Here is a 56,010-nt window from a genome sequence, read left to right on the forward strand (position 1 = left end):
AACACGGGCTGGCCATGTGGGCGTACTCGGTGCTGCTCGGGCTCGCCGACGAACCGGTGCGGACGCAAGCCGCGTTGGCGCGGGACATCGGTGCCGACAAGACGCGGATCATCGGCGTCCTCGACGACCTGGAAGAACGCGGGCTGATCCGGCGGCAGCCCGATCCGGCGGACCGGCGGGCGCGCGTGCTCTCCCTCACCCCCGCCGGGCGCCGGGTGCGCGACGCGGTCCAGTCGGCGATCCGACAGCGCGAGGAACGGCTGCTGGCTCGTCTGCCGGAGGAAGATCGACGCGGCTTCCTGAACGCCCTGCGGGCACTCGCCGCACTCCCTCCCTCCGAGATCAGCGGGGACTGAGAGCCGATCAGTACGCGGCGGGACTCGCCGGGACGAGGTGATCCGCGGACGGCTCCGAGAAGACATAGTGTGGAGCCGTCCATCGGACGGCTCCACGACCATCCCGTAGGCCGAGCCGGCGGTCGCTCCGCCACCTCGCCCCCACCGTTTCGACCTCCGCGCGACCCCCGATCCCGGCGCCGAACTCCCCAGCGGATCGGACACCATCACATGCGCCAACTCACCTTCACCGCTTCGAGGAGACTGGTGATCGGGGCCTTGCTCTGGGCTTCTTTGATCCAGATCTTCGTGGTCAACAACCTCATCGTCCTTCCTCGGGCTTCGAGTCAGAACCTGGTGCAGCACATCATCTCCGCGCTCGGAGTGACGCGGTGCGGTCGCATCGGGGGGTTCCGCTTCTGCTCTCCCTGGCACGAGGCCGCCGACATCGCCTGGATCGTCGGGGGGCTGTGCCTCTCGTTGGGCGCGCTGCTCAACTCCTCGCTCTTTCCACCGGACCGCCTCAGGAACCTGACGTTCGGCGTACTGGCCGTCAGTGGACTGGGGCTCGTGTCCACCGGCTGCAACCCCTACAACCTCCGCCCCGCGATGCACCTCCTTTCCGCCGGAACCTGCTTCTTCGCCGGGGCCGTGGGCGTGCTGCTGCTGGGCAGCGCGCTCGTGCAGGCGCAGCGGCCGTACTGGGGCGCCACCGGCATCGCGTGCGGTGCGACGTCCGTCGTGTTCGCGGTGCTCACGGCACTCAGACCGGCCCCCGGGGTCCAGGGCGTGCTCGAGCGCGCCTCGGCGTGGCCCAGCGTCGTGTGGATCATCTGCACGGGCGCCGTCATCGGACTGTCCGTACGGCGAAGGTCCCGGAACTCCGGCCCGTGAACCGGTGGGCCCGGGCGTCCGTCCGGCGCCGGTTCGGCGCGTCCTCAGTGGCGAGTTCGCTCCTGCCTGGCCCCCTCCGCCGCCGCCGTGTCCTCCGCCGCCGCCGTGTCCTCGGCCGTCACCCGCGTCCCCGGGTGCAGCAAGGTGCACAGGTGCGCCACACCGAGTGCGATGGCCATGCCGTAGAAGACCCACTGGTTGGCCTCCGCGAAGTCCATGCGGACGTCCTGGAGGGCGCCGCGCATCGCTTCGCCGGCCGGACCGCCGCCGATGGGCCGACGGTCGTCCGGCTGCCCGGTGATCGCTTCTGCGATGCCGCGGGCGGCGCCGCCGGCTTCCCCCTCGGGTAGCCCCCGCGCGGTGAGTGTGTGCAGGATCCGGTCGGCCGTGACATGGGTGAGGACCGAGCCGAGGACCGCCATGCCCACGGCGCCCGCGTAGTTGCGTACGGTCTGGATGATGCCGGTCACCTCCCCGTACGAGGCGCCGATCGCCCTGTTCACGGCGTCGGTGGAGGCCGGAGAGAGCAGCAGGCCGATGCCCGCCCCGGCCAGGCAGGCGTAGGGCCACTGGTCGTGGGCGGACAGGTCCGTCAGTTTCGCCGCCCACAGGGCGAATCCCGCGCAGCCGATCGCCGTACCCAGCCTCATCGCGGGCCGGGCGCCGCGCTTGTCGAGGATCCGTCCGCCCCACTGGGCCGCGAGGCCGAAACCGACGAAGAAGTACAGCAGGTAGAGCGCGGCCTGGTGGGGGGACGCGCTCAGCGAGATCTGCGCGTAGACCGAGGCGAAGAACATCACGGGGACGAACGCCAGCATCGTGAAGAAGAGGACCAGGCTGTCGGCCGTGAACGCCCGGTCCCGGAACACGCGCAGCTTGATCAGCGGTTCGTCGGTGCGTAGTTCGTAGGCGCAGAAGAGGACGAGGACGACGAGCCCGCCGATGACGCACGCCCAGGTGGTCGGGTTGGTCCAGCCCCAGACGGATGCCCGCTGGATGCCGAAGACGTTCAGCCCCATGCCGGTGGCGACGAGCACGGCACCCGGCACGTCAACCCGTTCGCGCCGCCGGATGTCAGGGACGCGCGCCAGCGCGGTCAGGACGAGTGCGACGACGGCGACAGGGAGGTTGATCCAGAAGACGGCACGCCAGGTCCAGGCGGTGAGCCAACCGCCGACCAGCGGTCCGAGGGCGGTGAGACACCCGGCGAGGACATAGAACAGGGCCAGCGCCCGGCCCCGTTTGTCGACCGGGAAGACGGAAACGACCACGGCGAGGGCGGAGGGGAACACCAGGGCCGCGCCCAGCCCCTGGGTGGCGCGGAAGATGAGCAGCCAGCTCTCGGCGAAGTCTCCGGACGGGACCGATCCGCACAGCACGGAGGAGACGACGAAGACGAGCGTGCCCGCCACCACCACCCGTCGGTGCCCGAAGATGTCGGACAGGCGCCCGCCGAGTGCGAAGAACGCGGCGAGCGCGAGCAGGTAGACGTTGACCACCCGCTGCATTCCGGAGGACGAGAGGCCGAGTTCCTCGACGATGCTGGGAGCGGCGACGCTGACGACCGTCTGGTCCACGAAGACCATCGCGACGGCGAAGATCATGGCTGCGAAGGCGAGCCTCTGGTGGGAGACCCTCCCCCTCCGGCCGGTCTCCCCCGGCGCGGTCGCGGCCGGCGGGCCGTGTCCACCCACAGCATCACGGGAGGCGCCCCCAGCGGCGGCTCCGCTGTCCTTCACGGTTTCCATGGTCCCTCGCGGGGAGGCGCGGCGCACGCCGGCCAGAGGTCGGTGGCCGCCGCGCGCCTGACGGCCGGTCGCGGGCGCCGCGCGAGGATGGAGGGATGACCGACACCTTCACCACCCGGACCATCGACGTCGCCACCGGCTCCGTGGAGACCGTGCACGATCTGACCGCTGCCTGCGCCCGCTTCCTCCGCGACGTCGCCCGAGGGCGCGACGGGCTCCTCAACGTGTTCACCCCGCACGCGACGGCCGGGCTCGCCGTCATCGAGACGGGCGCGGGCAGTGACGACGACCTGCTGGACGCCCTGCGTACGCTGCTGCCCGCCGACGACCGCTGGCGCCACCGGCACGGCTCCCCCGGCCACGGCCGCGACCACGTGCTTCCGGCGCTCGTGCCGCCGCACGCCACGCTGCCGGTGGTCGGAGGCGAACTCGCTTTGGGTACCTGGCAGTCGGTCGTCCTGGTGGACACCAACGGGGACAACCCGCGGCGCACCGTACGGCTGTCATTCCTCGGCTGATGTGGGCAGCCGGCGCGGCCGGGCCGAGCAGGCGCGGGCCTGGCCGAGCAGGCGAGCGGACAGCCTCTTCGGCAGCCTCAAGGCCGACCGCGCTCGGGAGACTGAGGAGGGCGACGCACGTCCTGCCCTTCATCCCCACGGTCGAGGGATGCGGCCCGGTGGACACGGGCCAGGACGAGCACGGTGTCGTCGGCCGGTGGATGCGGCAGCAGTTTCGCGAGAACGCGGTCCGCCATCGACTCCAACGGACCAGAGGTTTCCATGAGTTCCATGCGCAATGCCTCCAGGCCGGCATCGATGTCCCGGCCCCGGGCCTCGACGAGGCCGTCCGTGTACAGGGCGAGGACCGCGTTGTCGGGGAGCGCGAGCTCAGCCGTCTCGAACGGGAAGTCGCCGACGCCGAGCGGGACTCCCTGCACGGCCTCGACCGTTTCGACCGTGCCGTCCGGCCGCAGGACCAGGGGCGGGGGGTGGCCGGCGCCGGCGATGGCCGCGATCCCCGTCGCCGGGTCGTACACGATGTACAGGCACGTCGCCAGTTCGATGCCGGCCTCGCGGGCGCACTCGTCGAGCTCGGTGAGCAGGTCGCCCGGCTGCAGGTCCTGCCGGGCAAGGGCCTTGGTGGTGATACGGAGTCGGCCCATGGCCGCGGCGGCCGGCACACCGTGCCCCATGACGTCGCCCACCACGAGAGCCACCCGGTCACCGGGCAGGTTGATCACGTCGTACCAGTCGCCCCCGACCTCGGTGATACGACCGCCCGGCAGGTACCGGTGAGCCACCTCGACGAACCGGCTCCTCGCCAATGCGCTCGGCAGCAGCGCCCGTTGGAGCGTGAGCGAGATGTCCTGGACCCGGCTGTACAGACGGGCGTTGTCCAGGCAGATCGCGGCGCGCGAGGAGAGCTCACCGGCAAGACTGAGGTCGTCTCGGGTGAACACCGGCCGCTCCGCGGACCGGCCGAACATGGCGATTCCCTGGACGGTCCCCCTGGCCACGAGCGGGGCGACGAGGATGCAGCCCAACCCGCTGCCGGCGAGGAGCCTGGCGCGCGCCTCGATGACGACCGTCCGGGCCACGAGCTCATCGTCCACCACGGCGGAGATGGGACGGCCGGTGCGCAGCATGTCGTGGATGACGGAGCCGGGTGGGTAGCGTACGGTCTCCACCCCGCTCACGAGTTCCGTGGCCGGAGGCGGCAGGATCGTTCCGGAGGCAATCCGGCGGGTGAACAGCGGCCGCGCCGGATCAAACTCCTCCGCCTCGTTCATCCATTCCACGACTTCGACCACCGCCCCGTCGCAGAAGTCGGGCATCACCGCGTCGACCAGTTCCTGCGCCGTCACGTTCACGTCCAGGGTGGTGCCGATACGAGCGGCGGCACGATCCAGCAGCGCCAGACGTTGGCGGCCGGCCGTGGCCTCCAGGATGGCCTGTTCCCGGTCCGTCACATCCACCATCAGGCCGCCCACCCCGGGGCTCGAGCCGACCGCCTGGCTCAGGGGGAAGAAGCTCACCGACCGCACTTGATCACGGTCGGGGTGCCCGCGGGGCCGCATGCCCACCAGCGCTCCCACGACCGGCGCTCCCCCCGCCGCAACGCCGCGGAGCATGCGCTGGTACTCGCCGTCGTCGGCCGTGATCACGACTTCGTCCATGTGCCGGCCGAGGTGGTCTTCGATGGCGAGGCCGTCCATGTCGGCGAGAGCCTGGTTGAGGTGGATGAACCGGAGGTCGGGGTCGAGCATGACCAGCCCGATGGGACAGGTCTCGAAGAGGGCGTCGAGGAAGGCGAGGTTGGTCTTGACCCGGTCGAGCTCGTCGCTGGAGCTCGCCAGACCCATCACCACCGGCCGCTTTCCGGGGCCGGTCAGGACGAAGACTCGAAAGCCGCAGGCGAAGGCCCTGCCGTCGCGATGCCTTGCCGTCAGTCGGCCCCTCCAGTACCCCTGGGTCCTGCCACGCTCCACCAACAGGGCGCACGAGTCCGAGCTGCCCTCGACCGCGTCGGCGAAGAGGAGGGCGCCGGGCTTCGACAGGACTGCCGAGGAGTCGTACCCGAAGAGCTGCTGCGCGCCGGGCCCCCAGAAGCAGACCAGATTCTCGTCGTCCAGGCCGAAGACGGCCACCGGAACGTGTTCGAGCAGTGCTCCCGGCTCGGACCGGAGGGGGGCCTGAGCCTTCTCGTCCCCCGGCCGGACCGATGGCACGAGTCGTCCCCTTCCACCTGCACATCTATCCACCCATTATGGGACACCGAGCCGATTCCGACCGGCGGAAGCAGGGCCGGCGGCACCATGCCCGGCCGCTCCGCGGTCAGCCGTTCAGCGACTTCATGAGCTCGGGGGCGTAGCGGTCCCCCGCGACCACGCCGTGCGGGGCGACGGCGTCGATGGAGGCGAGGTCGGCGTCGGTGAGGGTGACCGCGGTCGCGGCGACGTTCTCCTCCAGGTAGCGGCGGCGCTTGGTCCCCGGGATCGGTACGGCACCCATGCGCAAGGTCCAGGCCAGCGCGAGCTGGGACGGCGTGACGCCCTTCTCCTCGGCGAGGTGGCGGACCCGCTCGACGACGGCCAGGTTGCGGGCGAAGTTCTCCCCCTGGAAGCGGGGGTCCGTACGCCGGAAGTCGTCGGCGGCGAAGTCGTCCGGGCTGGTCACGGCGCCGGAGAGGAATCCGCGGCCGAGCGGCGAGTAGGCCACGAGGCCGATCCCGAGCTCGCGGAGCGTGTCCAGGACGCCGTCGTGCTCGATGCCGCGCTCGAAGAGGCTGTACTCGGTCTGTACGGCGGCCAGCGGGTGGACCGCGTGGGCGCGGGCGATGGTGGCCGCGGAGGCCTCGCTGATGCCGATGTGGCCGACCTTGCCGGCGGCGACCAGCTCGGCCATGGCGCCGACGCTCTCCTCGATCGGCACGTTCGGGTCGACTCGGTGGAGGTAGTACAGGTCGATGTGATCGGTGCCGAGGTGGCGCAGGGAGCGGTCCGCGGCGCGGTGGATGTACTCCGGGGTGCCGTTGTGACCCCGGAAGTCGCCCTCGTCGGTGAACTCGACACCGGTCTTCGTGGCGACGACGGCGGCGTCGCGGCGGCCGGCGAGGGCCTTGCCGAGGAGCTGTTCGTTGATGAAGGGGCCGTAGCCCTCGGCGGTGTCGAGCAGGGTCACCCCCAGTTCGAGGGCGCGGTCGATGGTGGCGAGGGACTCGGTCTCGTCGGTGGCTCCGTAGTGGGCGCTCATGCCCATCAGGCCGAGGCCTTCGGCGCCGACCTTCAGTCCCTGCGTGCCGAGTGCGCGGATCTCCATGGTGCTCCCCTGGGGGCGGGTGGTAACTAACTGGATAGTTTGAGTCTGGAGCACCGGACACCAGGGTGTCAATAACCAGATAGTTACTTCGGGACGGTGGCCGCGGCGCCCGAAGGAACGGCCCGCCCGGCTCTGGGGCAGGCAGCGGCGGCCGACGACATGTCGGCCGCATGCCTCACGGCGCGGCGCCGGGCCGCAGTGACCTGATCAGCAGCCTCCGCAGTTGTAGTAGGTCACGTCCCAGTGGCTGCCCTCGTCGGCGTAGACGTTGCCGGCACCGGACTTCCACTGGGGCGCGCCGTCGCCGCGCAGCCCGATGTAGGTGAACGTGTTCTTGATGTACGTGCCGAGACAGGTGTACTTGCTGAAGTCGAGCTTGTAGCCGTTCCAGTGCGAGTACGTACCGCCGGCGTGGCCGACCTCGGTGCCCCCGGTGATGTTCAGTGCGCAGCCGCTGGCGCTCTTGAGGGTCTGTGCGCCTTTGGCGGTGGCGAGGTTGAGCTGCTCGAAGGACGTACAGGTGGAGTTGTAGCGGTCGGAACAGCCACCGGACGAGGACCAGGTGATGCCGGAGCTGCGGAACATCGAAGTCGCCGTCGCATGGCTGATCTTGGTGGCCGCGTGGGCTTCCGTGGCGCCGCCGAGGATGCCGACGCCGGGGGTGAAGAGCACACCCAATACGAGGACCAGTGCGGCGATGACCGAGCGGATCTTCATCGGGGATCTTCCTCCTGCTGGTGACCGTGACGGTGGGATGGCAGGGCAGGTGGAGCCGAGAGCGCTGGTCGAGCAGGAAGATGGTGCCCCAGCTCCCCGCGCGCCCACCAGTGGGCCTCCGCCGACCGCGGCGAGGGCGCTGGGCTGGACTGGACTGGGTTGGGTTGGGTTGGGTTGGTTGGACCCAGGGGTCAGCGCGCGGTGGCCGGTCGGCCCTTCGGCAGCGTCATGGCCGCGAGGAGCAGTGCGATGCCCAGGACACAGCACGCCAGCACGAAGGCGCCGGGGGTGGCCGCGGCACTGACGATGCCGGACGCGTCCGCCGCGTCGTCGTTGATGCCCAGGACGACGGCTCCCGCGCTCGCCAGACCGATCGCCCCGCCCAGTTGACGGAACGTCTGCCGGACGACGGACGCGTCGCTCCGCTTGTCCGCGGGGACCGCACGCATCATCTCGGCACTCAGGGCGGGTACCGGCAGGCCCATCCCCATCCCGGCGAGGATCATGCCGGGCACCTGCCAGAGGTACTCTCGCGACGGCAGCGCGACCGTCCAGGCCACCGCACCCAACGTGGCGACCGCCAGGCCGATCAGTGCGGGCACCCGGATCGACCGGAAGTGGTCCAGCAGGTACCCGGACAGGAAGGTACCCGTCGCCAAGCCTGCGACCAGGGGAATCAGGGAAGTGCCGGTGGCCGGGAGCGACAGGTGCATGACCTGTCGCAGAAACAGCGTGCCGTGCACGATCACGATCAGCTGCGCGGCCTGCACCATGAAGGTGATCGCCACCTCCACGGCGTACGGACGGATGCGCAACAGCCGCAGGTCGACGAGGGGCCGCGACGATCGCAGGACGAGCCGCACGGCCAGGGCCAGCGCCAGTGCGCCCGTCACGAGGGCGGTGAGCGTCCTGAGGTCGGTGACGCCCCAGACGCCGCACTGGTAGAGCCCGAGGACGAGCACGCCCAGCGAGAAGATCACGGCGAGGGGCTGACCTGCGGTGAGCGTGCCGCCTTCGGCCTCCTTGCGCACGCGTGCTTCGGCGATCACCCACAGCGTCAACGCGCCGACAGGCACGTTGACGAGGAAGACCGACCGCCATCCGAGGAACTCGATGAGGAAGGCCCCCACTACGGGGCCCAGGACGAAGAAGACCTGGGCCAGGCCCGCGTAGACCGCGAGCGCCCGGCCGCGTTCGTGCTCCTCGTACACGTCCGCGATCAACGTGGTGGCCACCGGCAGCATCAGCGCGCCGCCCATGCCCTGCACGGCCCTCGCCGTGAGCATGTACGGCTCGGCGACATCTCCGCCCGGCGCGAGGCCGCAGAGCCCGGAAGCGACCACGAACACCGCGGTCCCGAACTGGAAGGTGCGCAGCAGACCGAACCGACGTGCGGCCATGGCTCCGACCGGCGTGAACGCGGACATCGCCAGGCTGTAGACGAGCACCACGGCGTGCATGACGAACGTGGACAGGTCCAGGCTCCGCGCCACCGGGTCGAGGGCGACCGCGACGACCGTCTGGTCCAGCATGACCATGCCCCCGGCGCAGCCCATGGCGGCGACGACGAAGTGCTTGCGGGGCGAGGAGGAGCCTTCGGAGAGCGGAATGCCTTCGGGGGAAGGCCGGCGTGGACGCGACACCCATTCCCAACGAGCGGAGGGCCCGGTCGACATGGCCTGCGGGTGGGGCAACATGGGGCCCTGCGCCCGGGACCACGGGCGCGCCACCGGCCCGCCGGACCGCCCTGTACCGCAGCTGCTCAGGACCCGTCGGTGGCCTTCCGCAGCTCGTACGTCTTTCCGGAGCCCGGCTGACCGACGTGCTGGTAGATCCAAGGCTTCCGGTCGGTGCCGCCGACGCTCCATGCCGGCCAGGAACACCCTGAGACGCTGATGCGGACTTCCTGGGTCCAGACGTCCCCCCCGGGCTCGTATGACCAGGTGCCGGAGCCCGAACACCGCCGCGACGGGCCGCTGGGGTGGTCGTCGGGAGCGTGCTCGCCGACGCCGGAGGCCGTGACCCGGCCGTCGGACGTGAAGACCAGGGTTCCGCTGGTGTGGTCGACCCAGGTGCCGGTCATGGTGGTCGGACCGATCGCCGGCGGCTCGTACGCGGGCAGCAGGCCGGCGGTGAGCCCGAGTGCGCCGAGCAGGCCCGTCCCCACCACCACCGCCGTGCCCCACAGGGCCACTTGCCGGATGAGTCCCGGGTGTCGGGGCCGGGCAACCAGGCCGCCCACCGAGAGCGCGGCCGTGGCCGCCGCCCAGAAGACGAGCACGGGCCGCGCCTCCACGCGGTTGTACGCCGCGAAGGTCGCGATCGGCGGCGCCACCAGGGCCGCCACCGTCAGCGGCACCCACCACCACGCTTCGCGGCCGCCGATCCGGCGCCCGAGCAGGTCGGCCAGTGCCACAGCCGGCAGCACGAAGACCAGGGACAGCAGGAACGCGATCACGCCGACGATCACACCGAAGGAGAGCAGGCCCGCCAACAGGGCGGCGTGGTCGACCGGGGTGTCCGGCGGCGGCTGCGTCCGGACGTACAGGAGGACCACCACGACGGCGAGCGCGACCTCCAGGCAGCCCACCAGCACCGAGACCAGCAGCATCCGGCCGTACGACCGTTTCTGATCCACGGCCAACCCCCCTCGCGGCACGGCGAAATGAACGCGGCGTCCGGCAACCAGGCGCCGGCGGCGCGGATCCATTCTGCCAGCCGGGCTGAACGCGTTCAATTCATTCTTTGCGCGTACCTTCACGGCATCCGCCCTGGCGATGCATCAGTTCGCTTTTGTTTGATCGCAGTTGCTGAAAACATGGCTTCGTTCCGGACGTGACGTGCGCAGTGCCAACGGGGGACGATGGGATGAAACCGCTGTCAGCCGGCGATCCGTTGGAGGTCGGACCGTACCGCCTGCTCGCACGTCTGGGCAGCGGTGGCATGGGGCAGGTGTTCCTCGGGCGCTCGCGCGGCGGGCGGACGGTGGCCGTGAAACTGGTCCGGTCGGAACTCGCCGAGGACCCGCAGTTCAAGCGGCGGTTCGCCCAGGAGGTAGAGGCCGCGCGGCGCGTCGGCGGCTTCTACACCGCGCAGGTGGTGGACGCCGACCCCGAGGCCGACCCGCCGTGGATGGTCACCTCGTACATCCCCGGCCCGTCGCTGCGCGAGGCGGTGGCCCGGTACGGTCCGATGCCGGCCGGCACGGTAACCGTGCTCGGCGCCGGCCTCGCCGAGGGACTGGCCGCCATCCACGCCTGCGCACTGGTGCACCGGGACCTCAAGCCCGGCAACGTGATCCTCGCCGAGGACGGCCCCCGCGTCATCGACTTCGGCATCGCCCGCGCCCTCGACGCCACCTCAAGCCTCACCAACACGACCGTGATCGGCACCCCGGCGTTCATGTCCCCCGAGCAGATCCGAAGCCGCCCGATCACCCCGGCGAGCGACGTGTTCAGCCTCGCCGCAGTACTCGCGTACGCCGCCACCGGCCGAGGTCCGTTCGGTGACGGTCCCACCGAGGCCATCGTCTACCGCGTGGTCCACGACGAACCCGACCTCACCGGCCTCCCCGCGGAGCTCGCCCCGCTGATCGAGGCCTGCTTCTCCAAGGACCCGGGCCGCCGCCCCGGCGTCGCCGAGGTCCTGGAGCACTGCGCCGGGCAGGCCCGCCCCACCACGGACTGGCTGCCGCCGGACGTCACCGCGATGATCGCCGAGCAGGCCTTGAAGACCGGCGAGTTGTCCACTGCCGTGGTCCCCCACCCGCCGACCTTGGTGGACGACCAGGCACCCACCGAGGACCGGATCACCCACTCACCCCACCCCGGGACCTTCCCCGCGAAGGTCAAGGCCACCGTCGCGGGGTACTCGCCCGTGGTCCTGCCCTGGATTCCCGGCGAGACGGGCGGAGTGAAGAAGACGACCGTCGTCCGCTGGCTCAAGCAGGTCGGCGACACGGTCGCCAAGAACGATCCGCTGCTCGAAGTCGCCTCGCCCCGCGGGAACATCGTGATCACCGCGCCGAAGAAGGGCACTCTGTACACCATCCACCGACCCGCCGGGAAGCCTGCCCGCACCGGCGCGGTGATCGCCGGCATCGGCACGCCCACGGCCACCATTCCCCGGGCTCCTTGGCCCCGCCCGCTGCGCCTCGCGCTGGACGCCTTCGGGGTCCTCCTCGCACTCGCCTTCATCGCGGGCCTCGTCAGCGTGGCCAGTCCCCTGTACGAAGGGGACATCGCCGAAGCCCGGGCCGGTGACTGCGCCCATCGGTGGTACCCCGTGCACGACGGAAAGGTCGACCCCCGGGAGAAGTGGCACACCATGCCGTGCGCCCTCATGAAGGTCCGCAAGGCCTTCGCCGAAGACGAGAGGCGCTTCTACCCCGACGCCTTCTTCGAGGTGCTGGCCCGTCTCGACGGAACGTCGTCGTTACCCAAGGGCTGCGCGGACACCGGCACGGGCTGGTCCGAGACCAACACCAGGTACAGCGTGGAGACGTTCGACGACATGAAGCTCTGCCTGCGGAAGCTCTGACGGCCCAGGCAGCACGGACAAGACTCGGTGCTCAGATGTCGACGTTGTCGATGTCCCCCTGCGCCACGCCGGAAATCGTCCGAGGGTGTCTCCACTCCGAACGGGTCGTGGTTACGGCACCTGGTAGCGGTAGGCGCGCCCACAGACGTTGATGCGCAGGGCGCGGCCCCGCCGGGTCACGGCCAGGCGCCGTCGCTTGAACACCGCTTCCCACTCGTTGACGGTCAACTTCATCATGGCCATCCGCAAGTGGTCGCGGAAGCCGACCCCGGCAAAGGTGACCGAGGGGAACCACTCGCCCCGCGCAGCGGCGAGCAGGACGTTGTTGTTCCTGTCGATCCGCTTCACCGGGAATTTGATCTCGCCCGGCCCGAATCCGGGCACTTCGCCGGACCATGCGTGCGTGACCGAGCGTTCGATGTAGGGGCCCGGCTATCTCCGGCTGGGACTTGGGGCAGGAAGGGCCTCGGCTTACCTTGCGGCCCGGTTGCCCAGGTCGTTTCCCCCGGCGGCGGCCGCTAGGGCCAGTGCCTCTGGAGAGCCGAGCAAGGCCGGCGGCAGGTATCCTGAGCGGACACCGAGGTCCCAGCCGTGCACCTGGACCGCCAGTGCGGCCACGGCAAGAGTGGCGAGCGGCAGCAGGGTCCTGGGGGCGGGGTCATCTCCCACGGCGTCGCGGTGTTCAAGGAGCCGGGCCACCAGGGCCTGTTCGAAGGCGGGCTGGTCGTCGTCAAGGAGGACGCGAAGGAGGCGCTGGTCCGGTGCCGAAGCGCCGGCCTCGTCCAGCTTTCGGGCCGCCGCGGCACGCTCACCGGCATCCGGCTTGCACAGCGTCACGGTGGGCCAGTCGCGCGGCAGGTGCCCGGCCGACAGGGCCAGGTAGCCGCACAGTGCGTCCATCTCGGCGAGGTGCGCCGGGTCGGAGACGGACTCGTGGTCCGAGTAGGGCACCCCGTCACGGATCGCAGGGGCGTAGTCCTCGCGCAGCAGGCCGCCGATCACCCGCCGCCATTCCCACACCAGGCCGCTGACGAGGCATATGGCGAACGTGTCCACCCACGTTGCGGCCGTGGGGGCCTCCTCGACGATGTCCGCGAACGCCTTGTCGTCACTGCTGAGCATCTCGCCGATGAGCGGGAAGCGGATCTCTTGGTCGCCGTTGGGGAAGCAGCCGATGCTCAGCAGCCCCAGAGAGCACTCCGCGGCCGTGTGCAGGACGTCGCGCAGCGGCCCGTCGAGGGTGAGGTCGTTCGCGGAGCGGGCGGCGGCGTGGTCGAGGAGCTCGTCCCGCATCTCCCCCAGCCGATTCATGGACATGCCGCCGTACTGCATCCAGTGCCATTGCCCGAAAGCCCGTCCTCTGATGTCCTCGAGTGCGTGGGCCATGCTCTGACCGCTGACTTCGTGGGGCGTCACTTCCTGCACCGCCGCCGTCCCTTCGTGATCGTTTTCGCCGGACTCGGCACGCTACCAGCGCGGTCCGACACCGCCGGTTCCCTTCCCGACCCCGACCAACGCCTGGCGGGGACACACCCAAGTCCGAATCGGCTGGCCGCTGATGAGACTGAGGCTCGTATCCGGGCCGCTCGCGATGTGTTACGCCTCACCGGGCGCCATCGTCGCTGTGCGAGCTCTTCCCGGTCGTGACGGACCAGGTGGCATACGGCCACTCGAGCCCCCTGAGTCAGATGGCCGGCGCTCGTCACCCGCGAACCCACGCAGGCACCCCGCCCGGCTGCTCAGCGCCGCCGGCTAGACCGCGGGGCCGAGGTCTCCCTCGATGAGCGTTTGTGTGATGTGGGGGCGGTCCCAGAGGGCCAGGATCTCGTTGGCGATGGCCACGACGGGCAGGTGGTCCTGGTCCCGTACCTTGATGGCTGCGGCCTTCAGGGTGCGCGGTACGGCTCCGGCGTCCAGGAGGACGCGCCATTCCTGCGCGCCGAGTTCCAGGAATTCCAGGCCGGTGAGCCCGGCGACCTCCAAGGGGTCGGCCAGGGTGCCGGGCAAGGCGGTGAGGGTGCGCAGGCGGGGCAGTCCGGCGACAGGCGCGAGGCTGAACGGTGCGCCGTGCCGGGCGTCGATGGACAGGACTTCCAGGGCGGGATGGGCGGCGGCCTGGATGGTTTCAAGGTGTCCGCTGCCGACCCTGGCCACGGCGGGAAGCTTGTCTCTGCGGCGGTCGGGGCGTTCCTCCCGCATCCGGCCCAGGACGAAATCGGTGAGGGAATCGGCCACGAGCTGGGCACCGAGGCTCTGCTCGTGATCGACCAGGATGATCTGCCCGAAGTGTCCTGCCGGGCCGGGAGTCAGATCGACCGCGAACTCGTCGCCGCCGTTGCTCCCGAAGCCGATCCAGCCCGGTGAGCCGGCCAGGCTCTGCACCGCGGCATCGGGTGCGGTGCTGATCGCATGCGTCGCGCCGAGGTCCCAGCCGGGGTGACGCACTGCCGCATCGACGCTGTACAGGTGTTCCAGGCCGGAGAGCTCGCAGCCAACGGCCTCGCCGGCGCGGTCCGCCTCCTCGAAGTCGTCGCCCCAGTCCACCCGTGTCACCCGGTAGAGCACCTTGAGCTCATCGGACAGGGTGACACCCAGGCGCGCTTCGGCGGCGGCGATTTCCTCCTCCGTCGCGCCGATGGCGCCGGGCAACCGCTCGCGCAGCGTCCGCTCCAGCAACTCCAGATCCGCCGATGGCGCCGGCACCGCCCCGGGCACCGGATCGGGACGACGGAGCCAGGGCTCGGCGAGGGAGCCGTCGACCAGGATCAACACCCCCAGGTCCGGGTAGCCGACAGCCGGTTCCACGACGGGGCTCGGCCAGACCAGGCCGAGCGTGGTCCTTCCGTCCGGTCGGGCCTCCGCCCTGAATGCGATCTCCTGGACTTTGCCGCGCGCGAGCGCCCTCTGTATGTCCTCCACCGCGCTCCGCGCCGTCGACGACATGGACCCCAGGTGGGCCAAGCTCCAGCCGTATTGGCTGATGCGTCCTGCGACACGGGCCGACCGGGCAGCACGCCGGTCCCTGTCGTCGGCCAACATGAGCCGCAGCACGGGCTCCCAGGTCGCGAAATCGCACACCGATGACAAAGGGGGTCTCTGATCAACCATGCGCAGACCGTACGCGGAGCCTATGACAACGGAGGCGGCCGGGCCGCCGCTTGCCGCCCTGGCAGGTCAGGGAGCTCCCCATCCCCCACCGCCGGACCAGCGGTCCGATGTTAGTTTCTTTCCCGTGGTGGAGCACCAGGACACAACCAGGGCGGCCTACGACGGGGTCGTCGAGCTGTACGCATCGATGTTCTCCAATCGGTTGGAGACGCATCCGTTCTCGCGGAACATGATCGGCACCTTCGCCGAGCTGGTGCGTGAGACGGGGAACCTGCGGGCAGCCGACGTCGGATGCGGGCCGGGACATCTGACGTCCATGCTGCACGAGTTGGGGCTGGAGGCTTTCGGGCTCGACCTTTCCCCGGGCATGGTCGACCATGCCCGGCGGGCCCATCCGGCGCTGCGGTTCGACGAGGCGCGGATGGAGGCCCTGCCGGTCGAGGACGGCACGCTCGGCGGCGTGCTGGCCCACTACTCGATGATCCACACCCCGCCCGGGGAACTGCCCGCGCTGCTCGACGAGCAGGTGCGTGTCCTGGCACCGGGGGGCCTGCTCCTGGTCTCGTTCTTCGCGACCGACGGACCTGAGCCGGTCCGCTTCGACCACAAGGTGGCACCCGCCTATAGCTGGCCGGTGGACCGGTTCGCCGATGTGCTGGCCGGGGCGGGGCTCGTCACGTTCGCCCGGCTGCTCCACGATCCGGCCTCCGAGCGGGGCTTCCTCGACGCCCACTTGCTGGCCCGCCTCGGCTGAGTCCACGTCACCCGTCCTCGGGGTGCCGGGCGACCCCTATGGGCGCTTTGCCGGGACGGGCTGAACCCTGGGCCAGAGCGCGAGCATCCGTTGGCGCATCGCGGTGCTGAGCCTGCTCACGCCGCTGAGAGAGGTGTGGTCGGCCGTCATCTGGCCAACGACTCCCAACCGGTGGACGAGCCGTTGGCGGGCGGACGCGGTGCCCCACTTCCAGTCCCCGTGCGGAATCCTGGCGAGGTGGTCGGTGCTTTCGCGATGTGCCCGCTGAACCAACGCGTCGCCGCGGAGCAGCCAGCCGGCGCACGCGTCGGTGAGCCCTTCTCCGGCATCGGAGCCGGTCGCGGTGCGCCACTCCTGGCGGTATGCGCTCTCCGCCCGTTGCAGCAGCGGCTCCGATGCCGAAGTGACACACCAGCAGGTCGGAAATCCGATGCGCAGGTAAGCGAGTTCCATCAAGCCGCTGCCCAGTGACGCTTGCTCAAAGTCGATGAATCTGATCCCCGTGGCAGTGTGGAGATCATTGCCGGGGCAGGGATCCCCGTGGAGCAGGGCATGCCCAGATGCCTGGTCGAGCCGGTTCACGAGGTCATCGAGTTCGCCGGCCGCACGAGAGGTGACGGGGACCTCCAGGGCCCCGGCCAGCCCCAGGAAGGACTCGACATCGGCCTGGTTCGGTCCCTGCCAACGGGGAAGCACCCCGAGGTCCTCCGGGCGCGCGGTGGCGTGCAGCCGTGCCAACGCGGCCGCATAGCCGACGATCCAGTCGCCGGCCGGGCGTCGGTGGTCCAGGTGCTCCAGTACCAAGACCCGCTCGCCGGGGTCGGTCGCCAGCAACGCGGGTACCACGGGGATTTCAGCTCGGGCGGCGAGCCGCAGGGCGGCCACCTCACGGCCGAATCTCCCGTCGGCGTCAGGACCGTCGACGATCTGCTTCACCACCGCCGTTGTCTCCGACAACTCGACGCGCCAGACGCGCGAGCGGGGGCTGCTGCCCAGTCTGCGCGAGCGCCTGGGCGATCCCAGCTCGGACCGTAACCCGTCCCCGAACGGCAGTCGTAACCACATGCGCTCATCCTTCCACGCGTGCCCCGAGAGCGTCACGGCTCTTCCGCCGGTACGTGCCGGGTGGTGTCCCGTACGTGCGTTTGAACGCATTGGCGAAGGCGAACTCGGATGTGTAGCCCACTTGGTGGGCGATCGATCTCAACGGTGCCTCCGATGTCCGCAGCAGGCGCGCTGCCGTGGTCATCCGCCACCACGTCAGGTAGCCGAGGGGCGGTTGGCCGATCAGCATGGCGAAGCGTCTGGCGAACCGTGCCCGGGACAGCCCGGCTTCCGCAGCGAGTTTCGCCCCCGTCCACGGTGCTGCCGGGTCTCGGTGAATGGCATGGAGGGCGGCGGTGACGGGCGGGTCGTTCAGTGCGGCTGCCCATCCCGTGGTGTCCCCTCGGGCGGGCTGTTCTTTGAACCAGATGCGCAGGATGTAGAGCAGGAGTGTGTCCAGGAGCGCCGGGACGGCCGCGTCCGTGCCCAGGCGCGGTGTCTCCAATTCGGCGGCCAGGAGTGCCACGGCTGAGCGCAATTCGGGATGGTCGCCCGACCGTGCCGGCAAGTGGATCAGATCCGGGAGGGTCAGCAGCAGCGGGTGCGTGCGGGACGGGTCGAGCCGGTAGGCCCCGCAGAGCACTACGGTGACCGGACCGCCGCCTCCGCTCCGGTCGACGCTGTCCGAGGCGTAGGCATCGTACGGCTCACGGTCGTCGGGGGCGCAGGCAGGGGCCGTCACCAGGGTTTCGGGACTGTCGGCCAGGGTGTGCCCGCTGCCGTGGGGAAGGAACACCACGTCGCCCGCGTCCAGTTGGATGGGCTCCGCGTTCGGAGGCAGGAGCCGGCAGGAGCCCTGCAGGATCACCTGGAAGCCCGCCGACCCGGGGACGGAGGCGAACTCCTGTCCCCACGGGGCATGCCACCGCACATGCGCCGACCGGGGCAGGCCGGTCCGCGTCACCGCGACTACGTCGCTGAGTACATCCATGTGCCGAGGGTACGGGTGCGAGACGCACGCGCATGAACTGGGCACTCCGGCGCATGGATCGTCTCCATGTGCGGTCGTAGATTCGCGGCATGACGATGATGAAGACCGCGCGCATCCACGAGTACGGCGACACCTCCGTGATCCGCTACGAGGGCGTTCCGCGTCCACGACCCGCCTTCGGTGAAGTACTCGTCCGTGTCGCGGCGACCTCGTTCAATCCCACCGAGGCCGCTCTGCGCGCCGGAATGCTGCGGGCGTTCTTCCCCGTGAACCTGCCCTACACGCTCGGCTGGGACGTCGCAGGAACCGTGACCGAGATCGGCTCGGGGACGGAGGGCTTCGCCATCGGCGACCGGGTCATCGGGCGGCTCGACAGCGGGGGTGCGGCTGCCGAGTACGTCCGCGCGCCCGCCGCCGTGCTGGTCGCGGCGCCGGCGTCCATCCCTCTCGTGAACGCCGCGGCCCTTCCCGTGGCCGGCCTGACGGCCTGGCAGGCGGTCTTCGAACACGGGAAGGTAGCCGCCGGTCAGCGGGTACTGGTCAACGGCGCGGGCGGCGGCGTCGGAGGCTTCGCCACGCAGCTTGCCAAGCACGCGGGGGCGGAGGTGATCGCCACGGCCGGCCCTCGGAGCACCGAGGCGGTCCTGCGGCAGGGGGCCGACCAAGTGATCGACTACACCGCCGGGCCGGTGAGCGCCGCGCTCGACGGGCGGCCGGTGGACACTCTGCTCAATCTGGTCCCGCTCAGCCCGCCGGACGCCGCGGCTCTGGCAGCTGTGGTGCGGCCGGGCGGGAGGATCGTGTCGATCGCAACCCCGATCGAGCCGTCTGTCGACGCCGGGGTGAGCGCGATGCACATGGTCGCCCACAACGATGTCGCCCATCTTGCAGCGCTCGTGGAACTCGTCGACGCCGCCACGCTCAGCGTCGACATCAGCGAGTCACGTCCCCTGGCCGACCTCGCGGATGTCCACCGCCTCAGCCAAGCCGGCCGGACACGCGGCAAGGTCGTCATCATCCCTTGAGCCGGCCAGATACGCCGCGCAGGGTGGCTCCTTGGCGTCATGGGGCAGTGGTGATGGGCACCCACGGTTGCACAGGTCGCACCGGTCAGCGATCCTCAGCCGCCCCGAGCGGCCGCTTGTAGTACCGCCAGGGGAACCAGCCCGCACCGACGGGGATCCAGCCCTCCGCCTCCATCCGCCGGTGCCGGCCGCCGGAGGCTAGCGTCACCCGGCAGTGCTCCCACGGGCGGTCGGACGCCTCCACCTCGTGGAACAGCGCGCCGTACCCGACCAGGTGCCAGCCCTCGCGCCCGGCCTCCGCCAGAGCGGCCATCTCGTTGAAGGCGGACAACGGGCTGAGGACGCGGCGCTCGGCGGCGTCCGCTCCCCCCGCGGGCGGTTCGGAGGCCACGATGTCCTCGGCCTTGCCCGCGAAGCGCTGCTGGGCGGCCTGGCGGCTCACTCCGAGGACGCGGCCGACGGTGTCCCAGCTGTGCCCGGCCGCCCTGGCGCCCTGGACGGCCTCGCGCAGCAGCCGGCTCGCCTCCTCGGCACCGACCCGTGAGGCATCCACGAGTCGCAAGTACCCGTCGGCATCGTGCTCCAGCGATGCGGCCAGTCCCTCGCGGGCGCCGAGGACGGCGGCCGCGATTCCCTCCCGGATGCGGACGGTTTCCTGCGGGCCGAGCAGCGGCTCGCCGCTCATCGCCGTTCGCCCGCGAGGGGCTCCAGCGAGTCGAGCACCTCCGCGTCGCGACCCGCCCGCCCCGCGGCCGTACGGGCAGCAGCGGCGCGAGCGGCCAGTGCGCCCGTGGCGGCGATGAGCGAGAGCTCCACCACGACCAGCACCACCCAGCCGGCCGTGCTGAACCGGTCGGCGAACATCGAGGTCAGCGCGGGCAGGACCGCGATCAACGGGAGCATGGCGGCGAGGGATTTGGCGGAGGAGGAGGCGTCCTCGTGGGACACCTTCGAGTTCAAGATCGGCATGCGTCAAGGAAACCTTGACATGGCCGCCGTGTCAAGAATCTCTTGACACCCCCCGGGCCCTGCCCAACAAATGCCCCCATCACCCGCACCCGCATCGAAGGTGCGCTCGCGGGGCCGCCGTATGGTGACGACTACCCACCCACCGGCGGCAGTTCCGCTGACCCAGCCGCTACACCCCGAACACGAACCACGGCGAGCACCGGGTTGAGGCCTTCCGTCGGTGGTGGGGTGGGCGGATGATCGGGTGATGGGCAGCGAGTTGGATCTGCCGGACGAGTTCCGGTCCGAGGTCGAAGCAGCGTTCTCGTTTCTGCTCGAAGAGGCGGGTTTCGCGGGTCCGGAGCGGACGGAGCACGGCCTGCTCTTCCGCGGTCCCGGGCTGGACGTGGACGTGTGGCTGTTCGACGGCCGCGAGCCCCAGGTCGCGACGGGGGTGGCCGCCGTCGGACCTGATGGCATCAGGGGACGGAGGGCTTGGCTGGACGAGCTCTATGTTGCTGCCGGATGTGGGCCCGCTCAGGACGTTCCCGGCTCTGCTCCGACCCGGCGGTCGACCATCAAGCGGGTTCATCAGCACGCCACTGCATTGCGTCGCCTCATGACCGGCCTGTCGGCTCCCGAACTCAGTCAGTTGATCATTCGCTGGTCGGCACCGCGGTAACGCTGTCGGACACGCAGCGATGCTCCGCTCAGCCGAACGCGAAGGCTTCGTCCGCGAGGGTGTGCCGCGCTCGTCGGCGTGGGTGATGGGCGGTTCCTTGACGAGGTGCCGCTCGGGCTCCTCGTCAAGGGCTGGAAGCCGGACTCCCAGGGCCAGGGTCCGCCCGGAGGATCGGGCGACCGCTGACACCTCCTGGCCGGGCGGGTGGGCCGAGGGGAGTTAGGGCCGGGGCCATGCTGTGCCAGGCGTCCGCGGCGGCCTGCCGGACTGCTCGACGGCCCGCCTGGCCTCGACCGCGTCGCACCCCACGGGGCTTCCCTTTCATGCCCGCGCGCGGCTCCGGCCAAGCGGCCGGGGCGTAGGCGAGAGTGGTCATCGGGCAATCGACGGCGTAGCGGGCCGGCGCCGCACGCTCGTCATGGCGACGGACAGGACGCAGCGGTTGCTCGTGGCCACTCGCCGAGGTAGCGGGGGTGCGCCCCCGCAGCCGGCGTCCACCTCGGTGAGCCTCGTCCCCCGAACGCGCCGCGCCGTCCTTCGAATCCACTGATCAGGAAGGCCCTTCCCCCGATGGCTGAGATCCACGGCACCTACAGTGAACGGTTCGGCGCGGTCCGCGACGTCCTCGCGGCCTCCCTCGACAGCGGAAACGACCTCGGCGCTTCGGTCGCCGTCTTCGTCGACGGCAAGCCGGTGGTGGACATCTGGGGCGGCTACGCCGACGCCCACCGCACCCGGCCATGGGAACGCGACACCATTACGAACGTCTACTCGTTCACCAAGACGATGACGGGGCTGTGCGCTCTCGTCCTCATCGACCGCGGCCTGCTCGATCTCGATGCCCCGGTCGCCCGCTACTGGCCGGCGTTCGCCCAGAACGGCAAGGACGGCGTCACGGTCAGGCACGTGCTCCAGCACACCTCCGGCCTGCCCGCCTGGACCGAGGAGATCACGCCGCAGGACATGTGCGACCTGGAGAAGTCGACGGACCTGCTGGCCCGCCAGGCACCGTGGTGGGCCCCCGGCACCGTACTCGCCTACCACTGCTTCACCACCGGTCACATGGTCAACGCGCTCACCCAGCGCGTCACCGGCCTTACCCTGGGCCGGTTCCTCGCCCGGGAGGTGTGCGCCCCGCTGGGCCCCGACGCCGACTTCCACATCGGCACCGGCCCCGAGTGCGACGACCGCGTCTCGCTGCTGACGCCGGGCACCCCCGTCCCCGCACTCAACGAGTCGGCACCGACAGAGCGCGTGTCGCCCGTCGGCATCAGGATCACCCGCTACCCGTACGTCACTCCCGACATCACCCACAACACGTGGTGGCGCCGCGCCGAGGTCGGGGGCGCCAACGGGCACGGCAACGCCCGCGCGGGAGCGCTCATCCAGTCCGTCATGGCCTGCGGCGGCGAGGTCAACGGGGTACGGCTGCTGTCGGAGGACGGCTGTCGGCGGGTGCTGGACAAGCCCTTCACCGGCATGGACGTGGCGATGTCCCTTCCCTTCACCTGGGGCAACGGCTACTGCCTCAACAACGACCTCTCCACGGGCATGTTCGGACCCGCCGTCCGGGGCCACCGCCTCGCGTACTGGGGAGGCAACGGAGGCTCCTTCGTCCTTGCGGACCTCGATACCCGGATGAGCGTCGCCTACGTCCCGAACCTGTGGAAGTCCGGCGTCGACGACCGCGCGTTCGCCGTCATCCAGGCCGCATACGCGTCGACATAGACGCCGCATGGACGCCGCGGCCGCCTGCCTGGAGGCGGTGCGGGTGGCCGTCGTGGTGGGGTCCTCAGACGGGGGGTTCGAAGTGGGCCCAAGGGCGTTCGGTCTCGATCTGGGTCGCGAGGGCGAGGAGGGTGGCCTCGCTGCCGAGCGGGCCGACGAACTGGACGCCCAGGGGCAGGCCGTCGGAGGTGCGGTACGTGGGGACGCTCATCGCCGGGCGGCCCGTGATGTTGGCGAGTTGGGTGTAGGGGGTGGCGGCGAGGTTCGCGATCACCGCCTGTTCCCATGCCTTCGTTCCGGCCAGCGCGCCCAGCAGCCCGAGCCGCATGAGGACGCGAGCCACGGCCTGCACCGGGCGGGGGGTGTCCAGTTCACCGATCCGTACGGCGGGCCGGGCGATCGTCGGGGTGAGCATGAGGTCGTAACGGCTGTGGAAGGACGCGAGCTGACGGCTGTACGTGTTCCAGCGCTGGTGGGCGGCGTAGTAGTCCGGCGCCTTGAGGGCCCGGCCGGCGGCTGCCAGCAGGTGGGTGTCGAGCTCGAAGTCGGCCGGGCTCACACCGGGCAGCTTGCGGATCTCGTCCACGGTGTAGGCCACCTGGGTGCACCACATGGCCAGGAAGTCGAAGGTGAGCCGGCGCTGGTCGATGTCGGGCTCGGCGGGCTCGACGTCGTGGCCGAGGTGGGCCAGCAGGCGGACGGCGTCCTCGACGGCGGCGACGGCGTCGGGGTGGACGTCCGTGTCGACGGGTGAGCGGGTGGAGAAGCCGATGCGGAGCCGCTCCGGTGCCCTGCGGGCGAGTTCGGCGTAGGGGAGGCTCGGGCGGGCGTGCAGGTAGGGGCCGCCCGGGTCGTCCTGCGCGGTGAGCACGTCCAGCATCGCGGCCGAGTCGCGCACGCTGCGCGAGAGGACACCGTCGGTGGCGGCGCCCTCCAGGTGCTCGGCGGCGTTGGGGCCCGCCGGGACCACCCCGCGCCCGGGCTTGAGGCCGAACAGCCCGCAGCAGGCGGCCGGGATGCGGATCGATCCACCGCCGTCGTTGGCGCCCGCGACCGGCACGATGCCGGCCGCGACGGCGGCCGCCGATCCTCCGGAGGATCCCCCGGGCGTCCGGGTCAGGTCCCAGGGGTTGCGCGTCGGACCGTCCACCTCGGGTTCGGTGATGCCCTTGGAGCCGAACTCGGGCGTGTTGGTCTTGCCGAAGACGACCAGCCCGGCGTCCAGCCACCGGCTCACCACGGCGCTGTGCTCTTCGACGGCACGGTGCCGCAGCGCCCGGTTGCCGCTGCCGGTCGGCAGTCCTGCGTAATCCTGCATCAGGTCCTTGATCAGGAACGGCACTCCCGCGAACGGCCCGGCCGGCGGCTCCTTCGCCCGCTCGCGGGCGAGTTCGTGCATCGGCCGGACGATCGCGTTCAGCCGGCCGTTGACGGCCTCGGCCCGCTCTATCGCGACCTCGAGCAGTTCGGACGGTGAGACCTCGCCCGCGGCGACCAGCTGAGCCAGCCCGACGGCGTCGTGGCTGCGGTACTCGGCGTACTCCATCGCCCGCTCCCTCTAATTAGAGCCTGTAATTTTATGGCGCGGACAGTACCGTAGGCTCCGGGCGCCGCCAAGGCCCCACAGGGAAGCACCGATTGGTCCCGGCCAAGCGAGGTACGGGCCGGAGGGTGGCGGGCACGGACAGGAAAGGGACGACGGATGGGCAGGCCATCGCGGCAGCTGGTCACGCGCGAGGCCATCATGCGGACCGCGCTCGCGCTGGTCGACGAGGAGGGAGCCGACGCCCTGTCGACCACCCGGATCGCGGCCCGGCTGGGCGTCAAGGGCCCGGCGCTGTACAACCACGTCTCCGGCCGCGCCGAGATCATCGACGGGATACGGGACCTCATCGTCGCCGAGATGGAACTCGCCCCCGGGATCCGCCCCTGGACGGCCGCCCTGGACAGCTGGGCGCGCTCCTACCGAGCGGCCTTCGCCGCCCACCCCCGCGTCGTACCCCTGCTCGTCGGCCGGCCGGTGCGCTCCGTCGCGGCCCTCCAGGCCTATGCGGAGGCGTTCGCCGTGCTACGGGAAGCCGGCTGGCCGGAGGAGCGCCTGCTCCCGATCGTGCGCTGCGTCGAGTACTACCTCATCGGCTCCGCCCTCGACCTCGCCGCCCCGGACGACGTACTGCCGCCGGGCGCGGAGCCCCCGCCCGGGCTCGAACCCCTGCTGAACCCGCCGCCGGACCTCCGCGAGCTGGCCTTCGAGGCCGGATTGGCTGCGCTGACCCGCGGGTTCGAGGACACCCTGGCCGGCTTGCGGGGCCGTACGGGCGCCTGAGGGGCGGTCCCCGGGGGACGAGGAGTGCGGCCTCGGCACGCGCCATGGCCCCGCCTTTCCGACGCGGCACCTTGTCGGCGGTAGGGTGCGGCCGTGTCCGAGCACCAGCGTGACCTCGTCGGTTACGGCGCCGAGCCGCCGCGTGCCGCCTGGCCCGGCGGCGCCCGGGTGGCCGTCAGCCTCGTCCTCAACTACGAGGAGGGCGGCGAGCAGAACGTGCTCGAGGGCGACCGGGCATCGGAGGCGTACCTTCACGAGCTCGTCGGCGCGCCGCCCGTGGTGGGTGGGCGCGATCTGAACGTCGAGTCGATGTTCGCGTACGGCTCACGGGCCGGGTTCTGGCGCATCCATCGCACGCTCACGGCTCACGGTGCTCCGCTCACCGTCCACGCCGTGGGGCAGGCGCTCGAGCGCAACCCGGACGCGGCACGGGCGATGGGCGACGCCGGCTGGGAAGTGGCGAGCCACGGCTGGCGCTGGATCGACTACCGCCACGTGCCCGAGGACGCCGAGCGCGCCGACATCGCTCGCTCCGTCGCGACGATCGAGCGACTCGTCGGACGCCGGCCCGTCGGCTGGTACACCGGCCGTACGAGCCCCAACACGCGGCGCCTCGTGGTCGAGGCGGGGGGATTCCTCTACGACTCCGACGACTATTCGGACGACCTTCCGTACTACGTTCAGGAAGACGGCCGCCCGCACCTCGTGGTGCCGTACAGCCTCGACGCGAACGACTTCAAGTTCCTGATCGTCCACGGCTTCACGACCGCCGATGACATGCTCACGTACCTCATCGACACCTTCGACGCGCTCCACGCCGAGGGCGCCGACCGCCCGCGCATGATGAGCGTCGGCCTGCACAGCCGGATCATCGGCCGGCCCGGCCGCATTCGCGCGCTGGACGGCTTCCTGAAACACCTCACCCGGCGCGGCGGGGCATGGGTCACCACGCGCGAACAGATCGCACGCCACTGGCTCGCCACACACCCACCGCACGGGCGGGCCACCGGGGGTGATGGGGGACGCTCCCACATGTTCGGCACGCAGGGGTTTGATACGGCCTAGTTGTCGAACCAGACGACGAGCCGCACGCATTCGGGACCGTGCACGTCGGCGAGGGCCTTCATGACCGCCCAGACCGGATCCCACTCGCCGTCCTCGCGCACCGCCTCCCGGCGCGTCATGCGGCACGCCCGCATGATCTTGCCCTCCTGCATCCACTCGTCGCCCTCGGAGTGGCCGTCGAGGCTCTGGAGCGTCCTCGCCGACTGGTACCTGCCGCGCTCGGGGCTGTACCAGTACTCGCGGACGCCGAGGGTGAGTGCGGGCTCGTCCCAGTCGACGGCGGACAGCTCCTCCCACCCGATCCAGGTCGCACTGTGATAGAGGTCCGGTGCGCCCTCGTAGTAGTCCCGGACCTCGTCGGTCACCTCGGGCGGCAGCCCCCGCCCTTCGGCGAGCGGCCGGAAGCCGGCGTAATTGCGGACGCCGAATAGGCAGCCGAAGGCGTCGTAGTTCCTTCCGCCGTAAAGCATGTCCAGGTCGATGGCGGTCCGGTAGCTCGAATCCTCCTCGTCGAGAGTGCCGTACGTGACCCGACACTCGATGAACCCGTGTATGTCCGCTCCCATGACGACGGATTCTCATGTGCGCAGGGGCGGCACTCCAAAGGAGTTTCCCGCCGCCCGGCACAGTGAGAGGAGTATCCACCGGTCTGGGCAGGGGCGGGTCAGCGAAGAGCAGGGCACACAAGGTCAAGCATCAGCCGGTTCCCCCAGTCGTTGGTCAAGACGGCACTCGTGCCTTCGTAGCGCACCCTGACGAACGGGTTGGAGTGGAACATGGCAGCGACCCACCGCAAGGAGCTGTCGGCGTCGAGACGGGCGAGGTAGCCGATGTTGCCCATCCCGCCGCCCCCGCCGGACATCCACCCGGATCCGTCCGGTAGCGGGCTCTCGAAATAGGTGTCCACCTCGTTTGTGCCGTACTCCTCAATGGCCCGGGCCACGTCGAACGGCTCTCCGATACGGAAGGGAATCGGCTGCCCGGCATCCGGGTGGTAAGCCCCCGGACCGTCGACATGCAGTGCCAAGCCGGTGTCGTCCGGACGGTACAGCCCGTCGCGGAACGGCATCTCCCCCGCCTGCCAGAGCTCCTCGACCATGTCGCCCTCCACCCCACTCCCGCCCGACCTCCCGGCCGTGCGCACGTGAGGCCTACAGCCATCTTCGCAGCCGGACGGCCGCGCCTACGCCCGGGCCGACAGAAGTGCGCGGATCCGGTCGGCCGAGGCGGCCTGACACGCGCGGACGGTCAGCCAGGAGCCGTCCGCACAGACGATGTCCACGCGCCGCCGCATCCGCCGCGGCCGCGGAGTGTCCCGCACACCCGCGTGCGCGCAGGAGATCGCCTCCGAGTCGTCCTGCCAGGCGGCCCGCACGGCGATCCTGCCGTCGGTCACGACGAGCAGGCAGTCCGCCTCCTCCGCGCGCAGCGCATCCCTGACCCAGTACGCCGTATGCACCGCCAGGACGAGTCGGCCCGCATCACTGTCCCAGCCTCCCCGCATGCCCGGCCCGGCCCACAGTCGCACCAAGAGCCGCAAGGCCTTCCGTGCCGGCTCGAACAGGGCGGAGAACGCCGCGATGGGGTCTTCCGGCAGCGCGACGAGGAACCGGACGAAGAAGAGCAAGCCCAGGGACCTCCACCTCTCCCGACGCGACTGCGGCGGGAAGCGCCGCACGCCCGGCCGACGCCCGTACCGCGGCAGCCCCACCCCGAACTCCATGCCTCACACCCCCACCGGGACATGATCCGGCACAGCAGCCGTGCGCAAGGGCATTGAGAACGGCCGCGCGCCGACGACAGGAGCGCGCTCGGGGCTCCTGCCGACCGGAGGTCAAGAGCGCCCCTGCGGGTGGGACCAGATCCCGTGCAGGTCAACCCAGTTGGAAACGCCCCGAGGCCGGGCAAAACCGTGCAGGACGGCAACGGATGGATCGATCAGGGCAGTCGGGAATCCACACCCCAAACTGGTGATCGATTTCCGGCCGCCGGGTGGGTATGATCGCCGGCAGCAAGGCCGTAGCGCAGAGGTCGTCGCGCCCACGCATCGAGCTGGAGGACGTCGGTTCGAATCCGACCGGTCTTGCGTCTACTTCTGCAGTTCTCGTCTCAAGTCGTGGTGGACGCCGGGCGCCGGCGGAGAAGCCGGTGGAGTGGTGATGACACAGCCGACACCCGTACGGTGCCCCGCGATCGAGCACCCCGACCTGCCGGCGGCCGACCCGGCCGGCCTCGACCCGCTGCTCGCCCGGCTCGCCGCGGACCGGCCCGTCGACACCGACGAGACCTTCCCCCTCGGCACCCTGCGCGCCGACGGACGCGTCGACCTCTGCAAGCAGGGACTCGGGCCGGCGGGCGCGGCCCGGCTGCTTCCGGCCGCGGCCGCCTCCGCGCACGCCACCCACCTGCTCCTGGGTACCAACGCCATCGGCGACGCGGGCGCCCACACCCTGGCCGAGGTCCTCACCGCCGGCCACGGGCTGCACACCCTCTACCTCGGCTGCAACCGGATCGGCCCCGACGGGGTGAGCGCCCTCGCCGGCGCCCTCGCCGACGACACCACCGTCCGCGCCCTCTGGCTCAAGCGCAACCCGCTCTTCGGGGACGGCGCCCGCACCCTGGCCGCGCTGCTGCGCCGCAACACCTCCCTGCGCACCCTCGACCTGGTCAACACCGGGATCGGCGCCGACGGCGTACGCCTCCTGCTCGACGCCCTGCCGGCCCGCGAGCAGCCCCTGGAACGGCTCTTCCTCGGGGGCAACGGACTCGGCCCCGACGCCGCCCCGCTGCTCGCCGCCCTGATCCGGGAGGCCGGGGTGCGCGAGCTGTACGTCCCCGCCAACCACCTCGGCGACGAGGGCGCCGCGGCCCTCGCCACCGCCGCGGCCGCCTCGGCGCACCCGGTCCGCCTCGGTCTCGGCGGCAACGGCATCGGCGCCGCCGGCGCGCGCTCCCTGGCCGCGGCCCTCGGCGGCATCGAAGCCCTCGACCTCGGCCGGACCATGTCCGAGCGCAGCCTCGGCGCCCCCGGCAACGACCCGGGCGACGAAGGCGCGTACGCCCTGGCCGCCGCCCTCCCCGGCAGCCCCCTGCGGCGACTGGAGCTGCGCCACACCGGCCTCACCGGACGCGGCGCGAAGAGCCTGCTCGCCGCGGTGCCCGCCGACAGCCCCCTGGAATACGTGGGCCTGGGCCCCGGCCTGCCCCGCCGCGTGAAGCGCTCCTTCACCGAACGGCTCCGCCCCGCCCGGGCCGCCCACCCGGACCTGCGCGCCATCGGCAGCGTGTACCGGTGAGCGTGGAGAACGCCGAACTGCTCGGCGGCTTCCGGCCGGAGGACGGCCCGGCATGGCGGCGGATCCGCCGCTACGCCGTGCCCGGCTGGATGATCGAGCAGGCCACCGCGCACCGGCTGGCCGGTGACTGGCGGGCGGCCTGCGCGGCCGCCGCCGTGGACATCGGCTTCGAGCTGCCCGAGGTCGAGGCCCGCTACGGCACCGCCGTCGCCGAGGCCGTGGCGGAGGACCTGCGACACCTCGCCCCGGACCTGCTGCGCTGGCACCTGCCCCGGCTGCTGGGCGGCCGCACCACCCTCGCCCCCGCGGAGCGGATCCTGCTGGCCTCGTACGGGGGTGCCGGCGGGCCGACCCTGTCGGTGACCACGCCCCTCATGACCGAGGGCTCGCAGCGGCTGCGCCTGCACTGCGCGCCGGTCGCCACGAAGAAGTGGAACCTGTACACGGGACACGGCTTCACCTCGGAGGACTGGACCGCGGTCCGGCCGTTCTGGGACTCCCGGTGCGCGTCCGAGCTGGGCGCGCGCTTCGCCGACCCGGACGGGCTCGCCGAGCGGATCGCCCGGCTGCGGGCCCGAGAGGACGTTGTCGAGGCCTATGCGGCGGCGGGCATCGAGTGCGACCTGACCGTCCCCGCTGCACAGCCGTACCAGCGCCCGGTGGACCCGAAAGCCTTCCTCGGACGGATGCCGATCGACCTCACCCGGCTCGCGCCGGAGGTGGCGCGGCTCGTGGCCGCCGGAGCGGGCGACCGCTACCGGATCGCGGCCAACTGGCGCTCGTACCTCCTGCTGGAACACGCCGGTCCCGACGGGCTCCGGGCGCGCATCATCGAACAGGCCGAGGCGCTCGCCGTCCCGCCCCTGCCCCGGTATGCCTGGCAGCGGCTCCCCGACCTCGAACTGGTGCGGACCGGCCTGATCACGCCGGGCGAGCTGCACCCGCTGGTGGCCGCCGCGCTGTTCCCCGGCGCCGGACCCGCCGCGGGCCCGCCCGGCCCCGACACGGGCGGGCCGGTACGGGTGCGCTGCCGCGGCGGGTGGCACGAGGTGCGCTCGCGAGGCGGCGTACTCGACGTGCCGCACACCCCCGAGGAGCAGCAACGCGAGCGCGCCATGCGGGCGTTCGGCGGTGCGGTGTCGGGGTGCTTCGCCGTGCAGCAGACGTGGACCACGGGCGAGGGGCGGCTGCCGCGTGCCCTCCAGGCCCAGCGGCACGAGTTCTTTCTGCGCGTCCAGCACGGCGACACCCCCGGTGTGGTGGCGCTGCTGGACGCGGGCGTGGACCCCCGGATCCGGGACGCCCGGGGCCGCGGCCTGCTGCACGCGCTCCACCTGCTCGACCACGACGTGCTGCTGCCCCGGCTGTTGGCGGCCGGACTCGACCTGGAGGTACGGGACAAGGCGGAGCGCACCCCGTTGCTGTCCGCGGTGCACTGGGGCGGTTCGGCGGATCTCGTCAGGGCCTTGCTGGCGGCCGGATCGCGGATCGACGTCATCGACGAGATGGAACTGTCGCTCTCCCAGGAGATCCGCCGCTACAAGCGCACGGACCTCACCTTCCTGCGGGACCGCGTCGACGAGGAGTTCCCCGACATCGGCGCCGACTGGTTCGACGAGCACATGGAGGACCGCGAGGACGACGAGGACGAGGACGACGACGCATGAGTGCGCCCCAGCCGCAGCCCGCCCGGGCCCTGGCCGCCGCCGACGCCCTGGGCGCCCGGCTGAGCTCCACCCGAACCGAGCCCGCGACCAACCCCCAACTGGAGGCGTTGGCCCTGGCCGTGACGGCCAACCAGCCCGTCCTCCTGTGGGGTGAGCCCGGCATCGGCAAGTCCGCCGGCATGGAGCAGCTCGCCGCCGCGCTCGGGGTACGGCTGGAGACGGTCATCGCGAGCGTCCACGAGCCCTCCGACTTCGCCGGGCTGCCCATCGTCGGCGAGGACCCCGCGACCACCGGCGTCCCCATGGCCCCGCCGGACTGGGCGGTGCGCCTCGCCCGCACCGGCCACGGCCTGCTGTTCTTCGACGAGCTGTCCTCCGCCCCGCCGGCCGTGCAGGCGGCCCTGCTGCGCGTGGTCCTGGAACGCCGGGTCGGCAGCCTCGAACTCCCGCCGGCGGTACGGATCGTCGCCGCGGCCAATCCGCCCGCCAGCGCCGCGGACGGCTGGCACCTCAGCCCGCCGCTCGCCAACCGCTTCGTCCACCTCGACTGGACCCACAACCCGCGCACCGTGGCCCGCGGCATGGCCGGCACCTGGCCCGAGGTGGCGATTCCGGCCGTCGATCCCGCCAAGGCCTCCGGGTCGGTCGCCCGGGCCCGCGGCGCCGTCTCCGGTTTCCTGACCGCCCGGCCGGGCCTGGTCCACCACATGCCGGCCGAGGCCGCCGGACGCGGGCGCGGCTGGCCCTCCCCGCGTACCTGGGAGATGGCCCTGCGACTGCTGGCCACGGGGTACGCGGCCTCGACGGGCCGGGAGGCGCTGGCCGCCGCGCTCACCGGCGCCGTGGGCGAAGCCGCCGGGATCGAACTGCTCTCGTACCTCGAGCACCTCGACCTGCCCGACCCGGACCGGGTGCTGGCCGACCCGGACGCCTTCGCCCTGCCCGAGCGCGGCGACCGGCAGCTGGCCTTCCTCATCGCCGTGGTCGCCGCCGTGCAGAGCGAGCTCACCCGACCGCGCTGGGAGGCGGGCTGGGCGGTCCTGGCCAAGGCCGTGGACGCGGGCGTGCCCGACGTCGCCGCCCGGGCCGCCGCCGACCTCGCCGCGATGCGCGACCTCGACTGGCCGGTGCCCGCCGGCATCGACGCCTTCGTGGAACTGCTCCAGCTGTCCGGCTCCCTGCCGGGCGGCGGCTGAGCCCGGGTCGCCGTGCGCCCGCACCTGAACCTGGACCGCGCGAAGCTGCTGGCAGCCCGCTACAAGGCGGCCGAGGCCCGTCCGTACCTCGCTTCCGCGCTGTACGCCCTGACCGTGGTCCCCTCGGACGGGGTGCGCACCATGGGCGTCGATCGGCATTGGCGCTGCTACGTCTCGTCCGCCTTCGTGGAGGCGACCCCGGTCGTCGAACTGGCCGGGGTGTGGATCCACGAGGTGGCGCACCTGCTGCGCGACCACCACGGCCGCGCCGAGCGCCTGCCCGCCGCCGACCAGCGTGATCCGGTCCGGGTCAACATCGCCCAGGACTGCGAGATCAACGACGACCTGCTCGCCGACGGGCTGGCGCTGCCCGAGGGGCGGATGGAGCCCAGGCTCTACGGGCTGCCCACGGGCGGGCTGTTCGAGACCTACCTGCCGGCGATTCCCCCGACGCCCCACGGGCCGGACTGCGGTTCCGGTGCGCACGGCACCCCCGCGCCCTGGGAGCTGGGCGAGGACGGTGGCCCCGCCCGGGTCGGCCCGGTGGAGGCGGATGCGCTGCGCCGGCAGACCGCCCAGGCCGTACGGGCCCAGCAGCGCACCCGGGGCCGGGTCCCCGAGGGCTGGGCCCGGTGGGCGGAGGAGCTGCTGGAGCCTTCCGTCGACTGGCGCCAAGCCCTGGCCGGAGCGGTCCGCGAGGCCGCCGCCTGGGCCGCCGGCGCGGTGGACTACACGTACCGCCGCCCCTCGCGCCGCACTCCCGCGCTCGGCGGCCGGGTGGTGTTGCCCAGCCTGCGCAGGCCGCTGCCCCGGGTGGCCATCGTCATCGACACGTCGGGGTCGATGGGCCCCGACGACCTCGCGGCCGCGCTCGCCGAAGTCACCGGCGTCCTGCGGGAGGTGGGCGTCGGCGGCAACCGGGTGGCCGTGCTCGCCTGCGACGCCGACGTGCACGCGGTGACCCGGGTGCGCAGTGCCGGCGAGGTGACCCTGGCCGGCGGCGGGGGCACGGACATGCGGGTCGGCATCAGCGCGGCGCTGGACCTGCCCGACCGGCCGAACATCGTGGTCGTGCTGACCGACGGGTACACGCCGTGGCCGGACGAGACACCGTCCTGCCGGCTGATCGCCGCGCTGGTGGGGGATGACCCGCCCGCGCCCCCGGCCTGGGTGGAGACCGTGCGCGTCGACCTCGCCCCGTGAGGGTCCCGTCGACGCGGACGGTGCCGTGCCGGTGCCCCGCCGGTTCCGTAGGCTGGTCGCATGCGCATGCGACCCACTCTGAGCTGGACGCCCACCGAGGAGTTACGGCCCGGCAGCACGGATCCGGAGCCGGTCGCCGATGCGCTGAGGGCCGGCGGTGTACTGGTGCTCAGCGGGGCGGGCCTGTCCACGGAGTCGGGCATCCCCGATTACCGGGGCAAGGGCGGCAGCCTGAGTCGGCACACCCCGATGACCTACCAGGACTTCACCGCCAGTGCTCAGGCCCGGCGCCGGTACTGGGCGCGCAGTCACCTCGGCTGGCGCACCTTCGGCAGCGCCCGGCCCAACGCCGGGCACCGGGCCGTGGCAGCGTTCGCGCGGCACGGCTTGCTCTCGGGTGTGATCACGCAGAACGTCGACGGCCTGCACCAGACCGCCGGCAGCGACGGCGTGGTGGAGCTTCATGGAAGCCTGGCCCGCGTCGTCTGCCTTTCCTGCGGCGCCTTCAGCTCGCGCCGTGAACTCGCCCGGAGGCTCACGGAGGCCAATGCGGGGTTCGCACCGGTGGCCGCCGGGCTGAACCCGGACGGTGACGCCGACCTCACCGACGACCAGGTCGGGGACTTCCGCGTGGTGCCCTGCTCGGTATGTGACGGCATCCTCAAACCGGACGTGGTGTTCTTCGGCGAAGCCGTTCCGCCGCGGCGGGTCGAGCACTGCCGTGAACTGGTCGAGCGGGCGACCTCGCTGCTGGTCCTGGGCTCCTCACTGACAGTGATGTCCGGGCTGCGGTTCGTCCGCCAGGCGGCCCAGGCCGGGAAGCCCGTACTGATCGTCAACCGGGACCCGACGCGCGGCGACCGGCATGCCGTCACCCGGGTCGCGCTCCCCCTCGGGACGACCCTCACCACCCTGGCCGGACGACTGGACGTCCCCGTCGACGGAGAAGCGGCGGCCTGAAGCAGGCCGGGGACCCGCCCCGGGCGTCGGCGCCAAGGTGTGGACGGTTCTGCGCCGCCTTCATGATCGTTGATATGACAGTCCGGTCGAAAGCGCATATCCGGCGCACATGCCTGCGCGGTTGGGGGAATCTCGCATGGAATACACGTTCTCGTCCGACGGCACGCCGATCGCCTACGAGCGGCAGGGTACGGGCCCCCTGCTCGTCCTCGTCGGAGGCACACTCATGACCCGGGCCCGGCACGCCGAGCTCGCCGCGCTGCTGGCCGGGGAGTTCACCGTCATCACCTATGACCGCCGGGGCCGGGGCGACAGCGGGGACCACGCCGTTTTCGAGGTCCAGCGGGAACTCGACGACCTGGACGCGGTGATCGAACAGGCAGGCGGTGGCCCTGTGTTGCTGTACGGGATGTCCTCCGGCGGGGTGCTCGCGCTGGAGGCGGTGGCCCGTGGGAGTGCCGTTTCTCGACTCGCCGTGTACGAACCGCCGTTCATCGTCGACGACAGCCGTCCGCCGCTGCCGGGCGACTACGTCGAGCGGATCACGGAGCTCGTGGCGCACGGTGATGCGACGGGCGCCCTCACCTACTTCCTGACCGCGGGCCTGGCCATGCCCGCGGATGCCGTTCCGGGCATGCGCGACATGCCGTTCTGGGCCCCCTGGGAGGCCACCGCCCACACCCTGCCCTACGACGCCCGACTGATGCGCGACACCATGTCGGGCCGTCCGCTGCCCAGGGACCGCTGGCAGTCCGTCACCGTGCCCGTCCTCGTCGCCCACGGCGACAGCGGAGACGCGTACATGATCAACGCAGCGAAGCAACTGGGCTCCCACGCGCCCAACTACACACTGCGGTGCCTGCCGGGCCAGAACCACAACGTCGACCCGAGGGTCCTCGCCCCCGTCCTGACCGACCACTTCACCCGCTGAGTCCAACCCGCACCGGCCGTGACCCGCGGACCCCGCGCGCCACATCGTCGCGGACGGCACGGCCCCTGGCGGGTCGCCAGGGGCCGTGCTCAGCGGGACGACGGGGTCAGAGGCCGAGGGCCGCGCCGCGCCACTGCTGGTAGGGGCGGTCCGCCGAGCAGTCCCAGATGACCAGGCGGGTGAGGATCCAGGCGCTGACCACGTCCACGCACTTGCCGGAGTGGACGCTGCGGAGCTTGCCGCCGGGCAGCAGCTCGAACTGCTGGTTGGCGGCGCCGTGGCAGCTGTTCAGGCCGAGGGCCGAGCCGTTCTCGGTCTTGGCGTACTGGACGTCCATACAACGCCCCATGGATCGGACGGTCTTGTCGGCTTCGAGCTTCCAGAGCTGGTTGGCGCCGCCGTGGCACTTGTACAGCTGGATCAGGGCCCCGTCCTTCGTGCTGCCGTCCTTGACGTCCACGCACTTGCCGTTGGGCACGGCGACGATCGGGCCGGATCCCTCGGGCGGCGGCGGGGTGCAGGAGATCTTCACCAGCACCTGGTAGTAGCCATCTGAGATCAAGATGCGCTCCGGGCCCAGGGTGACCCTGCACAGGTGGGACGGGTACCCCGCCGCCGCGGCCTGACTGTAGGCCGAGTCGTACGCCGCGGGCTCGGCGATGTTGAGGGGGCCCCAGCCCTCGCCGGTGAAGCTCCTGGAGGTGGTGGGCACCTCGGTGAGGGCGGCCTGAGTGGATCCGGACTGCGGGAGGGCGGCGGCAGCGGCCCCGGAGGGCATCACGAACAGCGCCGCGAGCATGGCCGTGAGGCCGGCCGCGAGCGTGCGGGCCAACTTCATCGTTGGTTCCTTCCAGTGGCGGATAAAGCCGAGAAATGAGGTGCACCTGACAAATACACCGCCGGGGGGAGCGGTCCCCGCCCGGCTTTCGGCGTGGACGACGCTACCGCCGGAACGACTTGCGGCAGTCTCACGAGAGTCTCAACCCACTTGGCACACAAGGAATCCGAGTGATCGCCGGACACCCCAGCGGTCGGCTGGGTATCGTCCTGCCGCTGCCGAGGTGAAGATCATGAGGGGTTCGGGTGTGGAATGAGTGAAATCAGCGGGTCACGGGCGGCCGTCCTGGAGGAATTGCGGGCGGCCGTGGCCGCCCATCCGCTGGTCAACCTCGCGGGCCCCCTGGGCGTCGGGAAGTCGCGGCTCGCGGCGGCGCTGCAGCCGGCGCTGACGGTCGATCTGGACCGGCCCCGAGCGGTCGGCACCCTGCGCCGGGCACAGGCTGCCCCCGTCGACCGGCTGTTGGTGGTCGACAGCGCCGAGGGCCCCCGCAGGCTGGCGGCCGTTCGCGAGGCGTTGGGCGCGGCCGCGAACCTCCTGGTGGTGAGCCGCCGCCCGGTGCTCGCCGATGCCGGTTGGGCGGACTCGGGCGCCGTGACCGTGACCGTGACCGTGCCGCCGCTGCCGGACGACGAGCTCACCGCCGGGATGGAGACCGCCGAGGGCCGCGACCTCGCCGTACGGCTGGGCGGCGGCCTGCCGCTGCTCGCGCAGGCCGTGGGCCGGGCGCTGCGGGCCGGGATACCGCCGTCCGCGACGGGCGCGGTGGCGGACCACGTCGCCACCGAGATCCTCGAACGGCTCGGGAAGGAGCTCCCGGGCCGCCGCCCGCACCACACGCTCCGGCTGCTCGCCACCGTCTGGAACGCCGACGAGAAGCTGCTGTCCGGCGGCCCCGAGCTGTTCACGGCGCTGGCCGAACTCAGCATCGTCGCCCGGGGACGGCTGGGACTGGGGCTCGCCGAGCCGTTCCGCCACGTGATCGAACTCGCCTACCGGTGGCGGCAGCCACAGGCCCACGAGGCCGTCCGGACCCGCGCCGCCAGGTATCGACTCGCCCTGCTGGACCGTTCCGAGGACCCTGTCGAACGGGGCGAGCTCGTGGAGCAGGGGATCTTCCTGACCGGCGATCCGCTGCTGCGGCAGGAGCTCTTCCCCGCGGCGGAGCGCTCATCTCTGTTCCGTACGGCCGCGGACACGGACGCCGGCGCCATCGGTCGACTGATGCGCGAGTGGGCCGTGTCCAGTGGGTTCGACCCGCGCCGGGCGGACCGCCTGGCCGAGCGCTGGGCCGCCGACGACATCTCCGCCTTCCACCTGGCCCGCGACGCGGACGGCAGGCCCGTCGGCCTGGCGAGCCTGCTGCCGATCGGCGAGCGCACCATGGGCTCGACCGAGCCGCTGCTCCAGCAGCACAGCGACGAGCTCACCGCCGGCGGTCTCTTCCTCGGCGCGGCGTACTGCCCGGACCCGGCCGTGCACGCCCAGCTGCTGCGCCACATCCTCCGGCAGGCCGTGGGCACCGGGCGGCTGGTCGTCTCCACGGCGAGCCCCGGCTACCAGGCCCTGCTGGGCGGCCTGGAGTTCCGCAACCACGGCGGAATCGGCGAGGACGTCTACCGCTGCGGCCGCCCGCCCGAAGTCTTCAGCAACGACTTCGCCCCCAACGCCCTGCCGCGCTGGCTCGCACGGCTCGCCGGGGGTCCCGTCCAGGACGTGACCGCGCACCTCGCCAAGACCCTGAGCCGGATCCGGGACCCGCAGTTCCTGGCGCGGAGCCCGCTGCTCGCCCTCCCCCGGACCCCGACGGTGGAAAGCCTGCGCGGCTGGCTGTACGACGCGGTGCACGGCCTGGCGCTCAGCGCGGACGAGGCCGAGTCCGAGGCCGGCCGGATCCTGCAGGCGTACTACTTCGGCCGGGCCGGCACCCATCACCAGGTGGCCCGCGGGCTCCATCTCAGCCGCGCCACCTACTTCCGCCGCCTGCGGCACGGGCTGGACACGCTCGGGGCCCGCCTCCAGTCACCCGTCCCGTAGGAATCACCGCTCGGGGGGTTCGCCTGTTCCGGCCGAGTCACAGGCCGAAGGCGCCGCCCTCGATGAGGATGAGGAAGCCGATGGAGATCAGGACCAGGGGCAGCAGGACGTGACCCCAGCGGGCGAGAACCTCGGCGATGACCGGTCGGGTGGCGAAGACCGGCACGTAGACGCCGATGTTGTCGCCGCCGTTGGCGAAGGGGCCTGCCGGGCCGCCTTGAGACCCACCGCGAGCGGTAGCAGACCGAGGTAGGGGATGGCGGACTCGGGCAGGAGCGTGGCGCCGAACGCGGCGGCCACCGCCACCGTCAGGATCGCCGCGAAGCCCAGGTACTGGCCGAGCACGATGCGACGGGTGGAGCTGCGGTGCCCGGCGCCCCGGGCGAAGAACAGGGCCAGGATCAGGATGTCGTCGATGTTGGTGACGGCGAACAGCCCGACCGCCTGCCCGATGATGCCCAGGTCCACGAGTGGACGCCCTCCTTCGATGCGGTGTCTCGGCGGCGCTACCGGGAGCCCGCACCGCGCCCTTCGCGGGGCCGATCCTCATTGCTGTTCCTCGTGCAGGGTTACTCGGCCAACCGGTCGAGGCGGTCTCGGCGGGCCGGGTCCAGGTGGAGACGGGTCGCAGCGAGATTCTCCTCCAGGTGGTCGATTCGAGCGGTGCCCGGAATCGGGAGGATGACCGGAGAGTGCTGAAGGAGCCACGCGAGCGAGACCTGCGCCGGGGTGGCGTTGAGTTCGGCCGCCACGGCGGCGATCTCGCCCGACGCGTCCGACGCCGCCGACGCGACCGGCCGCCACGGCAGAAACGCGATCCCCGCCGCTTCGCACGCGGCGAGCACCGGCTCGTGCTCGCGGTCGAGCAGGCTGTACCGATTCTGCACGCTCGCGATGTCGACGATCTGCCGCGCCTGGTCCAGTTCCGTGACGCTGATCTCGGACAGTCCGATCCGTCCGACCTTGCCCTCCGTCTGGAGCTCCCGCAGCGCACCGAGTTGATCCGCCAGGAGCACCTCCGGATCGATGCGGTGCAGCTGGAGCAGCTCGATCCGCTCGACGCGCAGCCGCCGGAGGGCGTGTTCGACCTGAACGCGCAGGACGTCCGGCCGGGCATCGAGCTTCCACCCGGCTGGGGATGCCGATCGCGAGACACCGACCTTGGTGGTGACGATCAGCCCGTCCCCGTAGGGGTACAAGGCCTCGGCCAGGAGCTCCTCGTTGGCTCCCCAGCCATACATGTGGGCGGTGTCGATCAGCGTGACGCCCAGCTCGACGGCCCGCCGGGCGACCGCGAGAGAGGCCTCGCGGGCGGGCCCCTGCTCCGCCGGCAGCCGCATGGCTCCGAACCCGAGCCGCCGAACACCCAGATCCCCGCCGATATGAAACATGGTCGATGTCATACCGTCCGCCCCTTCGATCAAGAGCCAACGCCAACAGCGCGGTTGACTTCGCGATCCGGGAAGGCCGGCCCCGCGCCCCGCAGCGGCACCTCCCTGTCAGTCCGCCACCGGCCAGTTGAGTTCGGTACGCAGGTCGCGCGGGTCCATGTCCGGGGACGGCTGCGTCACGTAGGTCTCCCACCTGTCCTCTCCGGCGGACAACCCCTGGGCCCGCATCCAGGAGAGCAGCCGTTCCCAGGAGGACCCGAGGCCGTCGAACGACCCGAAGTGCGTCAGCCGTGCGATCCGCCCTCCGGGAAGCGAACCGACCTCGACGCCGGCCTCCGGCCGCACCGCCCCGTCCGTGACGAATCCGACCTCCAGGTCCAGCGTCTCTCCCGGCGACCCGTGGTAGAGACCGAAGGCGGGGCTCAGCACGGCGATCCGCTGCGCGTCGATGGTCCGTGCCAGGGCGCCGAAGGAAGCATCGAAGAAGTCCCGCAGGCCGGCCATCGGGACGACGCCATGCACTACCGCTGTCGTCGCCGGGTCCAGGTTCACGAGTTCCGGCTCCGAGGCGAAGGCCTCGCTGTCAGATCCGTGGTTGCTCATGCCGCTCCCATCCAGGTTCAAGGGCCACTCAGGACGTGTAGACCCGACGCACGCCGAAAACTCATCGTCCCGGCAGGCCCCGACACCCCCGACGGTGACACGCGGCGGCCGAGGTGGGGATAACCCCACCCCCGGCCGGTGGTTGACCGGCTGCTCGGAAGATCGCCAATTTCATACGCTTGTCTACATGTTGAAGCGGACAGCACACGCAGCCATCGCCGGCGCTCTCACCCTGGGCGCCCTCACCATCGCCGCTCCCGCCGGTGCGGCGGAGCACGGCGACCCCTCGCTGGTACGGACCGACAAGGGCGTCGTACGAGGCACGGTGACCGACACCGTGCGCAGCTTCCAGGGCATCCCCTACGCCGCCCCGCCGACCGGCGGGCTCCGCTGGGCGCCCACGGCGCCCGCCAAGAGGTGGCGCGGCATCCGGAACGCCACCGAGCCGGGTGCCGCCTGCCCCCAGACCGGTGCCGTGTCGCCGGTCGGGAGCCGGTCCGACGACGAGGACTGCCTCTTCGTCAACGTCACCACCCCGCGCGCCGCCGCGGCCAAGCCGCGGCCCGTGATGGTGTATCTGCACGGGGGCGACCACACGGACGGCTCCGGCGCCGTGCACGGTGCCCGGCGGCTCGCCGCCGAGGGCGATGTCGTCGTGATGACGGTCAACTACCGTTTGGCGGCCCTTGGTTATCTCGCCCATCCGGATCTGGAACAGCTCGGCGAGTCCGGGAACCACGGATTCCTCGACCAGCAGGCGGCACTGCGCTGGGTGCGGCGCAACGCCGCCGCCTTCGGCGGTGACCCGGACAACGTCACGCTCTTCGGTCAGTCCGCCGGCGGCTACAGCACGTGCGCCCACTTGGTCGCCCCGTCGTCGGCCGGTCTCTTCGACAGGGTCATCCTGCAGAGCGCCCCGTGCACGGCCGACATGGGACGGCTGGAGCGCGCGGACGCCCTGGAGCAAGGCAAGACCACCGTCAAGGCACTCCAGCAGGATCCCGCCGGGGAGGACTGGCGCACCGTCCCCGTCGACCGACTCGTGAACCCCTTCGGCAGCGGCCCCGAGTACGGGCCCGTCTACGGCGGCACGCTGCTGCCCCGTACCCCCGAGGAGGCCTTCACCGACGGCCGGTTCAACAAGGTCCCGGTGCTGCAGGGCATCAACCGTCACGAGGAACGGGGCCGGGTCTACGGCTTCGAACTGGAGAAGAAGGGCATGACCGAGGACCCGACCGCGCAGCTCGACCGGGCCGACTACGACCGCTACCTGAGGGACATCTTCAAGGAGCACTCCCCCGCCGTCGCCGCCCGGTACCCCATCAGCGCGTACGGCGACTCGCCGGCCCTCGCCCTCGCGGCGGCCATGACCGACGCCAACTGGGCCCGCCCCTCCCTCGACACGGGTCGGGCTCTGTCCCGTCACGTGCCCACGTACACCTACGAGTTCGCGGACGGCGAGGTGCCCTGGTACTCGGATGGGCAGTACCGGAAGCCCGGGTTCGACGTAGGGGCTGCGCACACGTTCGAGCTCCCGTACCTCTTCGAGCTCGACGCCTACGAGTCGCTCACCCCGGCGCAGCAGGACCTGTCCCACGAGATGATCCGCATCTGGACCCGCTTCGCCCGCACGGGCAAAGCCGACTGGAAGCCCACCACCCCGGCGGCGCCGAATGTACGGTCGCTCGCCTCGGGGCCCGGCGGCATCCGTCCCGTGGACTTCGCCAAGGAGCACCGGTACGACTTCTGGAAATCCCTGCGCTGACCCCTGGCCACCGGCCGGCCCGGCCTCCGTGCGGCGGCTGGGTCAGGCGGATGCGATACGGGCCAGCAGCGCGTGGACTTCGCCGACGCGGCGGTGCGCCGGATGCAGGTACCGCTCGCAGGCGGCCAGCGCCCGCAGGGCTTCCGTCTCCGCCTCGCCCGCGCGGCCCAGGGCGTGCAGCGCCACGGCCTTGGCGAGCTCCAGCTCCCCACTGGCGGAAGGAGGCGGCTCGGGGAAGGTCCTGCGGGCCTCGGCCAGAGCTTCTTCGTGGCGTCCCTGCCCCGACAGACTACTGATCAGCAGTCGGTGCAGACGGGTCGCCAGTTGCTCCTCGGCCCGCGGCAGGTTCCCGCGGGCGATCGCTTCCGCCTCCTCGTACTCGTCCTGCGCGCACAGCGCGTCCCCCAGGCAGTGCAGGGCGCAGAGTTCCAGTTGCCACACCTCGGTCAGATGCTTGAGCCGCGTCAGAGCCCGCAGGACGACCCGGGCCTCGACCTCCGCCTCGGCGGGCCGCCGTTCGTCGATCAGCACCCACGCGCGGTTCAGCCGGGCGGCCAGGAGCAGGTATCGGTTCGCGCCGTCCAGCTGCTCCAGTTCCTCGATCAGGGCTTCCTGTTCGGCCAGCACCGTCGCGCCCCGCCCGTGGGCCGTCGCAGCCATGGTGGCGCAGTACACGGCTTGCCAGACGGTCACCGGCCGCCGGTCCCGACCCCGGATGCCCTGGCGAGCCGCGACGACGGCCCGTGCCCGCGCCTCGGCCTCCTCGAACCGGCCCTCGCGCACCAGGTCATGGGCGTCGTGGAAGGCCGCATCGTGCCACGGCGCCGCAGCCCCCCTCGCCCATCGCCGCCAGGCGGCAGCAGTCCACACCCGTCTTCGCAACGTCACGGTCAGCGAGACTACGTGCCCGCTGGAACCGGCCGTTGCCGGGGTGGCCACACCAAGAGCCAGGGCCTGGGCGGCTCTTACACGGCCGAGAGGGTCACTCCCGGCAGGTAGCCGGTCGGAGGTCGGGCCGGCGACAGCCTCACGGTGGGGTGCGGGTTCGACTCCAGGGCGGCCAGCACCTCGGGCGCCGGGTACCCGAACAGGTCCAAGTCCCGGAAAACCACGGGAACGGCGGACGGCCCGGTCGGCGTGAACCCGCACCTGCGGAGGTGGACGGCCGCGAGTCCGTCCCTGTCGTGGTCGGTGCGGCCCAGGCGGTCCGTGCAGTCACCGTAAGCGAGCAGCTCCAGGCCTTCATGGCACGCTGTGAAGGCCCAACCGGTTTGGCAGACCCAGGTCTCGCGGACATCCGCCAGAGTCGCGACGGCCCACTGGGCCTCCCGCTCGGGCATGCCGAACCGCAGAACGCCGGCGTTGTGTGGCAACGCGAGACCCGTCCCCGGCAGCAACTTGAACATCTCCCGATGGTGACCCAGGAACGTGTGCCGGAACAACGGCACGCGCTCCAGCCGACGCCGGCGGATCCGCGCGGCCAGGGCCTGTCCGGCGGATCCTGCCGGACAGGCCCTGGTGCCAGGCGGGCTCAGCGCTTGAGCGTGAAGGTGAAGTCGCCGGAGAGCTTGCCGTTCAGCCGGACTGCCGAAACGAGATTCCCCTCCGTGATCAGTCTCTCGACCTCGGCCCGCGAAAGACCGCAACCTTCGGCGATCAGTCGCACCGGCCGGACGGGGATCCGCGCCGCGAAGCGGACCGAGACGTCGATCACCTCGCGGTCCAGGTGATCCGATCCGCCGGTGTCGAGGCGCCAGGCGTTGTCCCAGTCGAGGGCGATGCGATTGCGGCGCCGCAGGACCGGATCCCGGAGCAACTCGGCTGTCAGGCCAAGGTCGTTGTCATGCAGTCGGTCCAGCAGCTCAGGTCGTACGGAGCGCACGTTCATCCGCTCCAGGACCGTGAGCTTCGCGGTGTCCCCGCAACCGGTACAGAGGACGAGCAGCCAGGCGTCGATGAGCTTGTGGTTCGCGTTGACGCGAAATTTTCCGCTCGCCCGGAAGCGTTCGGACGCGCACGCGTGGCAACGACGGAGGACGAGCGGCAGGCAGGTGGGCACGACCACCCAGTTTTTGAGCACAGAAGTACACCGGTTCCAGTGAGAAGTCCGCAGCAAAAAGGAGCGCGGCGCACAGGCGCGACGCGCGACGATTCAGCACTCGGGGGGTCTCACACGGTGTACAACGGCACGTCCTTGCCTTGACGACTTGATTCGGCAGCACGGTAACGGCGCACGGCGGCGCCGCTCCACTGGTTTTCCTCCGGGCCGCCGACGCGCCGAGGAGGGCGGTGGATTTCACCTGGTCGGGCCAAGCGAAGGCGGCCGGCCGCCGCGAATGGCCCAGCATCGGGACACCGGACAGGCCACACGTCGGATGAGATGTCTAACGTCGCTGTGTCGGACACATCGGTTCGCAAGGCTTGTGGAGGCGTCATGCCCCATCGAGGTCGCCGGCTGGTGGGCGCCTGCACAACCACGGTCGCTGCCGGCCTGCTCGCCACCGGGGGCGCCCTCGTCACGGCGCCTCCGCGAGAGGCTTCCGGGCGTGGCGCCGGGACCGAGGTCGCGGTGGGCGCCTATCTCCACTACGGCACGCCCGGCGTCGAGAGGATGCAGGAACTCTCGCGCTGGCTCGGGGGTACCGAACTGCGCGCCGGGCACACCTATCTGCCCGGCGACACCTGGTCGAACATCGAGGGCGCACCCGATTCCCTGCAGAGTTGGGCACGCTGGCGCAAGGCGAGAACCGACAGGCTGTTCGTCCTGAACGTGCCCATGCTGGAGCGCAACGAAGCCGACCTCCCCGACGACCGCGTCGCCGAGCTGATCCGCTCCGGCGCGCACGGGGAGTACGACCACCACTTCCGGCGGCTGGCCGAGCGTCTGGTCGGCCTCGGCGTGCCGGACACGGTGATCGTGCTCGGCTGGGAGATGAACGGCTTCAACTACAGCCACCGATGCCGGCCCGACCCGGAGGGCTGGAAGAGGTATTGGCGGCGCATCGTGGCTGCCATGCGCTCCGTGGAGGGGCAGCGGTTCCGTTTCGACTTCGCCCCCAACCGCGGCAGTGACGCGATCACTTGGACCAGGTGCTACCCCGGCGACGACGTGGTCGACGTCATCGGCATGGACAGCTACGACCAGCCGCCCGGGGATACGTTCGACGAGCAGGTCGCCCAGCCCTACGGACTCCAGCACCAGGTCGACTTCGCGAAGGCGCACGGCAAGCGGATCTCGTACCCCGAATGGGGGCTGTTTCGGAACGGCGACAACCCCGACTACATGCGGCACATGCTGGCATGGATCACCGAGCACAAGCCGCTCTACCACAGCATCACCGACTACTGCCCGCACGGCGTGTGGCAGTGCGGGCAGAACCCGCGCTCCGCACGAGTCTTTCGGGAGTTCCTGTCCACCGGAAAGGGCCGCGGTCGAGGCGGGCCTCCCCGCTTCGACCGTGCGGAAGACCAAGCCTGGCCAGGGCTGTGGTGATCGCTCCGAGGGCGGTGGTCAGGCCGGGGCGTTCCAGGCGGTCGTCAGCCCGTCGAGCCACGCGGGCGGCAGTTCCGCGGCGTCCCACTCCTCGCGCAGCTCCTGCGGTGCGGCGACGAGCCGCTCCAACACGGCGATGCTCGTGGCGGAGTGGAGGAGCGAATAGCGGCCGTGCACCCTGATGGGGCTGCCCGGTCCGAACGCCGCGAACAGCCGCTCCAGCCGGGCCCGGTTGGCCGCGGCGAACTCCGTCAGCCGCCCGGCGTATCCGACCCGCTGCCGGGCGCTCAGCGTGCCGAGGACGGCCCTGAGCACCTCTTCGGTCACTTCCGGATCCAGCTCCGAGGCCGCGGTGAACGACAGGTACAGAGGTGTGACCGCCACCCGCGCCCGTTCCACCTCCATACGCCCGGCCCGAGGGCGCTCTCCGGCAGGGCCCTGCCCTCCGTCCGCCCCCACGACCCGGAGCAGGGTTCGCTCGACGACGGCGCCGAGCTCTTCCAGGAGGTCCCCGGCGCCGTCGAGCCAGCCCGACTCGTACGCCTCGCCCTTGTCCCCCGGCGCGCTCCGGCCGCCGCTCAGCTCCTCGTGCGCAAGAGCCAACGCGCCGGCCTCCAGGAACCCGATCAGGTGCCGAGCGTCACCGGGCGGGACCCCCGCCCCTGCGAGCAGCTGCAGCAGCGTCGCCCTCGCGTTGTCGACACTGACCTCGTCCGGCCACTGCCGTCCCTCATCGGCCCCGCTCATCAGATCCTCCTCATCGTTCGGGCCGCTCGAAGCGCAGCGGGCGACGTAAAGCTCCCGGTCAACGGCCCGGTCGGCGCTGACTGTCCGCCACCGTATCCGGCCGGGCCGGGGTTCCGGTGAAGCCCCCCGCGAGGGTTCCGAAGGGCTCAGAGGTCTGAACGACTTCTCTGGCGGGTGCCCGGTGTCTTTCCCCAAAGATCGGCCGCACTATGGGGTGCATGGCCCTTGACCAGGGATGATGCCCACCATGGCCATTGACCGGGACCTCGTTCCCCCACGCTCGACGCGCTCGATGCCCCTGGTGTTCGGCACGGGTGCGGCCGTCGGCGTCCTCGGCGGGATGATCGGGCTGGGAGGTGCCGAGTTCCGCCTGCCGCTGCTGATCAGCATGTTCGGGTTCGCCGCGCTCGCGGCGGTCATCCTGAACAAGGCCATGAGCCTGGTGGTGGTCCTGGTGGCGTTGCCCGCCCGCATGGTGGCGGTGCCCGCCTCCGAGGTGGCCGCGCACTGGCCCGTCGCGGTCAACCTGCTGGCCGGGAGTCTGCTGGGTGCGTGGGCCGGAGCGTCGTGGGCGGTGCGGATGCGCAGCTCCACCCTCTACAAGGTGCTGGCGGCCCTGATGGTCCTCATGGCCGCGGCCCTGGTGGTCACCCACACCACCACCCTGGGCGCCCTCGCCCTCCCCCTCGCGGCGCAGGTGCCGATCGGAGTGGTGGCCGGCTTCGGCATCGGGGTGGTCGCGGCGATCATGGGCGTGGCCGGGGGCGAGCTGCTGATCCCGACGATCGTGCTGCTGTTCGGGCTCGACATCAAGTCGGCCGGAAGCATGTCCCTGCTGGTGTCGCTGCCGACCATGCTGGTGGCCTTCGCCCGCTACAGCCGTGACGGCAGCTTCGCGGTGCTGGGCGCCAACCTGCGCTTCACCCTGGTCATGATCGCGGGTTCGGTCGGCGGTGCGGTGCTGGGCGGATTGCTGCTCGGAGTGTTCTCGGACCTGGTGCTCATCCCCGTGCTGGCCGTGATCCTGCTCGTCTCCGCCGTCAAGCTGGCCCGGCACGACTGACGCCGGGAAGGTGCCGTTCGTCAGAGCCGGTCCAGCGCGGCCAGTACCCCCTCGGCCCCGGCTTCCCGCGCGAGGTCGGCGGCGAGGGAACGGGTGCGGGACGGCGGGATGGCCGTGGTCGCGGTGCGGATCGCCGCGGTGAGGGCCTCGACCGTCAGGCGCTGGTAGCGCAGGGGGCCGGGTGCCACGCCCAGGGCGGTCAGGCGAGCGGCCCAGAAGTGCTGGTCGAGTTGGACCGGTACGGGAATGGCGGGCACGCCCGCGCGCAGGCCCGCGGCGGTGGTGCCCGCGCCGGCGTGGTGGATCACTGCGGCGGTGCGGGGGAAGAGCCAGGCGTGCGGGACCTCCCCGACGGTGAGGAGGTCGTCTCCCTCGGCGGCCAGACCGGACCATCCCGACTGGATGATGCCGCGGACCCCGGCCCGGCGCAGCGCCCGTACGAGGAGATCGGTGAGGCGTTGCGCGTCCGCGGCGACGAAACTGCCGAAGCCCGCGAACACCGGTGGCGGGCCGGCTTCGAGGAACTCCCGCAAGCGCGGCTCGGGTTGCCAGCCGGGGGGCGTCGCCGGCCACCAGTACCCGCAGACCCGGTGCCCGGGGGGCCAGTCGGCGGGGCGGGGTACGACGTACCGGCTGAAGCCGTGCAGCACCGTGCGCTCGCGCGGCAGGCTCAGCGGCCCGCCGAAGCCGAAGCGGCCGACCGGGAGGCCGAGGTCGCGCCGCAGTTGCTTGACGGCCGGGGCGAAGATGCGGTCGGCGCCGGCCCACATGGCGTGGGCGGCGAGCCGGTTGCCGTATCGGCCGAGGCTGCGGACGCCGGTGACCAGCGGCGGGAAGGCTCCGGTGGGCGTGATGGGCTGCAGGTACGCGCCCAGGACGGGGATGCCCAGCGCCTCGCCGAGCGTGCAGCACATCGGATCGGTGAGGGTGGATGCCAGCAACACGTCCGCGCCCTGTCCCACGGCGTCGGCGATGCCCGTGGTGAAGCGGGGCATGAACTGCCGTGCCATGCGCAGGACGGCGGCCAGGGCGACGGGGGCGCTGACCGCGCGGGCCAGCTCCTGGCCGGTGGCGGAGGCCAGTTCGTCGCGGGGGTCGACGGGTAGGGGACGAAAGCCCAGCCCGCAGCCGGTGACCGCGTCCCGGAAGCGGGCGTGAGTGGCGATGGCCACGTCGTGGCCGCCGGCGTCCCGCAGGTGGACCCCGAGCCCCGTGTAGGGGGCGACATCGCCCCAGGAGCCCGCGGTGACGATGAGTACTCGCACCGCCCCAGTCTCGCAATTTCCGCGCCCGCTCGCTCTCGGCCGTCACGCTTCCGTGTGTGTGGGCGGTCGCCGGGGTCAGGGCTCTGTGCGTGACAGGTGCGCGGGTGGCACGGTCTCCTCACGATGCTTGACGTTGACGACCGAGGCCTTGGCCAGTGCCACGGGGTTCAAGAATCGCAGCGGGCCGATCAGGCGTGATGCGAACAGATGCATGTGCCGCGCCAGCGATTCATCGCGCGCTGCCGCCGAGAACATCAGCCGCTCGATCGGATTGAACGGGCGGGCCTTGGCAAAGTCGACGGCCAGGTACTGGTGCCCTCGCAGCCGGCGCCGGTGTGTGCGTGCGTACGCCACGAGCGACCTGTCGAGGTCACCGCGACCGGTTGCGGCCGAGGCGACCGCCTCGGTCAACCAGTGCGCGGACTGCAGGGCCCACCCGCATCCCACTCCCCACAGGGGGTCGCCGGTCAGGGCGGCGTCGCCGATGAGCGCGACGCCCGGTGCGGTCGGCTTGCGGCTGTGCAGCGGGTAGTCGACAGTGCCGATGATCTTCGTGATGCGTTCGGCGGAGTCGATGGCCGGGGCCTCGGGCAGGGCGTGGACGAATGCGAGGAAACTGCCCTCCAGGTCTTTCCGGAAGGCCGGCAGCCGCTTCTTGTCCGGGAGCACCGCAAGGACCGTCACTCCGTCGTCGTTCGGAAACGCGTACGCCAGGTCGGGCTCGAGGAACCAGGCGTGAGCGATCCCGCCGGGCAGGGGAAGGTTGCGGAAGTGCGCGAGGTAGCCGAACCGGGTGTTCTCGTACGTCCGAGCGGGCACCCCGGCGAACTTCGCCACGGCCGAGTCCTTGCCGTCGGCGCCGACCACCAGGTGGGCCCGGATCTCGCGCTCGCCCTGTGGTGTCGACGCGCGCACCCCCGAGGTTCGCCCGGCTTCCCGTACCAGCCCGGTGACATGGTGGCCGAGGAGCAGGTCGACGCCGGGGGTCTCCGCCGCACGGGCCCTGATGAGCGGGTCGAGGGTGCTGCGCCGAATGTTGTACCCGTACGGCAGCTCGGGGCCCGCCGGCGCGGCCCGCGGCTCGATCCATCCCCAACGCGTGTACCAGCGCGCCTGGTTGCGGACGGCTCCCGCTTTCTCGAGGGCGGGGATCAGGCCGAGTTCGTCCAGCACCGGATAGGCGTTGGCCGTGAGGGAGTGGGTGCAGAGCACCTTGTACGCCTCGGGGTCCGAGCGGCGTTCCAACAGTGCGACGCGGGCACCGCGTCGAGCGAGCAGGATCGCCGCAGCGCTGCCGGCGAGGCCCGCTCCGCTGATGACGACGTCGTAGTCGTATCCCGCGCTCTCAGGCTCGGTCATGCGCTGATCGCCCCCTTGTTGGTGTCGTGCCGTTCGTGGGAGTGGTGCAAGTGCCAGTGCTGTCAGGCACATGACTACTTGTCAAGAGCGCGGCCGCGCCCCGCCGTCAGGTCGGGAAGGGCCGAGTACTCGAATTCTCTGGCGAATTCATCGGACGTTTGCATAAGGTCAAAGGACCTGCGGCCCTCCGACCTGGCCGGGCGCCTGATCACACGAGGGTCCGTTTCGCATGAGTTCCACCGTCATCACCCCTGCCTTCAGAAACACTGCAGGGGGACATCTCATCCACGGCGGCACGGGACGGGACGCCGGCAGACGGCGCGGGGCCCTCGCTTCGCTGATGGCGGCCCTGCTGTCCATGACCGCGTACTGCGCGGGACTCGCCGCCCACGGCACCTTCCCCTTCGGTCCGGCGCCGCGCGCCGACAACGACCTGCGGCACCAGTACGTTCCCTTCCACACGTACCTGTGGGACTTCCAGCACGGCGACGTGCAGGGCGACCTCTTCTTCAACTGGGAGAGCGGCTACGGAGTCGGGTTCCTCGGCGACTTCCTCACCTATCTGACCAATCCGTTCTCCTGGCTGACCGGCCTCTTCCCGCGCGGCCACGTCGAGTTCGCGGTCTTCCTGGTCAGCCTGCTCAGCACCGGCCTCGCGGCCGCCCTGATGACGGTCTTCCTCGGCAGGCTCCGCCCCGGTTCGCCCTGGCTCCGTGCCCTGCTCGCCGTCGGCTACGCCGTCTGCGGCTGGAACGTCGCGGAGGGTGCCGTCGTCCCCATGTGGATGTGGGGTCTCGTGGCCCTGCCGCTGCTCGGCATAGCCTCCGACTGGTGTCTGACCGAACGCCGCTGGGTGCTCGGCAGCCTGGTCGTCGCGTTCTGCTGGTTCGCCAACTTCTACACCGCCGCCATGGCCACCATGGCGGCCGCGCTCGTCCTGCTCCTGCGGCTGCTGACGGCCGAAGTCGACTGGCGCGTCCGCGGCCGCGTCCTGTGGCGGGCCGCCACCATGACCGTCACCGGCCTGCTGCTGGCGGCCCCCGTCATCCTGGTGTGCGGCCTCGCCAACGCGCAGGCGCAGCCGACCGACAAGTACATCGTCAGCGTCCACACGCCCTTCCTGAACTACCTCGCGATGTTCATGCCGGGGAGCCTCGCGAGCCCGACCGCGCCGAACGTGTTCGTCGGCACCCTGGTCCTCCTGCTCGCGCTCGCCCTGCCGTTCCAGTCCAAGGTCCCCGCGCGCGAGCGCCTGGCCTGGTCCCTCGTGATCGTGTTGACCGCCCTGTCCTTCGTGTTCACTCCCACCGCCAAGCTCTGGCAGGGGTTCGCGCTGCCGCACGGCGCGCCGTTCCGGGAGTCCTTCGTACTCAGCGGCCTGCTGGTGATGGCCGCGTGGGTGTGCCTCGCCCGCATGCCCCGGTCCCGGGCCCTGCTCGGGGGCGCCGCGCTGCTCGGCCTGCTGATCGCCCTGACGTACGAGGCGCAGCCGGTGAGCCGTCACGCGCTGGCGGGCACTCTCGCGGGCGGCGCCGGCTTCACGGGGCTGCTCCTGCTGTACGCGCGCGGTCTTCGCCGCCGTGGCAGGGTCGCGGTCGTCGCCTCGCTCGCCGCGGCCGTCCTCACCACCACCGCCTACTCGGTCTACGCCGTCACCGTGGTGCAGGACCCGACCCGGCTCGGCCACTCCCGGACCCAGACCATGACCAGGCTGGGCATCGAGGCCCACGAGGCGCTGGCCGGCCGGCGCGGCTGGCCGGACACCCGTACGGTGGCCGGCGCCGAGGTCTTCGTCACCAACAACGACGCCATGCTGCTCGGCTCCCAGGGCGGTTCGTACTACAGCAGCTACGTGACTCCGCAGACCGCGACCGGCCTCGGCGGGCTCGGCCTCGGCGAGGCGATGGGCGGGCGCCACCTGTGGTCGGTCCGCGACCCGGTGCTGAACGCCCTGCTCGCCGTCGGCGCCTCCCTCGATGTCCCCGACCCGGACCAGGTCCGGCTGCGCACCATGCCCGCGCCGCCGCTGGTCACCGTACGCGCGCCGGGGAGCGACCAGGCGTACGGCGCCCCCGCGGGCTCGGTATGGGCCAAGCGGCACGCGGCGCTGGGCGGACGGGTGTACACCGTGCCGGAGCTGTCGTCAGAGAGCCCGGGCGCCGCCGCCCGCACCGCCGCGGGGTGGCCGTTGAGGCGGGCGGAGGGTGCGGGCCCGGGCAGCGAAAACACCTTCACCGCGCGGTGTGCCCCCGGTGCACGTGCCTACCTCCACGCCCCCGCACTGCGGGCCGAGGTGACCGCGGGGGGTTCGCCGGAGGGGTTCCACGGTGATCCGCCGCTGCGGCTCGCCCCGCTCAAGGAACTGGGCGAGGTCCCGGCGGACGGCCGGTTCGGCTTCACCGTCCGGACCGGGGACGACGCTCAGGTGCTGCCCGCCGACGCGCTCGCCTGCCTGGACGTTCCGGCCTTCGACGCGGTCGTACGGCAGTTGCGGGAGACCGGCGCCACGCGGGTCCGGGCGGGCGGCCACTCCGTCAGCGCCGATCTCCCGAAGGGCTCCGTCGGCACCGCGGTCGTCGCCACCACCGTGCCGCCGGGCTGGACCTGCTCGGTGGACGGTGGAGCCGCCCGGCCGCCGGTTTCCCACCACGGGTTGATGGGTGTACCCCTCGGCCACGGGGCTGACCGGATCGCCTGCACGTACGTCCCGCCGGGCCTGAAGGCGGGTCTGGCCGGTTCGGGTATCGGCGTGTTGGCGGTCGCCGGGGTGCTGCTGCTGCCGCGGCTACGGAGACGTTGACCGGATGCGGGGCCCGCACGGCCCCGCACCCGACCGCCGAATGCGGCGGGGAGGCGAGTTCTCGGCGGACGGCTTGTTTGATGTGGGGTGCGGCCCGTTGTTCGGAGGATCCCCCGATTCCCCCCGAACAACGGCCTCACCGAAGAGGCCTGACGCTGCGACAGACAGCGGGGCCCCTCCCCCGTACCTTCTCGCCCAGCAGCATCGGCGCTCAGCTAGCTAGACGCGAACGGTCGAGCTCTTGAGCGCACGATCATCTAGTGGGCTAGATGGCTGAATGAACATACGTTGCGCCACCCGTGCCCTGTCAAGTGCCTCCGGGAGGGATCACTCGGTGACGTGGCGTGGGTCACTTTCGCGGATGTCCGCTAGCGGGGTAGACGTACTTCGTTGGACTGTGTGGTCAGATCCATCTAGGTGGATAGACAATGAGGGTGGTGGTTCAGCAGTGAACTACAAGATCCGGCAGTAGACAGGAGCAGTGACGGCGATGGGTGAGGAAACCCCCACCGGCCGGCGAGTCACCATGGGCGACCGCCTCGGCTTCTTGATCGAGACGATCCACCCGGCGGGCCGCGGTCCGTACTCGTACCAAGAGATCGCCGACGGCACGAGGCAGCTGCCCGGCCCCTCCGTCTCGCACGGCACGGTCCAGACGATCCGCTTGAACAACAATCCGAACCCCGGTATCGACTCGATCCGAGCGATCGCCAACTTCTTCGGGGTCACTGTCGGATACCTCGCCGACGGCGAGAACGCCGAAGCGATCGAGCAGCGGATCGAGGAGAGGATCACGCGGCTCCGCGAGGAGATGAGCAAGGCCGCGGCGGCCGACGAGTTCGCCCAGGTCCTGGAGGACGAGGACGTCAAGGCCGCGGCCTTCCGCCTCAGCGGACTGTCCGCCGGGTCCATGAAGTCCGTCACCGGCCTGATCAAGCAGCTCCGAAAGGCCGAAGGGCTTCCGGATGTGAATCCCCGCAGGCGGCGCCGCAAGGAATCGTGAGACGACGCGATTCGGTCACACGACCCACACAAACAAGATGTTTCGGTGTGCCGATGCACCCTACCCCGGCCACCCGTGACGGTTCCGGTTACCCTCAAGGCGTTCGAGAGCGAAATCAGCGAGCGGCATGGGGCGGTTGAGCTTCAGGCCGGGGGGAGCCGACGGCCGGGGAGGACGACCATGCGGTGGTGGAAACGCGCCGATGCGGAGTGCGCCGCCGTCGCGGACCGACTCGTCATCCCCCAGCCGTTCGACCTCGAGGTCTTCTGCGAAGGCATAGCCGAGCAGCGTGGCCGGCCATTGATCCTGCTGCCCCTCGACGGACCTCCCGACCCTGCCCTGCCGTGCGGGATCTGGCTCGGCCTGGAGGTCGCCGACCTCGTCTTCTACGACGCCGTCGCGGCCGAGATCCTGAAGGTACAGATCGTTCTCCACGAGATCTCCCACATGTTGCTCGGCCATGTCGCCCCCGAGCTCGACATATCGGAGCAACCGTCGGAACACGAGATCGCCCGTGCCTCCGAGCACTTCCAGCGCCTGCTGACGCGCACGCAGGGGGCCGTGTCCGGTCTTGACCGCCCCGATCTCCCCGTGGCCTCGATCATCCGCTCCGAGGCGGCCCGGATCAGGAGCGTGGCCCGCATGACCGAATCGATCGACGAGGAACTCGGCCTCGACATCGACCGCCTGGCGCACCTCATGGGGCGGAGCAAGTTCGCCAGCCCGCAGGAGCGACAGGCAGAGACCCTGGCCACGCTCATCCACGAGCGTGCCGGCCGCTACGCGACGCAGTCGACCTCCAGTGAGGCCGAGGACCGTCTGGTGCGCCTCCATGACGCCCTCGGGCACCCCGTTCGAAACACCTGGTCGTGAAGTGAAACACCTTGAAATAGCCGTCTTGGTCATGCTTTGGGCGGTGACGATCTGGCGCCTCCCCTCAGCCGTCCGGAGCGTCAAGCAGAGAGCTCTGTGGGCGGCCTTCGCCGCCCTGACCCTCTCCATGACGCTCCGCCTGCCCGGGGTGATGCACGGACTGGACGACCGTGCGGGAGTCAACAACCTGTCCACCCTCGTCAAGCACTGGCTGGGCGTGATCGCGGCCGGTGCCGTCGTCGACTTCGTCGTGGCCATCGCCAGGCCGGAGACCGGTCGCCGGCTGCGGCTTCGCCACTACGTCGCCCTCACGGCGATGGGGGTCATGGCGGTGCTCTTCGCCTTCTTCGTCCCGCGTCCCCACGAAGTCACCGACTTCTACGAGGAGAACGTCGGCAACGGCTGGGCCACGATCTACTACCTCGTGTTCGTCGTCTACCTCGGCATCGCCATGGCCAACGCCACGTGGCTCTTCTGGGGCAGCGCACGGCACGCCAGCGCCCGCTGGCTCCGCACGGGCGTACGTCTCATGGGCATCGGAACCGCCGTGGGCGTCCTCTACACGCTCCTGCGCTCCGGATACATGACGAGCCGCCTCGCGGGCATCGCGGACGGCTCCAGCGACATCTGGGTCGACAACGTCACCGATGCCGTGAAGTACATCGCGATCGGCTTCATCCTCGTGGGCAGCAGCCTCCCCGCGTTCGGCGTCGCCTGGCGCACCATCCAGGACGGCCGTCACCACCGGCAGCTCCAGCCGCTCTGGCAGGACCTGACCGCGGTCACCCCCGACATCGTCCTCAAGACCGGGCTCCTTCGCAGCCCGCGCCTGCGGCTGTACCGCCGGGTGATCGAGATCCGCGACGCTGCCCTGGCACTCGACCCGTACGCCACCGGCGAGCTGCGCGAGCGGGCGCAGACCGCCGCGCGGCAGGCGGGGTTCGCCCCGGCGACGAGCCCGGCCGCCGAGGCCCTCTGGCTTCGGGCGGCGCGCGAAGCCAAGGCCCTCGGCGCCTTGCCCGTCGGCAGCGCGCAGGAGGCGCGCACCGACGGAATCGACGACCTCGACTTCACCACCGAGGTCGAAAGGCTCGTCCAGCTCGCCCGGGTCTACCACTCCCCCGTGGCTGACGACTTCCTCCACACGACCCGACAGGAAGCCACCGCATGACCACCACGATCGCCCGGCCCGACGAGTCCCGGGCCGCACGCCTGGTCACCGATGGGCTCGATCCCAAGACCTGGATCATCGCCGACACCGTTCTCATCGGCTGGCACACCGGCCGCCTCGCCGGGATCGGATGGGGCCTCCTCGGCTGCCTGTTCGCCGCGGTCATTCCTCTGGCCTTCATCAAGTACGGCATCCGCCGCGGCCGCTGGGCCGACCGGCATGTCGGCCAGAGGCAGCAGCGCATCATCGTGATGACCTTCATCATCGCCTCGGTCGCCACCGGCATCGTCCTGATGTGGGCCTTCGACGCCCCCCGGACGATGATCGCGCTGATCACGGCCATGCTGGTCACCCTGGCCGCCCTCCTCGCCGTGACCCCCGCCTGGAAGATCAGCGTGCACGCGGCCGTGTCCTCGGGAAGCGTGGCCATGCTCGCCTTGGCCTTCGGGCCCTGGGCGCTCCTCGCCTACCCGGTGGTCGCCGTCGTCGGCTGGTCCCGGGTGGCGCTCAAGGACCACACCCTTGCCCAGGTGCTCGCGGGCGCCGCTGTGGGCGGGGCCGTCGCGGCCGCCACCTTCGCCCTGGTCCGATAGGCGAACAGGGACCGGCCGAGCAGCTCGGTGGTCG

At 71.3% G+C, this 56,010-nt stretch carries 51 protein-coding genes and 2 pseudogenes (1 of these 53 only partly in view); 26 read left to right on the top strand and 27 right to left on the bottom strand.

What is annotated here, in order from left to right; genetic code table 11:
* Positions 1-356: the 3' portion of a MarR family winged helix-turn-helix transcriptional regulator gene (locus ACFV9H_RS01440; protein WP_385391670.1), read on the top strand. Its footprint begins 127 nt before the window's first position; only the last 356 of its 483 coding nucleotides appear in the window; the start codon falls outside the window, past its left edge; the stop codon is at positions 354-356.
* 210 nt (positions 357-566) lie between these two features.
* On the top strand, positions 567-1,229 hold the full coding sequence (locus ACFV9H_RS01445) for a DUF998 domain-containing protein (RefSeq protein ID WP_385391672.1): 663 nt from the start codon (positions 567-569) through the stop codon (positions 1,227-1,229).
* Positions 1,230-1,273: 44 nt separating this feature from the next.
* Here the strand turns inward: ACFV9H_RS01445 and ACFV9H_RS01450 are convergent, their stop codons facing one another.
* The gene (locus ACFV9H_RS01450) at positions 1,274-2,977 is read right to left on the bottom strand and encodes an MFS transporter (RefSeq protein ID WP_385391674.1); all 1,704 of its coding nucleotides are present in this window, start codon (positions 2,975-2,977) and stop codon (positions 1,274-1,276) included.
* Positions 2,978-3,072: 95 nt separating this feature from the next.
* On the opposite strand from ACFV9H_RS01450, the gene ACFV9H_RS01455 reads away from it, so the two are divergent.
* The gene (locus ACFV9H_RS01455; RefSeq protein ID WP_385391676.1) at positions 3,073-3,495 is read left to right on the top strand and encodes a YjbQ family protein; all 423 of its coding nucleotides are present in this window, start codon (positions 3,073-3,075) and stop codon (positions 3,493-3,495) included.
* Between the two features lie 77 nt (positions 3,496-3,572).
* Here ACFV9H_RS01455 and ACFV9H_RS01460 read toward each other — a convergent pair whose 3' ends face one another.
* From ACFV9H_RS01460 to ACFV9H_RS01480, 5 genes are all read right to left on the bottom strand, one after another.
* Positions 3,573-5,705, bottom strand: a complete 2,133-nt coding sequence (locus tag ACFV9H_RS01460) for a SpoIIE family protein phosphatase (RefSeq protein WP_385391679.1) — start codon at positions 5,703-5,705, stop codon at positions 3,573-3,575.
* Between the two features lie 106 nt (positions 5,706-5,811).
* Positions 5,812-6,795, bottom strand: a complete 984-nt coding sequence (locus tag ACFV9H_RS01465; protein WP_385391682.1) for an aldo/keto reductase — start codon at positions 6,793-6,795, stop codon at positions 5,812-5,814.
* A gap of 207 nt (positions 6,796-7,002) precedes the next feature.
* Positions 7,003-7,512, bottom strand: coding sequence for a hypothetical protein (locus ACFV9H_RS01470; RefSeq protein ID WP_385391684.1), 510 nt, complete (start codon positions 7,510-7,512; stop codon positions 7,003-7,005).
* A gap of 191 nt (positions 7,513-7,703) precedes the next feature.
* A complete protein-coding gene (locus ACFV9H_RS01475; protein WP_385391686.1) occupies positions 7,704-9,155 on the bottom strand; it encodes an MFS transporter in 1,452 nt (483 codons plus the stop codon).
* 119 nt (positions 9,156-9,274) lie between these two features.
* Positions 9,275-10,150 carry a hypothetical protein gene (locus tag ACFV9H_RS01480; protein WP_385391688.1) on the bottom strand — a complete coding sequence of 292 codons (876 nt, stop codon included), beginning with the start codon at positions 10,148-10,150 and terminating at the stop codon, positions 9,275-9,277.
* A gap of 230 nt (positions 10,151-10,380) precedes the next feature.
* Between ACFV9H_RS01480 and ACFV9H_RS01485 the strand changes: the two genes are divergently transcribed.
* Positions 10,381-12,051: a protein kinase gene (locus ACFV9H_RS01485; protein WP_385391690.1), complete on the top strand. Its 1,671-nt coding sequence runs from the start codon at positions 10,381-10,383 to the stop codon at positions 12,049-12,051.
* Positions 12,052-12,162: 111 nt separating this feature from the next.
* On the opposite strand, the gene ACFV9H_RS01490 is transcribed toward ACFV9H_RS01485, so the two are convergent.
* From ACFV9H_RS01490 to ACFV9H_RS01500, 3 genes are all read right to left on the bottom strand, one after another.
* Entirely contained in the window at positions 12,163-12,435 is a 273-nt protein-coding gene (locus tag ACFV9H_RS01490) for a hypothetical protein (protein ID WP_385391692.1), read from the bottom strand.
* 87 nt (positions 12,436-12,522) lie between these two features.
* Positions 12,523-13,476 (bottom strand): immunity 49 family protein, encoded by a 954-nt coding sequence (locus ACFV9H_RS01495; RefSeq protein WP_385391694.1) that lies wholly within the window; start codon positions 13,474-13,476, stop codon positions 12,523-12,525.
* 327 nt (positions 13,477-13,803) lie between these two features.
* Positions 13,804-15,159 carry an SMI1/KNR4 family protein gene (locus ACFV9H_RS01500; protein ID WP_385391697.1) on the bottom strand — a complete coding sequence of 452 codons (1,356 nt, stop codon included), beginning with the start codon at positions 15,157-15,159 and terminating at the stop codon, positions 13,804-13,806.
* Positions 15,160-15,283: 124 nt separating this feature from the next.
* Here ACFV9H_RS01500 and ACFV9H_RS01505 point away from each other — a divergent pair, with 124 nt between their 5' ends.
* Positions 15,284-15,913 (top strand): class I SAM-dependent methyltransferase, encoded by a 630-nt coding sequence (locus tag ACFV9H_RS01505; RefSeq protein ID WP_385391699.1) that lies wholly within the window; start codon positions 15,284-15,286, stop codon positions 15,911-15,913.
* Between the two features lie 36 nt (positions 15,914-15,949).
* Here ACFV9H_RS01505 and ACFV9H_RS01510 read toward each other — a convergent pair whose 3' ends face one another.
* Positions 15,950-16,978, bottom strand: coding sequence for a phosphotransferase (locus ACFV9H_RS01510; RefSeq protein WP_385391702.1), 1,029 nt, complete (start codon positions 16,976-16,978; stop codon positions 15,950-15,952).
* Positions 16,979-16,982: 4 nt separating this feature from the next.
* Positions 16,983-17,948 (bottom strand): AraC family transcriptional regulator, encoded by a 966-nt coding sequence (locus ACFV9H_RS01515; protein ID WP_385391705.1) that lies wholly within the window; start codon positions 17,946-17,948, stop codon positions 16,983-16,985.
* 89 nt (positions 17,949-18,037) lie between these two features.
* On the opposite strand from ACFV9H_RS01515, the gene ACFV9H_RS01520 reads away from it, so the two are divergent.
* Positions 18,038-18,973 (top strand): NADP-dependent oxidoreductase, encoded by a 936-nt coding sequence (locus tag ACFV9H_RS01520; RefSeq protein ID WP_385391708.1) that lies wholly within the window; start codon positions 18,038-18,040, stop codon positions 18,971-18,973.
* Between the two features lie 85 nt (positions 18,974-19,058).
* On the opposite strand, the gene ACFV9H_RS01525 is transcribed toward ACFV9H_RS01520, so the two are convergent.
* Positions 19,059-19,658 (bottom strand): hypothetical protein, encoded by a 600-nt coding sequence (locus tag ACFV9H_RS01525; protein ID WP_385391710.1) that lies wholly within the window; start codon positions 19,656-19,658, stop codon positions 19,059-19,061.
* The gene (locus ACFV9H_RS01530; protein WP_385391713.1) at positions 19,655-19,942 is read right to left on the bottom strand and encodes a hypothetical protein; all 288 of its coding nucleotides are present in this window, start codon (positions 19,940-19,942) and stop codon (positions 19,655-19,657) included. Before ACFV9H_RS01530 ends, ACFV9H_RS01525 begins: the two co-directional genes overlap by 4 nt.
* A gap of 247 nt (positions 19,943-20,189) precedes the next feature.
* Here ACFV9H_RS01530 and ACFV9H_RS01535 point away from each other — a divergent pair, with 247 nt between their 5' ends.
* Together ACFV9H_RS01535 and ACFV9H_RS01540 are read left to right on the top strand one after the other, a co-directional pair.
* Positions 20,190-20,603: a hypothetical protein gene (locus ACFV9H_RS01535; protein ID WP_385391716.1), complete on the top strand. Its 414-nt coding sequence runs from the start codon at positions 20,190-20,192 to the stop codon at positions 20,601-20,603.
* A 570-nt stretch (positions 20,604-21,173) separates the two neighbouring features.
* Positions 21,174-22,331: a serine hydrolase domain-containing protein gene (locus ACFV9H_RS01540; protein ID WP_385391719.1), complete on the top strand. Its 1,158-nt coding sequence runs from the start codon at positions 21,174-21,176 to the stop codon at positions 22,329-22,331.
* 64 nt (positions 22,332-22,395) lie between these two features.
* On the opposite strand, the gene ACFV9H_RS01545 is transcribed toward ACFV9H_RS01540, so the two are convergent.
* The gene (locus ACFV9H_RS01545; protein WP_385391722.1) at positions 22,396-23,877 is read right to left on the bottom strand and encodes an amidase; all 1,482 of its coding nucleotides are present in this window, start codon (positions 23,875-23,877) and stop codon (positions 22,396-22,398) included.
* Positions 23,878-24,033: 156 nt separating this feature from the next.
* On the opposite strand from ACFV9H_RS01545, the gene ACFV9H_RS01550 reads away from it, so the two are divergent.
* Entirely contained in the window at positions 24,034-24,657 is a 624-nt protein-coding gene (locus ACFV9H_RS01550) for a TetR/AcrR family transcriptional regulator (RefSeq protein ID WP_385391725.1), read from the top strand.
* Between the two features lie 93 nt (positions 24,658-24,750).
* The gene (gene puuE, locus ACFV9H_RS01555; RefSeq protein ID WP_385391727.1) at positions 24,751-25,722 is read left to right on the top strand and encodes an allantoinase PuuE; all 972 of its coding nucleotides are present in this window, start codon (positions 24,751-24,753) and stop codon (positions 25,720-25,722) included.
* On the opposite strand, the gene ACFV9H_RS01560 is transcribed toward puuE, so the two are convergent.
* From ACFV9H_RS01560 to ACFV9H_RS01570, 3 genes are all read right to left on the bottom strand, one after another.
* A complete protein-coding gene (locus ACFV9H_RS01560) occupies positions 25,719-26,288 on the bottom strand; it encodes a hypothetical protein (protein WP_385391729.1) in 570 nt (189 codons plus the stop codon). The two genes, puuE and ACFV9H_RS01560, sit on opposite strands and share 4 nt — an antisense overlap.
* A 98-nt stretch (positions 26,289-26,386) precedes the next feature.
* Entirely contained in the window at positions 26,387-26,821 is a 435-nt protein-coding gene (locus ACFV9H_RS01565; protein WP_385391731.1) for a hypothetical protein, read from the bottom strand.
* An 84-nt stretch (positions 26,822-26,905) separates the two neighbouring features.
* Positions 26,906-27,349 (bottom strand): hypothetical protein, encoded by a 444-nt coding sequence (locus tag ACFV9H_RS01570; RefSeq protein WP_385391734.1) that lies wholly within the window; start codon positions 27,347-27,349, stop codon positions 26,906-26,908.
* 386 nt (positions 27,350-27,735) lie between these two features.
* On the opposite strand from ACFV9H_RS01570, the pseudogene ACFV9H_RS01575 reads away from it, so the two are divergent.
* From ACFV9H_RS01575 to ACFV9H_RS01605, 7 genes and pseudogenes are all read left to right on the top strand, one after another.
* Positions 27,736-27,808: pseudogene (locus tag ACFV9H_RS01575) on the top strand.
* A gap of 73 nt (positions 27,809-27,881) precedes the next feature.
* Positions 27,882-29,018, top strand: a complete 1,137-nt coding sequence (locus ACFV9H_RS01580; protein WP_385391737.1) for a gala protein — start codon at positions 27,882-27,884, stop codon at positions 29,016-29,018.
* Positions 29,015-30,685, top strand: a complete 1,671-nt coding sequence (locus ACFV9H_RS01585) for an ankyrin repeat domain-containing protein (protein ID WP_385391740.1) — start codon at positions 29,015-29,017, stop codon at positions 30,683-30,685. Before ACFV9H_RS01580 ends, ACFV9H_RS01585 begins: the two co-directional genes overlap by 4 nt.
* The gene (locus tag ACFV9H_RS01590; RefSeq protein WP_385391743.1) at positions 30,682-31,881 is read left to right on the top strand and encodes an AAA family ATPase; all 1,200 of its coding nucleotides are present in this window, start codon (positions 30,682-30,684) and stop codon (positions 31,879-31,881) included. Before ACFV9H_RS01585 ends, ACFV9H_RS01590 begins: the two co-directional genes overlap by 4 nt.
* 12 nt (positions 31,882-31,893) lie before the next feature.
* Complete coding sequence (locus tag ACFV9H_RS01595; RefSeq protein WP_385391746.1) at positions 31,894-33,084, top strand: VWA-like domain-containing protein; 1,191 nt, start codon at positions 31,894-31,896, stop codon at positions 33,082-33,084.
* Between the two features lie 60 nt (positions 33,085-33,144).
* On the top strand, positions 33,145-34,044 hold the full coding sequence (locus ACFV9H_RS01600; RefSeq protein WP_385391748.1) for an NAD-dependent protein deacetylase: 900 nt from the start codon (positions 33,145-33,147) through the stop codon (positions 34,042-34,044).
* A gap of 136 nt (positions 34,045-34,180) precedes the next feature.
* On the top strand, positions 34,181-34,975 hold the full coding sequence (locus tag ACFV9H_RS01605; RefSeq protein ID WP_385391751.1) for an alpha/beta fold hydrolase: 795 nt from the start codon (positions 34,181-34,183) through the stop codon (positions 34,973-34,975).
* Between the two features lie 106 nt (positions 34,976-35,081).
* Here ACFV9H_RS01605 and ACFV9H_RS01610 read toward each other — a convergent pair whose 3' ends face one another.
* Positions 35,082-35,813 (bottom strand): ricin-type beta-trefoil lectin domain protein, encoded by a 732-nt coding sequence (locus ACFV9H_RS01610; protein ID WP_385391753.1) that lies wholly within the window; start codon positions 35,811-35,813, stop codon positions 35,082-35,084.
* 252 nt (positions 35,814-36,065) lie between these two features.
* Here ACFV9H_RS01610 and ACFV9H_RS01615 point away from each other — a divergent pair, with 252 nt between their 5' ends.
* Positions 36,066-37,850 carry a hypothetical protein gene (locus ACFV9H_RS01615; protein WP_385391756.1) on the top strand — a complete coding sequence of 595 codons (1,785 nt, stop codon included), beginning with the start codon at positions 36,066-36,068 and terminating at the stop codon, positions 37,848-37,850.
* Between the two features lie 37 nt (positions 37,851-37,887).
* On the opposite strand, the pseudogene ACFV9H_RS01620 reads toward ACFV9H_RS01615, so the two are convergent.
* From ACFV9H_RS01620 to ACFV9H_RS01630, 3 genes and pseudogenes are all read right to left on the bottom strand, one after another.
* A pseudogene (locus tag ACFV9H_RS01620) lies at positions 37,888-38,318 on the bottom strand (cadmium resistance transporter).
* A gap of 101 nt (positions 38,319-38,419) precedes the next feature.
* On the bottom strand, positions 38,420-39,253 hold the full coding sequence (locus ACFV9H_RS01625) for an aldo/keto reductase (protein WP_385391759.1): 834 nt from the start codon (positions 39,251-39,253) through the stop codon (positions 38,420-38,422).
* Positions 39,254-39,349: 96 nt separating this feature from the next.
* Positions 39,350-39,844, bottom strand: coding sequence for a GyrI-like domain-containing protein (locus ACFV9H_RS01630; RefSeq protein ID WP_385391762.1), 495 nt, complete (start codon positions 39,842-39,844; stop codon positions 39,350-39,352).
* A 187-nt stretch (positions 39,845-40,031) separates the two neighbouring features.
* Here ACFV9H_RS01630 and ACFV9H_RS01635 point away from each other — a divergent pair, with 187 nt between their 5' ends.
* Positions 40,032-41,609 (top strand): carboxylesterase/lipase family protein, encoded by a 1,578-nt coding sequence (locus ACFV9H_RS01635; RefSeq protein ID WP_385391764.1) that lies wholly within the window; start codon positions 40,032-40,034, stop codon positions 41,607-41,609.
* Between the two features lie 42 nt (positions 41,610-41,651).
* On the opposite strand, the gene ACFV9H_RS01640 is transcribed toward ACFV9H_RS01635, so the two are convergent.
* From ACFV9H_RS01640 to ACFV9H_RS01650, 3 genes are all read right to left on the bottom strand, one after another.
* Positions 41,652-42,497: a hypothetical protein gene (locus ACFV9H_RS01640; RefSeq protein ID WP_385391767.1), complete on the bottom strand. Its 846-nt coding sequence runs from the start codon at positions 42,495-42,497 to the stop codon at positions 41,652-41,654.
* 77 nt (positions 42,498-42,574) lie between these two features.
* Positions 42,575-43,015: a hypothetical protein gene (locus tag ACFV9H_RS01645; RefSeq protein ID WP_385391770.1), complete on the bottom strand. Its 441-nt coding sequence runs from the start codon at positions 43,013-43,015 to the stop codon at positions 42,575-42,577.
* A 125-nt stretch (positions 43,016-43,140) separates the two neighbouring features.
* On the bottom strand, positions 43,141-43,689 hold the full coding sequence (locus tag ACFV9H_RS01650) for a DUF1062 domain-containing protein (RefSeq protein ID WP_385391772.1): 549 nt from the start codon (positions 43,687-43,689) through the stop codon (positions 43,141-43,143).
* Positions 43,690-44,043: 354 nt separating this feature from the next.
* Here ACFV9H_RS01650 and ACFV9H_RS01655 point away from each other — a divergent pair, with 354 nt between their 5' ends.
* Entirely contained in the window at positions 44,044-45,102 is a 1,059-nt protein-coding gene (locus ACFV9H_RS01655) for a glycoside hydrolase family 26 protein (RefSeq protein ID WP_385391775.1), read from the top strand.
* Between the two features lie 18 nt (positions 45,103-45,120).
* Here the strand turns inward: ACFV9H_RS01655 and ACFV9H_RS01660 are convergent, their stop codons facing one another.
* Positions 45,121-45,849 carry a hypothetical protein gene (locus ACFV9H_RS01660; protein WP_385391777.1) on the bottom strand — a complete coding sequence of 243 codons (729 nt, stop codon included), beginning with the start codon at positions 45,847-45,849 and terminating at the stop codon, positions 45,121-45,123.
* Between the two features lie 247 nt (positions 45,850-46,096).
* Between ACFV9H_RS01660 and ACFV9H_RS01665 the strand changes: the two genes are divergently transcribed.
* Positions 46,097-46,912, top strand: coding sequence for a sulfite exporter TauE/SafE family protein (locus tag ACFV9H_RS01665; protein WP_385391780.1), 816 nt, complete (start codon positions 46,097-46,099; stop codon positions 46,910-46,912).
* A 20-nt stretch (positions 46,913-46,932) separates the two neighbouring features.
* Here ACFV9H_RS01665 and ACFV9H_RS01670 read toward each other — a convergent pair whose 3' ends face one another.
* Both ACFV9H_RS01670 and ACFV9H_RS01675 read right to left on the bottom strand, forming a co-directional pair.
* Positions 46,933-48,177: a glycosyltransferase gene (locus ACFV9H_RS01670; RefSeq protein WP_385391782.1), complete on the bottom strand. Its 1,245-nt coding sequence runs from the start codon at positions 48,175-48,177 to the stop codon at positions 46,933-46,935.
* A 75-nt stretch (positions 48,178-48,252) separates the two neighbouring features.
* Positions 48,253-49,536, bottom strand: a complete 1,284-nt coding sequence (locus ACFV9H_RS01675) for an NAD(P)/FAD-dependent oxidoreductase (RefSeq protein WP_385391785.1) — start codon at positions 49,534-49,536, stop codon at positions 48,253-48,255.
* A gap of 229 nt (positions 49,537-49,765) precedes the next feature.
* Between ACFV9H_RS01675 and ACFV9H_RS01680 the strand changes: the two genes are divergently transcribed.
* From ACFV9H_RS01680 to ACFV9H_RS01700, 5 genes are all read left to right on the top strand, one after another.
* Positions 49,766-52,336 (top strand): YfhO family protein, encoded by a 2,571-nt coding sequence (locus tag ACFV9H_RS01680; RefSeq protein WP_385391787.1) that lies wholly within the window; start codon positions 49,766-49,768, stop codon positions 52,334-52,336.
* A gap of 490 nt (positions 52,337-52,826) precedes the next feature.
* On the top strand, positions 52,827-53,339 hold the full coding sequence (locus ACFV9H_RS01685) for an XRE family transcriptional regulator (protein WP_385391790.1): 513 nt from the start codon (positions 52,827-52,829) through the stop codon (positions 53,337-53,339).
* A 180-nt stretch (positions 53,340-53,519) separates the two neighbouring features.
* Entirely contained in the window at positions 53,520-54,212 is a 693-nt protein-coding gene (locus tag ACFV9H_RS01690; RefSeq protein ID WP_385391792.1) for a hypothetical protein, read from the top strand.
* A 31-nt stretch (positions 54,213-54,243) separates the two neighbouring features.
* Positions 54,244-55,383: an MAB_1171c family putative transporter gene (locus tag ACFV9H_RS01695; protein ID WP_385392114.1), complete on the top strand. Its 1,140-nt coding sequence runs from the start codon at positions 54,244-54,246 to the stop codon at positions 55,381-55,383.
* Positions 55,380-55,976 carry a hypothetical protein gene (locus tag ACFV9H_RS01700; RefSeq protein ID WP_385391795.1) on the top strand — a complete coding sequence of 199 codons (597 nt, stop codon included), beginning with the start codon at positions 55,380-55,382 and terminating at the stop codon, positions 55,974-55,976. The genes ACFV9H_RS01695 and ACFV9H_RS01700 overlap by 4 nt, the downstream gene beginning before the upstream one ends.
* The last annotated feature ends 34 nt before the right edge of the window (positions 55,977-56,010 follow it).

It is taken from the genome of Streptomyces sp. NPDC059874 (assembly GCF_042731135.1).
GTDB lineage: Bacteria > Actinomycetota > Actinomycetes > Streptomycetales > Streptomycetaceae > Streptomyces.

Bases quoted from the DNA above. Each gene is read 5' to 3' on its own strand.
- ACFV9H_RS01470 (WP_385391684.1), bottom strand. From the start codon at position 7,512: ATGAAGATCCGCTCGGTCATCGCCGCACTGGTCCTCGTATTGGGTGTG.
- ACFV9H_RS01545 (WP_385391722.1), bottom strand. From the start codon at position 23,877: ATGGAGTACGCCGAGTACCGCAGCCACGACGCCGTCGGGCTGGCTCAG.
- ACFV9H_RS01515 (WP_385391705.1), bottom strand. From the start codon at position 17,948: ATGGATGTACTCAGCGACGTAGTCGCGGTGACGCGGACCGGCCTGCCC.
- ACFV9H_RS01580 (WP_385391737.1), top strand. From the start codon at position 27,882: ATGACACAGCCGACACCCGTACGGTGCCCCGCGATCGAGCACCCCGAC.
- ACFV9H_RS01605 (WP_385391751.1), top strand. From the start codon at position 34,181: ATGGAATACACGTTCTCGTCCGACGGCACGCCGATCGCCTACGAGCGG.
- ACFV9H_RS01610 (WP_385391753.1), bottom strand. From the start codon at position 35,813: ATGAAGTTGGCCCGCACGCTCGCGGCCGGCCTCACGGCCATGCTCGCG.
- ACFV9H_RS01690 (WP_385391792.1), top strand. From the start codon at position 53,520: ATGCGGTGGTGGAAACGCGCCGATGCGGAGTGCGCCGCCGTCGCGGAC.
- ACFV9H_RS01535 (WP_385391716.1), top strand. From the start codon at position 20,190: ATGGGCAGCGAGTTGGATCTGCCGGACGAGTTCCGGTCCGAGGTCGAA.
- ACFV9H_RS01540 (WP_385391719.1), top strand. From the start codon at position 21,174: ATGGCTGAGATCCACGGCACCTACAGTGAACGGTTCGGCGCGGTCCGC.
- ACFV9H_RS01455 (WP_385391676.1), top strand. From the start codon at position 3,073: ATGACCGACACCTTCACCACCCGGACCATCGACGTCGCCACCGGCTCC.
- ACFV9H_RS01635 (WP_385391764.1), top strand. From the start codon at position 40,032: ATGTTGAAGCGGACAGCACACGCAGCCATCGCCGGCGCTCTCACCCTG.
- ACFV9H_RS01695 (WP_385392114.1), top strand. From the start codon at position 54,244: ATGCTTTGGGCGGTGACGATCTGGCGCCTCCCCTCAGCCGTCCGGAGC.
- ACFV9H_RS01450 (WP_385391674.1), bottom strand. From the start codon at position 2,977: ATGGAAACCGTGAAGGACAGCGGAGCCGCCGCTGGGGGCGCCTCCCGT.
- ACFV9H_RS01675 (WP_385391785.1), bottom strand. From the start codon at position 49,536: ATGACCGAGCCTGAGAGCGCGGGATACGACTACGACGTCGTCATCAGC.
- ACFV9H_RS01500 (WP_385391697.1), bottom strand. From the start codon at position 15,159: ATGGTTGATCAGAGACCCCCTTTGTCATCGGTGTGCGATTTCGCGACC.
- ACFV9H_RS01550 (WP_385391725.1), top strand. From the start codon at position 24,034: ATGGGCAGGCCATCGCGGCAGCTGGTCACGCGCGAGGCCATCATGCGG.
- ACFV9H_RS01615 (WP_385391756.1), top strand. From the start codon at position 36,066: ATGAGTGAAATCAGCGGGTCACGGGCGGCCGTCCTGGAGGAATTGCGG.
- ACFV9H_RS01560 (WP_385391729.1), bottom strand. From the start codon at position 26,288: ATGGGAGCGGACATACACGGGTTCATCGAGTGTCGGGTCACGTACGGC.
- ACFV9H_RS01565 (WP_385391731.1), bottom strand. From the start codon at position 26,821: ATGGTCGAGGAGCTCTGGCAGGCGGGGGAGATGCCGTTCCGCGACGGG.
- ACFV9H_RS01465 (WP_385391682.1), bottom strand. From the start codon at position 6,795: ATGGAGATCCGCGCACTCGGCACGCAGGGACTGAAGGTCGGCGCCGAA.
- ACFV9H_RS01485 (WP_385391690.1), top strand. From the start codon at position 10,381: ATGAAACCGCTGTCAGCCGGCGATCCGTTGGAGGTCGGACCGTACCGC.
- ACFV9H_RS01590 (WP_385391743.1), top strand. From the start codon at position 30,682: ATGAGTGCGCCCCAGCCGCAGCCCGCCCGGGCCCTGGCCGCCGCCGAC.
- ACFV9H_RS01630 (WP_385391762.1), bottom strand. From the start codon at position 39,844: ATGAGCAACCACGGATCTGACAGCGAGGCCTTCGCCTCGGAGCCGGAA.
- ACFV9H_RS01600 (WP_385391748.1), top strand. From the start codon at position 33,145: ATGCGCATGCGACCCACTCTGAGCTGGACGCCCACCGAGGAGTTACGG.
- ACFV9H_RS01700 (WP_385391795.1), top strand. From the start codon at position 55,380: ATGACCACCACGATCGCCCGGCCCGACGAGTCCCGGGCCGCACGCCTG.
- ACFV9H_RS01510 (WP_385391702.1), bottom strand. From the start codon at position 16,978: ATGTGGTTACGACTGCCGTTCGGGGACGGGTTACGGTCCGAGCTGGGA.
- ACFV9H_RS01520 (WP_385391708.1), top strand. From the start codon at position 18,038: ATGACGATGATGAAGACCGCGCGCATCCACGAGTACGGCGACACCTCC.
- ACFV9H_RS01660 (WP_385391777.1), bottom strand. From the start codon at position 45,849: ATGAGCGGGGCCGATGAGGGACGGCAGTGGCCGGACGAGGTCAGTGTC.
- ACFV9H_RS01645 (WP_385391770.1), bottom strand. From the start codon at position 43,015: ATGTTCAAGTTGCTGCCGGGGACGGGTCTCGCGTTGCCACACAACGCC.
- ACFV9H_RS01685 (WP_385391790.1), top strand. From the start codon at position 52,827: ATGGGTGAGGAAACCCCCACCGGCCGGCGAGTCACCATGGGCGACCGC.
- ACFV9H_RS01665 (WP_385391780.1), top strand. From the start codon at position 46,097: ATGGCCATTGACCGGGACCTCGTTCCCCCACGCTCGACGCGCTCGATG.
- ACFV9H_RS01525 (WP_385391710.1), bottom strand. From the start codon at position 19,658: ATGAGCGGCGAGCCGCTGCTCGGCCCGCAGGAAACCGTCCGCATCCGG.
- ACFV9H_RS01445 (WP_385391672.1), top strand. From the start codon at position 567: ATGCGCCAACTCACCTTCACCGCTTCGAGGAGACTGGTGATCGGGGCC.
- ACFV9H_RS01655 (WP_385391775.1), top strand. From the start codon at position 44,044: ATGCCCCATCGAGGTCGCCGGCTGGTGGGCGCCTGCACAACCACGGTC.
- ACFV9H_RS01680 (WP_385391787.1), top strand. From the start codon at position 49,766: ATGAGTTCCACCGTCATCACCCCTGCCTTCAGAAACACTGCAGGGGGA.
- ACFV9H_RS01530 (WP_385391713.1), bottom strand. From the start codon at position 19,942: ATGCCGATCTTGAACTCGAAGGTGTCCCACGAGGACGCCTCCTCCTCC.
- ACFV9H_RS01625 (WP_385391759.1), bottom strand. From the start codon at position 39,253: ATGACATCGACCATGTTTCATATCGGCGGGGATCTGGGTGTTCGGCGG.